Annotated in this window: 38 protein-coding genes; 2 read left to right on the top strand and 36 right to left on the bottom strand. The window is 37.1% G+C overall.

Features of this window, described 5'->3' with window-relative positions:
• Positions 1-74: 74 nt before the first annotated feature.
• From RYK16_RS06115 to RYK16_RS06240, 26 genes are all read right to left on the bottom strand, one after another.
• Positions 75-1280, bottom strand: coding sequence for an iron-containing alcohol dehydrogenase (locus tag RYK16_RS06115; RefSeq protein WP_314851389.1), 1206 nt, complete (start codon positions 1278-1280; stop codon positions 75-77).
• A gap of 90 nt (positions 1281-1370) precedes the next feature.
• Positions 1371-4934 (bottom strand): pyruvate:ferredoxin (flavodoxin) oxidoreductase, encoded by a 3564-nt coding sequence (gene nifJ, locus RYK16_RS06120; protein WP_314851390.1) that lies wholly within the window; start codon positions 4932-4934, stop codon positions 1371-1373.
• A gap of 206 nt (positions 4935-5140) precedes the next feature.
• Positions 5141-5350, bottom strand: coding sequence for a YneF family protein (locus RYK16_RS06125; RefSeq protein WP_006526303.1), 210 nt, complete (start codon positions 5348-5350; stop codon positions 5141-5143).
• Positions 5351-5428: 78 nt separating this feature from the next.
• Positions 5429-6010, bottom strand: a complete 582-nt coding sequence (locus tag RYK16_RS06130; protein ID WP_314851391.1) for a hypothetical protein — start codon at positions 6008-6010, stop codon at positions 5429-5431.
• A gap of 266 nt (positions 6011-6276) precedes the next feature.
• Positions 6277-8034 (bottom strand): aspartate--tRNA ligase, encoded by a 1758-nt coding sequence (gene aspS, locus RYK16_RS06135; protein WP_314851392.1) that lies wholly within the window; start codon positions 8032-8034, stop codon positions 6277-6279.
• Entirely contained in the window at positions 8034-9299 is a 1266-nt protein-coding gene (gene hisS / locus RYK16_RS06140) for a histidine--tRNA ligase (protein ID WP_314851393.1), read from the bottom strand. Before hisS ends, aspS begins: the two co-directional genes overlap by 1 nt.
• Positions 9300-9576: 277 nt before the next feature.
• On the bottom strand, positions 9577-11778 hold the full coding sequence (locus tag RYK16_RS06145) for a bifunctional (p)ppGpp synthetase/guanosine-3',5'-bis(diphosphate) 3'-pyrophosphohydrolase (protein WP_314851394.1): 2202 nt from the start codon (positions 11776-11778) through the stop codon (positions 9577-9579).
• A gap of 54 nt (positions 11779-11832) precedes the next feature.
• Complete coding sequence (locus tag RYK16_RS06150; protein WP_298664169.1) at positions 11833-12366, bottom strand: adenine phosphoribosyltransferase; 534 nt, start codon at positions 12364-12366, stop codon at positions 11833-11835.
• A gap of 63 nt (positions 12367-12429) precedes the next feature.
• The gene (locus tag RYK16_RS06155) at positions 12430-14022 is read right to left on the bottom strand and encodes a DHH family phosphoesterase (protein ID WP_314851395.1); all 1593 of its coding nucleotides are present in this window, start codon (positions 14020-14022) and stop codon (positions 12430-12432) included.
• Entirely contained in the window at positions 14019-15329 is a 1311-nt protein-coding gene (murD, locus tag RYK16_RS06160) for a UDP-N-acetylmuramoyl-L-alanine--D-glutamate ligase (protein WP_314851396.1), read from the bottom strand. The genes RYK16_RS06155 and murD overlap by 4 nt, the downstream gene beginning before the upstream one ends.
• A 16-nt stretch (positions 15330-15345) precedes the next feature.
• Entirely contained in the window at positions 15346-15999 is a 654-nt protein-coding gene (locus RYK16_RS06165; protein WP_314851397.1) for an HAD family phosphatase, read from the bottom strand.
• 52 nt (positions 16000-16051) lie between these two features.
• Positions 16052-18352: a protein translocase subunit SecD gene (secD, locus tag RYK16_RS06170; RefSeq protein WP_314851398.1), complete on the bottom strand. Its 2301-nt coding sequence runs from the start codon at positions 18350-18352 to the stop codon at positions 16052-16054.
• A gap of 3 nt (positions 18353-18355) precedes the next feature.
• The gene (locus RYK16_RS06175) at positions 18356-18643 is read right to left on the bottom strand and encodes a hypothetical protein (RefSeq protein ID WP_294208674.1); all 288 of its coding nucleotides are present in this window, start codon (positions 18641-18643) and stop codon (positions 18356-18358) included.
• 224 nt (positions 18644-18867) lie between these two features.
• On the bottom strand, positions 18868-19833 hold the full coding sequence (gene mraY, locus RYK16_RS06180) for a phospho-N-acetylmuramoyl-pentapeptide-transferase (RefSeq protein WP_314851399.1): 966 nt from the start codon (positions 19831-19833) through the stop codon (positions 18868-18870).
• Positions 19834-19845: 12 nt separating this feature from the next.
• Positions 19846-22017, bottom strand: coding sequence for a penicillin-binding protein (locus tag RYK16_RS06185; RefSeq protein WP_314851400.1), 2172 nt, complete (start codon positions 22015-22017; stop codon positions 19846-19848).
• Position 22018: 1 nt separating this feature from the next.
• Positions 22019-22345, bottom strand: coding sequence for a septum formation initiator family protein (locus RYK16_RS06190; protein ID WP_294208663.1), 327 nt, complete (start codon positions 22343-22345; stop codon positions 22019-22021).
• A gap of 5 nt (positions 22346-22350) precedes the next feature.
• Complete coding sequence (gene rsmH / locus RYK16_RS06195) at positions 22351-23286, bottom strand: 16S rRNA (cytosine(1402)-N(4))-methyltransferase RsmH (protein ID WP_314851401.1); 936 nt, start codon at positions 23284-23286, stop codon at positions 22351-22353.
• Positions 23283-23750 (bottom strand): division/cell wall cluster transcriptional repressor MraZ, encoded by a 468-nt coding sequence (mraZ, locus tag RYK16_RS06200; RefSeq protein WP_314851402.1) that lies wholly within the window; start codon positions 23748-23750, stop codon positions 23283-23285. Before mraZ ends, rsmH begins: the two co-directional genes overlap by 4 nt.
• A 142-nt stretch (positions 23751-23892) precedes the next feature.
• A complete protein-coding gene (locus RYK16_RS06205; RefSeq protein WP_294208655.1) occupies positions 23893-24360 on the bottom strand; it encodes a GNAT family N-acetyltransferase in 468 nt (155 codons plus the stop codon).
• A gap of 21 nt (positions 24361-24381) precedes the next feature.
• Positions 24382-24942: a GNAT family protein gene (locus RYK16_RS06210; protein WP_314851403.1), complete on the bottom strand. Its 561-nt coding sequence runs from the start codon at positions 24940-24942 to the stop codon at positions 24382-24384.
• 10 nt (positions 24943-24952) lie between these two features.
• Complete coding sequence (gene priA / locus RYK16_RS06215; protein ID WP_314851404.1) at positions 24953-27118, bottom strand: primosomal protein N'; 2166 nt, start codon at positions 27116-27118, stop codon at positions 24953-24955.
• 79 nt (positions 27119-27197) lie between these two features.
• A complete protein-coding gene (locus tag RYK16_RS06220; RefSeq protein WP_314851405.1) occupies positions 27198-27947 on the bottom strand; it encodes an ABC transporter ATP-binding protein in 750 nt (249 codons plus the stop codon).
• On the bottom strand, positions 27935-28720 hold the full coding sequence (locus tag RYK16_RS06225) for an ABC transporter ATP-binding protein (protein WP_314851406.1): 786 nt from the start codon (positions 28718-28720) through the stop codon (positions 27935-27937). The genes RYK16_RS06220 and RYK16_RS06225 overlap by 13 nt, the downstream gene beginning before the upstream one ends.
• On the bottom strand, positions 28717-30231 hold the full coding sequence (locus RYK16_RS06230) for an ABC transporter substrate-binding protein (RefSeq protein WP_314851407.1): 1515 nt from the start codon (positions 30229-30231) through the stop codon (positions 28717-28719). The genes RYK16_RS06225 and RYK16_RS06230 overlap by 4 nt, the downstream gene beginning before the upstream one ends.
• Positions 30215-31030 carry an ABC transporter permease gene (locus RYK16_RS06235; RefSeq protein WP_314851408.1) on the bottom strand — a complete coding sequence of 272 codons (816 nt, stop codon included), beginning with the start codon at positions 31028-31030 and terminating at the stop codon, positions 30215-30217. Before RYK16_RS06235 ends, RYK16_RS06230 begins: the two co-directional genes overlap by 17 nt.
• Complete coding sequence (locus RYK16_RS06240; protein ID WP_314851409.1) at positions 31020-31961, bottom strand: ABC transporter permease; 942 nt, start codon at positions 31959-31961, stop codon at positions 31020-31022. The genes RYK16_RS06235 and RYK16_RS06240 overlap by 11 nt, the downstream gene beginning before the upstream one ends.
• A 220-nt stretch (positions 31962-32181) precedes the next feature.
• On the opposite strand from RYK16_RS06240, the gene ppc reads away from it, so the two are divergent.
• Positions 32182-34878 carry a phosphoenolpyruvate carboxylase gene (gene ppc / locus RYK16_RS06245; protein ID WP_314851410.1) on the top strand — a complete coding sequence of 899 codons (2697 nt, stop codon included), beginning with the start codon at positions 32182-32184 and terminating at the stop codon, positions 34876-34878.
• A 9-nt stretch (positions 34879-34887) separates the two neighbouring features.
• On the top strand, positions 34888-35406 hold the full coding sequence (locus tag RYK16_RS06250) for a nitroreductase family protein (protein ID WP_314851411.1): 519 nt from the start codon (positions 34888-34890) through the stop codon (positions 35404-35406).
• Between the two features lie 43 nt (positions 35407-35449).
• Here the strand turns inward: RYK16_RS06250 and RYK16_RS06255 are convergent, their stop codons facing one another.
• From RYK16_RS06255 to RYK16_RS06300, 10 genes are all read right to left on the bottom strand, one after another.
• Positions 35450-35788: a hypothetical protein gene (locus RYK16_RS06255; RefSeq protein WP_294208627.1), complete on the bottom strand. Its 339-nt coding sequence runs from the start codon at positions 35786-35788 to the stop codon at positions 35450-35452.
• A 133-nt stretch (positions 35789-35921) separates the two neighbouring features.
• The gene (locus tag RYK16_RS06260) at positions 35922-37439 is read right to left on the bottom strand and encodes an ABC transporter permease/substrate-binding protein (protein WP_294208624.1); all 1518 of its coding nucleotides are present in this window, start codon (positions 37437-37439) and stop codon (positions 35922-35924) included.
• Positions 37432-38160, bottom strand: coding sequence for an ABC transporter ATP-binding protein (locus RYK16_RS06265; protein WP_298664204.1), 729 nt, complete (start codon positions 38158-38160; stop codon positions 37432-37434). Before RYK16_RS06265 ends, RYK16_RS06260 begins: the two co-directional genes overlap by 8 nt.
• A gap of 55 nt (positions 38161-38215) precedes the next feature.
• Positions 38216-38371 (bottom strand): hypothetical protein, encoded by a 156-nt coding sequence (locus RYK16_RS06270; RefSeq protein WP_314851412.1) that lies wholly within the window; start codon positions 38369-38371, stop codon positions 38216-38218.
• 27 nt (positions 38372-38398) lie between these two features.
• Entirely contained in the window at positions 38399-39007 is a 609-nt protein-coding gene (locus tag RYK16_RS06275) for an alcohol dehydrogenase catalytic domain-containing protein (protein WP_314851413.1), read from the bottom strand.
• Between the two features lie 138 nt (positions 39008-39145).
• Positions 39146-39592 (bottom strand): MarR family transcriptional regulator, encoded by a 447-nt coding sequence (locus RYK16_RS06280; RefSeq protein WP_314851414.1) that lies wholly within the window; start codon positions 39590-39592, stop codon positions 39146-39148.
• Positions 39593-39737: 145 nt separating this feature from the next.
• Positions 39738-40811 (bottom strand): DUF2871 domain-containing protein, encoded by a 1074-nt coding sequence (locus RYK16_RS06285; protein ID WP_294208611.1) that lies wholly within the window; start codon positions 40809-40811, stop codon positions 39738-39740.
• A complete protein-coding gene (locus tag RYK16_RS06290) occupies positions 40798-41385 on the bottom strand; it encodes a TetR/AcrR family transcriptional regulator (protein WP_314851416.1) in 588 nt (195 codons plus the stop codon). Before RYK16_RS06290 ends, RYK16_RS06285 begins: the two co-directional genes overlap by 14 nt.
• Positions 41386-41513: 128 nt before the next feature.
• Positions 41514-44153: a Cna B-type domain-containing protein gene (locus RYK16_RS06295; RefSeq protein WP_314851417.1), complete on the bottom strand. Its 2640-nt coding sequence runs from the start codon at positions 44151-44153 to the stop codon at positions 41514-41516.
• A 270-nt stretch (positions 44154-44423) separates the two neighbouring features.
• Positions 44424-47244, bottom strand: a 2821-nt coding sequence (locus tag RYK16_RS06300) for a putative Ig domain-containing protein (protein ID WP_314851418.1), incomplete at its 5' end; no start/stop codon positions are given.

Consider the following 47244-nt stretch of genomic DNA (forward strand, 5'->3'; position numbering starts at 1 on the left):
AGCTGATGGTAAGTACTCTGGACGTGCTTAATCATTAAAATAAGCTATGACATTTATGTGTCATAGCCTTTTATTTAGACCGAATACCCCTGCTGAATCTTGCGAATGACTTTTTCAAAATGTTCAACATCCCAAGTGACTGGCGTTGGATATGTAGGATTTCCTTCCTTCTCTGCACCAGTCGCAAGATAATGTATATCTGAATCCTGTATCTCTGGTATTGATGTTGGAATGCCTAATGTTCGGTTTATTTCTTTTAGTTTTTTGATAAAATATTCTGCCTTCTGTCGATCTGTATGACCAGCGATACCTACGATATCCGCAATATGAGCTAGTTTCTTTGTGATTGTATCTCCATATTCTTCTAAAACGATTGGTAAGATAATCGCATTGATCATACCATGTTGTAAATGATACATTCCTCCAATACCATGTGCTATTGCATGTACGTAGCCAATATAGTTATTGGTAATCGCTACGCCAGCTTTGTAAGAGGCTTCTAAGAGTTCTAAACGATATGTTATGTTTGAACCATCTTCAAAACTAGGAATTAAATATTGGAAAATAGACTGAATTGCCTCTAGCGCATACTCATTTGTCTTACGATTATTAAAATGATTGATATACGCTTCTATTGCATGTGTCAATGCATCCATACCTGCATAAGCTGTCATCTTAGGTGGTAATGTAGTTAACAGAGAAGCATCCAAAACTGCATACTTTGGAATGAGAAATAAATTACTTAGCGCATACTTACGCTTCCTAATTGGATCTGTAATAACGGCACCAGCAGTCACTTCAGAACCTGTGCCAGCAGTCGTCGGTACAGCGACAAAAAATGGTAATGTTTTAGATACTCTTCCTGTCTCTAATACTGTCTTAACAGTAAGATGACTACTTTGAACACAAGCTAGTGCAGCTTTTGAGCAATCAATGACAGAACCCCCACCGATTGCGATGAGTCCTTGGCAACCTTCTTTAATATAATATTCCTTTAGTTTTTCAACATCCAAAATCTCTGGATCTGGCTTTACATCATGAAAGATACTATAAGCGATATTACTTTCATCTAATCTATCAAAGAATGGTTGTAATGTTCCTCTTTTGATAAATCCAGCTGTCGTAACAACCATATACCTACTAAGATGCTTTTCTTTTAATACATCCACTAAATCTAATAATGCATGTTCACCTTTTATCATCTTAGGCTGTAAGTTTAGCTGTATTTTTTGAATTGGGCTAAAGAGTGCCTGTCTAGTTCTTAATAGAAAGTGTTTCATATGTACCTCACTTTGCTTTAGTATACCACCATGAATCTACAAACAAGAAAAACATATCCTCTAAATGAAGAGGATATGTTTTAAGTTTAATTATTCAGAAGTTTCTTCGTCTTGAACTCTCTTCTTGAATAAGAGTCTGTTATAACGCTTTTCAGCATCCTTACGAGCCTTCTCGAATAACTTATCTGCTTCTTCTTGGCCTAATACCTTAGGTAAGTTGAAGTAACGAGCTTCGTTGAGTAAGAACTCTGTGAACTTGGAGAAGTCTGGAGTACGAGAGTCAATCTGTAATGGCTTCTCAAGTCTTGGGTCAAAGCGGTATAGAACTGTGTAACCACAAGCAACCGCATTCTTCTGAACGTTAGGCATGTTAACCAATCCACCCTTAATTCCGTGCTCTAAGCATGGTGAGTAAGCGATGATAATTGATGGTCCCTTGTAACTTTCAGCTTCCTTGAATGCCTTGATTGTCTGTGACTGGTTAGCACCCATAGATACCTGTGCAACATAAGCTGTACCGTATTCCATGAAGATCTGACCGATATCCTTCTTAGCACCCTGCTTACCACCGGAAGCGAACTTCGCGATAGATGAAGCCTGAGATGACTTAGAAGACTGTCCACCTGTGTTGGAGTAAACTTCAGTATCAAGTACTAATACGTTTACGTCTAGGTTATTTGCCATTACATGGTCTAATCCACCGTAGCCAATATCGTAAGCCCATCCGTCACCACCGATGATCCAAACAGACTTGGAAACAAGATCTCTTTCAAGTTTGAGTAATTCCTTAACCTCTTGGTTAGAAGAAGCCTTAACCTGTTCAACTAACTTGTTAACGATTGTTCTTTGAACATCACGGTCATCATTAGCAGCGATATAAGCTTCGAATGATGCCTTCAAGTCAGCTTCAACCTTATCAAGATTCTCTTCCATAATCTTGAGGATACGAGCACTCTTGTATGATTGAGCAATTGCCATACCATAACCGTATTCAGCGTTGTCTTCGAATAATGAATTAGCCCAAGCAACACCTTCACCATTTTCATCCTGTACGAATGGGTTTGTTGGAGTAGCAGAGCAGTAAATCATTGAGCAACCTGTAGCGTTAGCTACTAACATATCGTTACCGAATAACTGAGAAGCTAAACGGTAGTAAGGAGCTTCACCACATCCTGGGCAGCAACCAGATACTTCGAAGTAAGGCATCATCAAGGAGATACCACCTTCAGTATTACTGTTACCGTATTCCTTCTTATATGTTGTGTGCTTGTATAGATAATCAGCTACTGGCTCTTGACCTAACTGAGTCTTAACGTCAGCTGGTGATAACGCCTTAGTAGGACATACTGTAATACATACACCACAGCCTACACAGTTCTGTGTAGAAACTTGGATTCTGAACTTGAGGTTAGCTTCCTTAGCTCCCTTATATGCAGGAGAAGGATCCTTCAATGTTAATTCAACGTTGTTTTCAGCAGCAATCTTTTGTGCTGTAGCAACTTCTTCTTCATCCATTAAGAATGAACGGATTGTAGCGTGAGGACATGCAAATCCACACTTACCACACTGGATACACTTATCAGCTTCCCATTCAGGAACGAGTGTTGCGATTGTTCTCTTTTCCTTGAATGCAACATTAGGATTTAACGTACCATCTGTTACACCGAAGTTTAAGAATGAAGATACTGGCATATCCTGACCCTGTAAGTGGTTGATAGGTGTTACATGTTCATCAAAGTACGCATCACCAGTTGTACCCTTAACAGACTTATCGAATTGTAAGTCAGCCCATGCTGGATCTACAGTTACTTCAACGATTCCTGAAGCACCTGATTCAATAGCTAAGATATTCTTGTCTACAACATCCTGTCCCTTACGAGCATATGTATGACGAGCAGAATCCTTCATTAATTCTAAGGATGTGCTATATGGCATAATCTGTTCATTTAGACGGAAGAAGGCTGCCTGTAAGATTGTATTTGTGAAACGTCCCATTCCAGTATCTTGCGCAATCTTAGTTGCGTTAATGATATAGAACTTCGCATGACGTCTAGCAAGTCTTGCTAAGATACGGTTAGGTAATCTATCTGCAATCTCTTCTGCTGGGATAGTTGTGTTAAGTAAGAATGTTCCGCCTTCCTTAAGGTCACGAACCATATCAAACTGGAAGCAGTAACTATCTAATGAACAAGAGATAAAGTCAGCCTTATCAATGTAGTATGGGCTATGAATTGGGCTCTTACCAAATCTTAAGTGAGAACGTGTTACACCACCAGACTTCTTTGAGTCATATGCAAAGTAAGCCTGTGAGTAAAGATCTGTATTGTTACCAATAATCTTAACTGTTGACTTGTTAGCACCTACAGTACCATCAGAACCTAAACCATAGAAAATACATGATGTATAGTCTGCATCTACTGTGATATCAACTGGTTCAATAGAAAGATTTGTAACGTCATCTTCAATACCAATTGTGAACTCTTCCTTTGGAGAATCCTTCTTTAATTCTTCAAATAAGCCATTGATATGAGATGGGTTTGTATCCTTAGAAGATAGACCATAACGTCCACCAATGATTGTTAGATCCTTAAGATCACGTAAAGCATATACAACATCTAAGAATAATGGTTCACGAGCACCCTGTTCCTTTGTACGGTCTAATACAGCAATCTTCTTAACAGTTGCTGGAAGAACAGACTTCAAGAACTCAACAGAGAATGGACGATATAAGTAAACCTTAATTAAACCTACTTTTTCGCCTCTCTTAACGAGTGTATTAATTGTTTCTGTAATTGTATCTGTTACAGAACCCATAGCGATAATGATACGTTCAGCATCAGGAGCACCTACATATGTAAATGGTGCATAGTTACGTCCTGTATGCTCTGAAATCTTCTTCATATAATCAGCTACTACAGCTGGAATATTTGCGAAGTGATTATTTTGAGCTTCTGCAGCCTGGAAGAAGATATCATCGTTCTGTGTTCCACCACGAACAACTGGGTTTGTGTGTGGGTTTAGTGCTAATGCACGGAACTCATCTAGCTTCTCTTGGTTAACTAAGCTTCTTAAGTAGTCATAGTCCATCACTTCAATCTTATCGATTTCGTGTGATGTACGGAAACCATCAAAGAAATGCATTACTGGTACACGTTGGTCAATCGCAACCAAGTGTGCAACACCAGCAAGATCCATACAGTCCTGTACGGAGTGGGAACACATCTGAACAATACCTGTTTGGCGACAAGCATAAATATCAGAGTGATCACCGAAGATACTTAATGTGTGTGTAGCTAAAGTACGAGCTGCTACGTGGATAACTCCTGGTAACATTTCACCCTTTAACTTGTAAATATTTGGGATCATTAATAATAGACCCTGTGAAGCTGTAAATGTTGTAGCTAAAGAACCAGCCTGTAATGCACCGTGAATTGCTCCGGCAGCACCACCTTCAGACTGCATTTCCACAACCTTAACACGATCTCCAAACACGTTCTTACGACCTGCTGTTGACCATGCATCAACATTTTCCGCCATAGGCGATGACGGTGTAATTGGATAAATACCGGCTACTTCCGTAAAAGCATACGCGGCGTGGGCAGTTGCGGTATTACCATCCATAGCTTCGAAAACTTTTTTGTTTTCAGTACTCATATGTCCTCCTTCATAATACCTCCATCTATTATAAGACTAAAACACATGAAATAATAGAGATTTGCGCAATAAATACACTATTCTCCGCTATTTTTCCATGATTTTTTGACAACGAAAAACAATCGACTAACATTGTTTTATAAATAACCTATCATTTGTTTATTTCTATGTCATTGTATATAAAAAAAGAAGTCCTAAGACTTCTTTTATTGATTCATGGATTTCATAACGGAACGAATCTGTGCCTCACTTGGCTTACGTCCCATTTGCATAAACATTGCACGAACCATCTTCTCATTGATTGGTGGATTTTCCTTAAGCTGCTTCTCGAAATATTTTCTTGTTAAGAAGAATGTTACGATTGCACCAATTAATCCACCAGCAATGAAGAATCCTAATGAACTCCAAAATTCCATAACTTACACCACCTATTCTTCATGTACCTTGTTATTTTAACGTGTTTTGTACATGCTTGCAACGGCTAAAACAGTGTTTTATTTAGCCGCATCTTTTGCAGTTGCCAATTTGATTAAATCAGCGTAGATGTTATAAATCTTTTTATACTGTTCTTCTGTCATTTCTGGATTTACATCGATGTCATAATCTTCCAAAATACCAACATGGAAATCTACAACTGCACCATCTTTGACTGCCATAACATCAGGAATATAGAGAGATGTTCCACCCTTTGGATTCTCTAAGTATGTTTTGTCAATAAACTCTTCAACCTTTTCACGATACTGCATAAACTCTTCATCTGTCTTGTAGAACTTTCTACTTACGTCTACATAATACACAGTTACCCCAGCATCCTTTGCAGCTTGATTTAATACTGCAAATGCCTTTTGACTATAACGTGAGTCAGGTTTCGCAAATACCATTACACCTGAATATTTATTTTCAAAGAATGTAATAGCGGATGGTAATGAAATCTCCTTAATGGATGGATTCTTGTCTGTAATCTCTGTAAACTGTGAGATAGAACCATCTGTTACATAGTCTAATTTGTATTGTTCCTTTGGAGTGCAACCAAGCATGAATGCACATAGAACAAGCATCATTAACTTCTTCATCATTGAATTCCTCCTTCAACACCTTCTATTCTATCAAAAAAAGCCAGTTTTAAAACTGACTTAATCTAAACTTAAGACCGAAGGTAGATATAGTTCCCTCTTCTGTAGAGGTGGGTACTCTTGGTAAAACTTCTGGATCCTCGCTCGTAACGAGTTTTCACTCCATCTTACGCAATCAGAGTTCCCTTATATCATATTGTAGGAAAAATATGTTCCCTCCGGCACATGTATTATAGCACCAGAGGGAAATAAGAATAGTCTTGACACTTTTATTTTTCTTGCTTTGAAATTTCAATACCTAAAATATCTAATTGCTTCTTATCAACAACATTTGGTGCCTCACTCATTAAGTCAAAGGAACTATTTGTTGTTGGGAACGCTACTACATCACGGATGTTATCAGTGCCAGCTAATACCATAATTAAACGTTCTAGACCAATACCTACACCACCATGTGGAGGTGTGCCATAACGGAAAGAATCTAAGAAGAAACCAAAGCGAGCCTTTGCATCTTCGAGTGATAGTCCAATCGCTTCAAATACCTTAGCCTGTAATTCTTGACTATGAATACGAATAGAACCAGATAATAGTTCATATCCATTTAATACTAAGTCATAAGCACGTGAAGAAACATGTCCTGGATCAGTGAATAGTTTATCTACATCTTCTTCCTTTGGTGCTGTAAATGGATGATGTGCTGCTACCCAGCGTTCGTCTTCTTCGCTGTACTCGAACATTGGGAAGTCAGTTACCCAAAGGAACTTGTAAGTAGCTTCACTTGGGATAAGATTCAGCTCATGACCTAAACGTACACGTAGTGCACCTAAAGATGCCTGTACAATTCTTGCACTATCCGCAATCACTAGTACTAAGTCATTATTGACAAGTCCTAGCTTCTCTACTAGCTTTGCCTTTTCTTCTTCACTCAACACCTTAGCGATAGAACCTGTTAATACATCATTTTCCATCTTGAGGTATGCAAGTGCCTTTGCTTTAAAGCCATGTTTTACAAAGTCTTGTAATTGATCTAACCCTTTACGACTATACTTATCTGCCGCATTTTCAAACTTCACACAGTTGATGATTCCACCATTTTCAATTGTATTCTTAAATACCTGGAATTCTGTATTTTCAAATACAGCAGTGATATCCTGAATCTCATTACCAAAACGCATATCTGGCTTATCTGTACCAAAGCGTCTCATGCATTCTGCCCATGGTACACGCACAAAATGATCTTCTAATGTATAGTTCTTTGTTTCCTTGAAGATGTTTTGCATTAAGTCTTCAACAACCGCAAAGATTGTATCTTCATCACCAAAGCTCATTTCAATATCAATCTGTGTAAATTCAGGCTGACGGTCTGCACGTAAGTCTTCATCACGGAAACATCTAGCAATTTGGAAGTACTTTTCCATACCACCAATCATCAATAACTGCTTATAAATCTGTGGTGATTGTGGAAGTGCCCAGAACTTACCGTTGTAGATACGGGATGGAACTAGATAGTCACGTGCACCTTCTGGTGTACTTCTTGCTAGGATTGGTGTTTCAATTTCTACGAAACCTTGTTTATCCAACACATTTCTAGCAACCATGCATACCTTATGACGTAATATCATATTCTGCTGTAATACAGAACGACGTAAGTCGAGATAACGATATTTCAAACGTGTATCTTCACTTGTATCAGTATCATCCGCTATTGTAATAGGTGCTGTTTCTGCGCTGTTAACGATGTTGACAGATTCAACATGAATTTCAATTTCACCTGTGGCAATCTTCGGATTAGCATCCTTACGCTTTTCAACTGTACCTGATACCTGCAAGATATATTCATTGCGAACATCCTTTACAGCATCCGCAATACTTTCATCAAATGTTAACTGTACGATACCACTACGGTCACGTAAATCAATAAATACAAGTGATCCTAGATTACGACGCTTGGCAACCCAGCCAACTAACGTAACTTTTTCACCAGCATTCGCTAAGCGTAAAGTACCATTTTCATGTGTTCTTTCCATTACTTATTCTCCCATTGTTTGAGTGTCTCTAATAATTCATCTTGTTTGATTGTCACCTGTGATTTATCAGAGATATTCTTTACATTCATTGTATTGTTCTTAACTTCATCTTCACCAAGAATCACTACATATCTTGCATTGTTACGATCAACACTCTTAAACTGTGCTTTTAGTGATCGCTGCACAAGATTGGCTTCTGCACTATATCCAGCATGACGTAACTGTTGCACTGTCTTTAAGACAGATGCTCCTACATCACCTAAACCGATAACATACACATCACATGGATTTTCATCACCAAAGTCATGTCCTTCCTCAGCAGCTAAGTTAATTAAGCGTTCCATACCAATCGCAAAACCAATTCCTGACATCTCAGGACCACCATAATACTCTACAAAGTGATCATAACGTCCACCCGCAAAGATGGTTGCCTGTGCACCACTATCAGGTCTAGTGGATACAACTTCAAATACTGTATGTGTATAGTAATCAAGACCTCTTACAAGGTGATCGTCCACTTCATATGGAATCTCTAGTGCATCTAAACATGCAAGAACACGGTTGAAGTATTCCTTAGATTCTTCATTCAAGTAATCCGCAAGCTTTGGTGCTGTATGCATGCATTCTTTGTCATGGTCTACTTTACAATCTAAAATACGTAGAGGATTCTGCTCATAACGACGATGACAATCTCCACATAACTCTTCAAGATGTGGTTTAAAGTATTCCTTCAGAGCTGTACGATAGGCAGTTCTAGATGCATCATCACCAAGTGTATTGATACATACCTTGATACTTGAGATACCCATCTGCTTTACAATGTCATATCCTAGTGCAATCGTTTCCGCATCTAATTCAGGAGATTTTGCACCGATGTTTTCAATACCAAACTGTGTAAACTGTCTCTGTCTTCCTTTTTGTGGATTTTCATGACGGAACATCGCACCAAGATAATAGAATCTACCAGGCATCTCCATAGAGCCATATAACTTATGTTGATCAAATGCACGGATAACACCTGCAGTTCCTTCTGGTCTTAATGTATAGGAATGTGTACCCATATCAAATGTGTACATTTCCTTGTTGACCATGTCACTGGAGTCATTTTCACGCTTAAATACTTTTGTCTCTTCAAAGTATGGTGTACGAATCTCACGGTAACGATAACGCTTCGTCGTTTCACGAATGACTTCTTCTGCGTGATGCCAACGATTCATCTCGTCTGGTAAAATGTCGTAAGTTCCTCGTGGTGTTTGATAACTCATAGTTTTTCCTCCTTAAACAAATATAAAAGCGTCCCTATCCAAGGACGCTTTGTGCGCGGTACCACCTTAGTTCATGATTTCTCATGCGCTCTTTCCGTAACGTGGAATACGTTTATCCCTACTATTTTCAGGATACCTTCTCCAGAGTGTCAATCCTGTAAGAATCCGCCAATGCTTGCACCATACCATTGTCGCTCTATCGTCTTCTAACAAGAACTCTCTTTCTTTGAATTTAGTTGTATTATAGCCTTTACGCTTACTTTTCTCAAGTGCTTTCTTAATGTGTTGTACGATCAACGCTAAGCACAGATTCGACTTTACGAATATTTGCAAAGACGTTATTCATCTGCTCTAAATTCTTTAATCGCATTGATACTTTAACCGTTGAAGTTAATGTTTCATGATTCACCGTTACATTGATTGAATCAAGTTGTACTTTACATTGAGAGATTGTATTTACAATATCTGTAAGTAAGTGTGGACGATCATTACAGATGATACTGAGATCGCAATCATACATGCGATCGACATCTGCATCTTCCCACATTACATGAATGAGTTTTGTTTTCTCATTTCTAATATTAGGACAATCTACACGGTGTACTTTCACACCTTCATTTCGCGTGATATAGCCGATGATTTCATCACCATAAATTGGTAAACAACAATGCGCTAGTGACATCTTCATCGATTCAACGCCAGGTACGACTAGTCCTGATTTAGAAACACGATGTACTGTCTCTTTATTAAGTACACGTGATAAATTTCCATCTTCTGTTGAACGCTGTTTTACATTTGTTAAACGCTCAGCAGCCAAAGATGGGTTGATCGACTTCACCGCAATTGCGTACATGAAATCGTTGTAGTTAGATACTTGGAATCCTGTGGAGATACTATCAATCTTTTTGCGATCCATAAATTCCTTTGGATCAGCACCGCGTTTACGAAGTTCTTCTATCAGAATCTTTTCGCCTTCTTCAATCTTCTCTTCACGTTTCTCTGATTCCTTCTTTAAGAAATATGCACGGATCTTATTTCGAGCTTGCGCTGTCTTAACAATCTTGAGCCAGTCTTCAGATGGACCTGTACCCTTTAATGTCTTGATATTTACAACATCACCTGTATGTAGTTCTGTTGTCAGCGGGACAATCGCATCATTCACAATCGCTCCGACCATTGTATGTCCAACATCCGTATGAATACGATAAGCAAAGTCAATTGGTGTAGCACCGGCTGGAAGGTCGATAACTCTTCCTTTAGGTGTCATTACATATACATTGGCCTCAAAGACATCCTTCTGCAATAGCTCCATGTAATCTGTCGCAGATGTATTGGTTTCACTTTCACTATACAGCGCAAAATCTCTAAACCAAGTTAGTTTATCTTCAATTTCCTTTTGTTCGGCTTTAGCGTCATAGCGAGAACCTTCTTTATAACGCCAATGCGCCGCAATACCTTGTTCCGCAATCGCATCCATGTCTTCTGTACGAATCTGTACTTCGAAGATCTTCGCATCTTCGCCAAGAATCGTTGTATGTAAAGACTGATACATGTTTGGTTTTGGTACAGCGATATAATCTTTTAATCTTCCTGGAATCGGCTTGTATTTTGCATGAATGTATCCAAGAATTTCATAACAATTTAATTCAGTCTGTGATATAACGCGAATCGCCAATAAGTCTAAAATCTCATCAAAACGTTTGTGTTTATGTACCATCTTCTTATAAATGGAATATAGATGTTTAGAACGACCAAAGATACGGAAGTGAATCTTATGGCTTGTTAACATTTCTGAAATGTCTGTAATCATCTTATTCACAGCCGCATCACGTTCTGCCTTTTTCGTTTCTACTAGATGAGCAATATGATAGTACTCTTCTGGCATTAAGTAATAGAAACACAAGTCTTCTAATTCATTCTTAATAGAACTGATACCTAAACGATGAGCAATTGGAGCATATACATCTAACGTCTCTGCTGAAATTCTCTTTTGAGAAGCTTCAGATTGGTATTGTAATGTACGCATATTATGCAGTCTATCTACAAGTTTAATGATAATGACACGAATGTCTTTTGCCATCGCAATAAAAATCTTACGATGGTTGGCTGCTTGATATTCTGGATCATCTTTCCCTTTAAAGTTTAAATTACCAATCTTTGTAACAGCTTCAACTAAACTTGCAATTTCATCATCAAAGTCTTGAGCCAACTCTTCACGTGTAATATTGCAGTCTTCAATCACATCGTGTAAGAATCCTGCCGCAATTGTCTTTGGACCGACACGCAATGTCGCAAGAATATATGCTACATTTACAAGGTGTACAAAATATGGCTCTCCACTCTTGCGGAACATGCCTGCATGTTTCTCAGAAGCATACGAAGCCGCTTTTTCAATGAGAGCTAGATTTTCAGGAAATCGAATATAATTACTTGCCTCTTTCATCACATCCGATACTGTTGGATTTTTACGTTCAGCCATATTTTCACCTCCTACTATTTTGCAAAAAATCGAAGATTACTCTTCGATTCTATTTTATTTGTCGCTTAGGCGAGTCATTGCATAGATGTCATAGCCTTCAAGCGCTTTACGTCCATCCATTCCTTCACCAAATAATTCGATAACAAACGCAAAACCAGCTACAACACCACCCAATTGTTCAATCATCTTTGCAGTAGCCTTTGCTGTTCCACCAGTCGCTAATAAGTCATCAATAATAACAACACGCTGACCTGGCTTGATTGCATCTTTGTGCATGTGAACTTCATTAGAACCATATTCTAATTCATACTTACAGCTAATTGTTTCGCGAGGAAGTTTACCTGGCTTACGAACAGGCACAAAACCCAGTCCAAGTTCAACCGCAACTGGACAGCCAAAAATAAACCCTCTACTCTCCGGACCAACAATCATATCTGCGTTAACGCTCTTTGCGTATTCACATAGTCGATTTGTTACTTCTCTAAATGCTTCACCACTTTCTAAAATTGGTGTAATGTCTCTAAAAAGAATTCCTTCGATTGGGAAGTCTCTTACAGACGCAATGTAATCTTCAATCTTTAATGCCATGATAAATCCCCTCCTGTGCGGATAAAATAATTTTTGTAATATGCATTCTTTAGTATAGCAGATTCAGGCAATATCTTCGAGTATCATTTGACAGGTTGTACGATTACGCCACCTATTAATGGATAACTTCCCAATCAAACGTTTTGGCAAGATTGGTGCAGTTAGATTTCTACTCTTGTAGAGTACTGCTTCAAAGCCACCACTGCTATTTGCGATAAGATATTTCACCATCTTCGCAGTTTCTTTACGCTCTACAACATTCATTTCCTCGAGCGCAAAATTTGGTTCAATCATCTCTTTTGGATATGGTGTAAAGCATTCAATATCGATGATGTTACTAAAGTTAATATCTTCTACATCAATTCGAATTGCATCCTGTACTGGTTCAATATATTCATATCCAGTTTCAGCCATCTTTTCTTGTACCTGTTGATAGAATGCTTCAAACTTATCTATAGGTACAGAAATGCCAACCGCTTGTTCATGACCACCAAAAGCTGCTAAATTATCAAAATCCTTAAAGAAATCAAAAAGATTAAATCCCGGTACACTTCTACCACTGCCCTTAATCGTATCATGGCTCTTAGCCATGACAAGCACTGGTCGATGGAGCTGTGAAACGATACGTCCGGCCACAAGACCTGACACTCCTTCATGGAAATCTTCTTGATATAAAATTGGAAACTTCTCATCTGCAATCATATTAATTGCCGTCTCACTAATAGAAGAACTGATTTCTTTTCTCTTTTCGTTAATCTGATTTACTTGCGCAGCATAGTGTGCAATCTGTTCTTCATTATTTGAAAGTAAGAATGGAATCATTGTGTTGACATTCGCAAGATCACTCATACGTCCAAGGCTATTCAGTTTTGGAACGATAGAGAATGAAATAGAAGTCATATCAACTCCACTGCCCGGATTTAGAAGACTAATCAAACTACGAGGTCTACCCTGCTTTAATACAGCTAGTCCACGCTTTACGATGCGTCTAGTTTCTTTCCATAGAGGCATGACATCCGCAATTGCCGCAACACAAGCAAAAGCTGTTTGAATATCATTATCCCCAATCAGATTGCGTGCAATCTGTAAAGCAACACCTGCACCAGAAAGATAACAATACTCACTTTCCATATAGTTTGGATGAACAACGTATGGAGTTTCTATCTCTTCATCAATCTGGTGGTGATCCGTAATAATAATATCTAAACCTAGTTCATTGGCTTTTTGAATTGCCGCATGTGCTTTTACACCGTTATCAACGGTGATGATTAGGCTATATCCTTTTTGATGTGCCAACTCAACTGTATGTGCAGATAATCCATAGCCTTCTTTCATTCGATCTGGAATGTAATAACCATGTTCAATCTTCAGTTTCATCAGTGTCATCTTCATGATTGTTGTTGAGCAGATACCATCCGCGTCATAATCTCCCGCAATCATGACTTTTTCATTATTATCTTTCGCCTGTAATAGACGTTTACAACACTTTTGAATACAATCTGCCTTACTAGTTGTTAGTACAGTCTCTGTAGTAAATAACTCATTAATAGCCTCCTCATCTAAAGATGAAGCCTTTAATAGTTTCGCACTCAAAAGACCAATATGATATTTTTCTTGTAGACTAGCTGCGTCTACATCAATAACGTTATACTTCATTCTTCAAATGCCAACTTTCTAAATACATCTCCACGATGTTCGAAGTTCTTGAAATGATCATAAGAACTTGCGGCTGGAGATAAGACACATGCATGATGAGGACGCGTTAGTTTCTTTGCTAAAGCAACAGCCTCTTCCAGATTTTCTACTTGATATAGTCCAGGTCTTAGTAAGCCTTTCTGTTCCATTTCAGAATAGATACGCTTTCCTGTGGCATACATAAAGATGACCTGGACATCCTTGCGTGCATGTAAGTAGTCTTCTACTTCATCATATTCAATACCACGATCCATTCCACCTACAAGTACAGTATCCACATTCTCAATTGACTCTAATGCTTGTATACAAGATTGGCCAATCGTGGAAATAGAATCGTTGATAAAACGAATTTCTTTATATTCTCCTAAGTCTTCCAAACGATGTGCCAGTGGTCTAAAACTTGCAATTGCCTTCATAACACTTTCATCACTTACACCTAACTTATTAGCGATAAAGTACGCAACCGCAAGATTACGATAATTATGTTCACCAATTAACTTCGCACTAGATGCGTCTAGTTGATGTCCCGGAATACATATTGTTGTACCATGCGCTGTGATATCCTTACCAATTAAGTAAGGCGTATTTAACGATAACTTGATGAATTCTTTCATCTCTTCATGCATGATCACTGTATCGCCTTGAATCTGATTTGTAAAAATATGAGATTTCGCTATACCATACTTCTCCATTGTTCCGTAATGGTCTAAGTGTTCTTCATAAAGATTTAAGAAGATAGCGTATTGAGGCGAATAACGACAGACTTCAAGTTGATGACAAGATAATTCAAGAGCAGCGTAAGCCCCTGCTTCCATCTCATCAATCGCTTCAAAACAAGGAATGCCGATATTGCCAACTAAGCATACTTGATACTTCTCTTTTAATAGTGCAGCCACAAGCGATGTTGTTGTGGACTTACCCTTTGTACCAGTAATTCCAACAATATGGTCACGATAATGTTTTATAAATAATTCTGCTTCCCCTGTAATCTTACTCACATCAATACAGTCAGGAATCACAATACCAGGTGACTTTAGAATTAAATCAAAACTATTTAAATCAACATCCGCCTCGCATAGACAGGATGTATGAATCGTATCAGCCTTTGCCTTCTCTAGAGATAGACCAGCTTTTGATTCTACAATTGTTAAATTCTGCTCAGGAAGTAAACGTCGAATCAAACGATATGAAGCTTGTCCTTCTCGGCCATAACCCCATATCACCACATTCTTATTTGCAAATTCATCTCTCCATGCTTGTAGGCTCATACGCTTTCCTCCTTACTTATTTATTTAGAAGTTGAATGACATCTTCTAAATTTTCTGCTTGATATTCAATCATCTCTTTCATGATATGATCTGGTTTAATTGTATCTTCGATAAAACAAGAATGCATTCCTGCTCTTTTGGCAGCAGTAATACCCTGTTTTGAATCTTCTAAGACAAGACACTCTGATGGTTTTACACCTAATATTTTAGCACCAACCAAGAATATTTCAGGGTCAGGTTTTGCGTGTGTTACCATGTCTCCTCCAACAATGGCATCATACTCTAATGGTGTAGATACCGTCGACAATAACGCTTCCACATACGTACGATGACTGCTGGAACAGATACCAATCAGATAGCCATTTTGTCTAAGCCAATGAAAGAGTGTCACTAAACCCTTCTTATTCAAACAATCTTTTTGAATCGATGACCAAAAAGAAATATCAAATCTCTTTTTCTTCATCACTTCAAATAAGTGTATCCCCTGGGGAATGGATGAAAGATAACGAGTTAGTTCCTCTCCACCCGATCCAGTAATATTGATGAAGAAATCTTCAGGTAAACTAAATCCAAGTTTATTGGCTTCATCCTTCCATATCTGTTGTGAGATGAGTTCTGTTTCAAACATCAAACCATCACAATCAAATAGGACAGCTTTTACATCTAACATACACCCTCCTCAAAATTAAGAAAGCAGCGGTATGCCCGCTGCTTATTGTTCATTAAGCGTTAATACCAGAAATGGTATATTCATCAAGAAGTTCTTTCTTAACTTTCTTATCTTTCTTTTGTTTTGTAGACTTTTGCTTTGGTTTGGACTTCTCACGTAGTAAGCACCATACATAAGCCGCAACGAATACAGATGAACTTGTACCTGCGATTAATCCAATTAACATCGCAAATACGAATGTAAAGATTGAACTACTACCCATAATGAGTAAGAAGATAACTGGAATAATCGTTGTAAGTGATGACATCAAGGACATCTTGATAGCTTCATCAATCGCTTCATTAGCGATAGAACGATATTCTGTAGGTTCGATACGATTACGTAAGTTTACTTCTTCACGTACACGGTCAAACACAATAATAGAGTTATTAATAGAGTAACCGATGATGGTGAGTAATACAGAAATCAATTCGATATTTACTTCAAGTCGTAAGATACCAAACACTGCAATAACAATTAATACGTCATGTACAAGTGCTACTAAGCATCCAAACGCATAGTCAAACTCATAACGGAATGTGATATATGCTAGCATTGCAATCCAAGCTACAACTGTTAAGATGATCGCACTTCTTACAAGTTCAGATCCTACCACTGGAGTAACGATGTTATCACCAGGTTCAACACCATACTTTTGTTCAAATGCCTTCTTAATTGTTGTTAACTGTTCTTTATCTAAAGAAGCCTTCGTTGTGGCGTAAACAGTATGTTCACCAGCACTCTGGTAACTAAAGCCCTTATAACCTAAAGTTTCCATTTCTGCTTCTACATCAGAAACATTTACAACTTGTTCAGAAGTAACAGTTAACTTTGTACCTGACGCAAAGTCGATACCTAAGTTTAAGAAACCATTCCCCTTTGCTAAGTTAAAGAAACTTAACGCTAGAGATAATACGATAATAGAAATACCAGCAGCTACAGCATACTTTGCTTTACCCATGTAATCAAATTTGAATGTACCTGTGTAGAATTGTTTCTCACCCTTAGATACATCAGGCATTTGACTCTTCTTAACAGCAAATAATTCTGGCTTTCCATCGCAGACACCAGAGTCAACGATAAGATTTAACAACCACTTAGAGAAACCTACGTTAAGAACCAATGTCATTACAACGGTGATAATTAACATAGTCGCAAATCCCTTAACTGTACCTGTTCCCCAGATATACATGATTAACGCAGCTAGGAGCGTTGTAAACTGTGCATCGAAGATTGCCGCAAAGGATAACTTACCACCCTCCGCAACTGCAGCACGAACACTTCTACCTTTGTATAACTCCTGACGGATACGTTCGTAGTTGATGATATTCGCATCGACTGTCATACCTACACCTAATACAAGTGCACCGATACCAGATAATGTAAATACAGCACCCATTAAGGAGTAGATTCCAAATACAGCCCATACATAGAATGCAAGCATGATAGATGAAATCAAACCTGGTAAACGATATACAAGAATCATAACAGCCATAACTACCGCAACGCCGATAACACCTGCAAGTGCTGTTACCTGTAAAGCATCTGCACCATATGAAGCAGAGACAACATTACTGGAAAGTTCAGTTAACTTGACTGGTAAGGAACCAGAATTGATAAGGTTAGCAAGTGTTCTTGCGGAATCCTCTGTAAAATTTCCAGAGATAATGCAGTCGCCATTAATTTCTGTTTGTACAGAAGCAGCTGAGATATACTTAGGCTCTTCACCATTCTTTGCCTTCGCAGCTTCCGCAGCGTATGTATCGCCATCCTGCCAATCAAGCCATACGACCATAATGTTTGCGCCATTACCTTTTTGTGCAATTGCCTTTGTCATTGCCGCAAACTTTTCTTTATCCGCAATCTTTAAAGATACGATAGGTTCACCATCTTTATACGCAAGAGATGCACCACCTTCTTGTAAGATAGATGAATCAGCTAATTCATTATTATCTACATCACGGAATGTTAGATTTGCCGTTGTACCAATTAATTCACGTGCAGTTTCAAGGTCTTTCGCACCCGCAATCTGTACACGAACACGGTTATTACCTTCCACTGTAATCTGTGGTTCACTAACACCCAATACGTTGATACGCTTTGAAATACTGTTAATCACAGCAGACATATCAACTGTAGAACCTTCATTCAACGGTTCTACCTGATATAAGATTTCAAAACCGCCACGTAAGTCTAAGCCAAGATTTAAGCTAGAGATAATTGAACGTATTGTTGTACCAATTAAAGTACCTAACAATAGAACAATTAACGCAAAAATAGCTAGCTTACTTTTCTTTGTAGTATTCTTTGCCATAAGTTAATTCCCTCCAATGACATCCGCAAAATCTTCAAGATTTTTCTTCGCACCATCAATAACAGCTTGTGTTGATAAGAAACGTACAATATCATTTGCAGCCACATTCCACACAACATCCACAGCTTGATTAAGTGTTCGCGGTGATTTATTACGCCATAAATGATTCAGATAATCCTCAAGATTTACATATGTAAGAGTAGGCAAATCTTCTTTTTGTAATTTTTGTAGTTTAAGAACCATCGTAAGTTCAACCAGTCGATGATTCACATCAAAAGTACTTTGTGACATGCCTTCCTCCTAACAACTTAGTTATTATACCAAAAACATCTTTCAATAACCATTTGAAACAGAAATTTTAACAAAATCCTATACTGTTTTTTCAAGTATTTAGTTTGTCTAATTACCAAAGCATTCAAATGATAGATAAATACTGTTTGAATGGATAATACTTTTTACTATTATATCTTGTTTTAGCTCTTCTAATACAAAAAATCCTAGATTTTCATCTAGGATTAACGAATTCCAATAAAGAGTCCAATTCCAGCTAAAATTGCCTCTACAAGCCAGAACATACGTACAATATTAACTTCAGGCATACCCTTAATACGGAAGGCATAATGAATTGGTGTATACGGAAACACTTTCTTATGTCTAATCTTTACAGAACCAATCTGAATCATCACGCAAAGTGTTTCAATCACCGGTACCCCTGCAATGAGAATTAATAGTAGCTCAGTCTTTGTAATCATCGCTAAGGCAGCTAACACGCCACCTAAAGCAAGTGATCCAGTATCACCCATGAATACACGTGCTGGTTTTTTGTTGTAATAAAGATAACCAAGCAAAGCACCAATCAAACAAATTACAAAGATAGCTAAACCAATCTTTTCTTGTCTTAGAGTAATCACAAGATATGGAATCAAGGCAATAATACTTACACCTGAGGATAGACCATCCATACCATCAGTTAGATTCACTGCGTTACTAGAACCCGCAAACATAAATAGTACTAAGAAGAAATATGCAATACCGAGTGGTAATACAATACGTGTAATTGGTAATGTAATTTCTAAGGATGCGTGAGAGCGATATAACATGAAGAATATCACCGCAAGTAGAACCTGCATCAAAAACTTATGTAAAGGTTTTAAACCTTCATTGTTTTTGAGTACTGCGATTAAGAAATCATCCACAAAACCAATGAGACCATAACCTATAAACGCAAGTAACACGATAAGTGTATCTAAATCTTGGAATACATCCTTCACAAATATCAGTGTCAAGACAACTGGTACAATGATAAACAAGATACCACCCATAATAGGTGTTCCTGCCTTTTTCTTATCATCTTCCAGTGAATATTCACTTACTGTCTGTTTAAAGCTTAGCTTCTTGAGGTACTGAATCAAAAACGGCATCGTCACTAGTACAATACTAAGACTTAGTACAAAATATAAACTCATTTGAAATATTGACATATTTACTCCTGACTACCCACCAAAGTGGATCGAGATAGCGGTTCCCTTTTCAATGTATGAACCAGCCGGAATATCTTGTGAAGTAACAACGGATGTTTCATCACCCGAGATGTTAACATCTAATCCCGTCGCTTGCCAGAATCCTGCAACATCCTGCCTACTCCAACCTAGCATATTTGGTATGTAAATCGTATTTGCATTGGTTACTAGGAATACCTTTTGTCCAGTTGTGACAGATTGACCAACCTGTGGATATTGACGGATGACTGTGCTTCCATCACCAAGGTTATATAGATCTGTACCATAAGAATCCATCACATTCTGTACATGGTTTAGACTATGGTTGATTAATGAAGGCATCTCATACACAGATACTGTTTCTGCTGTCGTTTCTTGTGTTGTTGCGACTTGTTCTGCAAATCCATACTGCATCGCAATACGACGCAATAAGTTTACCTGTGGTTGTTGATTCACTGGTACACTCGAATCAATTTGGTATGCATAATAAACCAAGATTTGTGGATTATCTGCTGGTAAAGCACCCATAAAGGAATAAATATACTTACCAGATTGATAGCTACCACCTACCGCAAGTTCAGTTGTACCTGTCTTACCCATGATAGTACATTCAGGAATTCGATAGCCACGACCAGTACCCTTTTCATCATTCACAACACGATAGAGAATACTCTGTAGTTGTTTTGCGGTATCACTCGTGATTGGATGGCCTACAACTGTCTTATTTGCTTTATAGATATACTTCGAATTATCATAACCATCACGAATCGAATCAACGAAATATGGTTTTACCATTGTGCCATCAGAGAATACAGCACTATATGCCTGCATCAACTGTAACATTGTTACTGTAGAACCCTGTCCAAAGGATAAGGACAGCTTATCCGACGGATAGGTAAAGTTTAATGTACCAGTCGCTTCCGGTAAGCCATCCGTATCAACATCATTGAAGAAGCCAAACTTTCTTAAATACTCTAAGTTTGTATCAGGTGTAATGACTTCATTTTGAATTGTACCTGCAACAGAGTTTAATGAGTATATTAGACCTGTATCAAAATCAACAGAACCGTATTGATATCGATATGCGTTATATACACAACCTAAACTATTATCTGCAGTAGCACGGATAGGATTATTTTGGCTATCAGTACCATAACAATAAGAATTACCATTTGTTAATTCAGATCCATTGTACTTACCTTCATTGATAGCCGCAGCCCATGTAAATGTCTTTAAAGTAGAACCTGGTTCATAAGGAATCTGTGCACCCGTGTTAGTATAATCAGAAATCTCACGAGTATTTGGGTCAAAAGAGTTGGATTGTCCCCAAGCTAAAATCTTGCCAGTCTTAATCTCCATGACACCACCCCAAACGTTATCTGCACCAAATTGGTTTTGGGTCATACTCATCGATTGTTCAAGCGTCTGTTGAATGGATGTATCTAGTGTTAGATATACATCATCACCATTGATAGCACTGACAACTTCATCCTTCATGCCAGGTAAACGATAACCATCTTTATCTGTCTGGTATGTACGTGAACCATTCGTACCAGATAGATACGAGTTAAGGTATAGTTCCAATCCCATTTGCCCAGTGGTAATACCATTATCATCCTGTTGAGCAAATCCTACTAGGTTAGATGCGAATTGTCCGTTTGGATAAATACGTTTAATTGAATCCGTAAATTCAATGCCAGGTAAATGATAGGATTCGATCAGTTCCTTTGTTGCCTGTGATAAACGACGTCCACCAATTCCTAACTCAGTCTGATAAATATCCTGAGAGAAGTATCCCATGATTTTGTCATAATCAATTTTTAGTATTTCAGAAAGAACCTTTGCTGTACCCTCTTTATCTTTAACATATGCAATCTGTCCTTCAATTGATTGACGAGCAGATGATAGTACACAAACAATATCGTACGTACGATTATCCTGTGCGATTACTTGACCGTTACGATCATATATAAATCCGCGTAAAGCCAAACTTGTCTCAGTAACTGTATTGGCAGAATCAGCGTATATACTCAAATCTGTACCAGAACGTAAATGAACCTTTCCAATGGTTACGAAAAAAACATTAGAAGCAATCAGCATAATTGCTGCTAATGTTACAATCAATATTCGGCGTACTTCGTTACGGTATTTCTTTCTTTTTGCCATTCTAATCTCCAGTTGTCTTGCTAGATCCACCTGTGATAGTGACAATATTCTCCTGTTTCTTGCTTAGACCGTTACTTGCTGCGATTTCATCAACACGGTTATTTGATCCTAAGTTCAAGATTTCTACCTTTAGTGCATCATTCTGAGTACGTAATGTTACGATATCAGCTTCCATTTGTTGTGTCTGAGCACTTAAGGCATTGTTATAAGTTCTTAAGAATATGGAACTAGCCAAATAAAGTGTAGCAGAAATCATGAACATCCATATAGAAAAATTTAAAAATGCAGTATTTTTTTTCTGTTTTTTTCTTTTAACAATCTTGGCCATATCCCTTATTCTCCTTTTTTCTCTATTACTCGTAACTTCGCACTGTGAGAGCGATGATTATCTTCTAACTCTTCATCAGTAGCTGTGATTGGCTTTTTTGTGATTAAGTTGTAATCTGCTTGTTTGATATCCGATGCTTTGATTGGAATGCGCGGGTCAATGTAAGGTGTTGATGCATATTCCTTAAATACATTCTTGACCATGCGATCTTCCAAGGAATGGAATGTGATGACTGCACATCTACCATTAGGCTTTAACAAACTAAGCGCCTCTTCCAATCCTTTTTGCAGTGCTCCAAGTTCATCATTTACTTCAATACGTAATGCTTGGAATGTTTGTTTTGCTGGGTGTCCTTTTTGACGTAACACCTTGTCTGGTAAAGCTGACTTGATAACATCCACCAATTGGAATGTTGTTTCAATTGGTTGGATAGCTCGTTGTTTTTCAATTGCTCTTGCAATTGATTTTGTAAACTTTTCTTCTCCATACTCATGTAAGATACGGCAGAGTTCTTCGAAGGAATATGTATTCACGACTTGATATGCATCCAACTGTTGTTCTTGATTCATTCGCATATCTAAACGTGCATCATATCGATAACTAAATCCTCTTGTAGGATCATCAAACTGCGGAGAGCTAACTCCTAAGTCCATCATGATTCCATCTACTTCATGAATTCCTCTTTTTGCAAGTTCTTCCTTCATGGAGCGAAAGTCGTTGTGAATCATCGTGATATAGGACAACACATCTTTCAAGTTCTCTGTAGATTCCGCAATCGCTTGACTATCTTTATCAAACGCATATAGATGACCACTCTTTAATTTGGAAATCAGATAACCGGAATGTCCTCCTCTACCTAATGTTCCATCTACGTAAATGCCATCTTCTTTTACATTGAGTGAATCCACTGTTTCTTTTAATAAGACTGATGTGTGCTTCATGCTTGTAATAGCTCCGTTAAGTCTTCTGCGAAGTCTTCTAATTCACCCATAGATTCTTCGTTGTATTGTTCAAACACTTTCTCTGGCCAAATTTCGAAGTGATCAGAAGCACCTACAATCACGCAAGATTTTTCAAATCCACGATCAGAAATCTGAAACTGTGGTAGTAAGATTCTTCCTTGGTTATCTACACCACACTCATCTGCCTTGCCTAAGATACTACGTACAAAGGCACGGGCTTTTTTATTTGTAATTGGTAACTTGTTTAGTTTTGACACCAACTCGTTCCATTCATTTTCCGCAAATGCAGCTAAGCATCCATCCATCCACTCAGTAACGTAAATCTTCGTCGTCAACTGGTCTCTGTATTTAGACGGAATAATCAGTCTGTTTTTCGAATCTAGGTTGTGTCTGTATTCACCTGTGAACATCACCATCTGAATATTCCCTCCACTTTGCTCCATTTCCTACCACTATTCTACCACTTTGTTATTATTATACAAGATAAAAAATATAAAAAAAGAAGAAAAATCTCGCTTTCCATCGGCATTTTTGATAATTTTGCCATTGCTTGATTTTTCTTCACATATTATTATTCATTAAAATTTATCGATACTTTTCTAATCTTATTAACATCTCTTCATCCGGTTCAGTAATATCTCCCTTAAATGTATAACCCATTTTCAAATAGAAAGGTGTTGCTGTTATAGAAGCCGGTATCTCGATTCTATTTGCCCGAAGGAAGTATTCGTCTTGTTCAAGCGTCTCAATAATTTTTCGACCAATTCCTTTTCCTTGGTATTCAGGAAGCACAAAAATTGTAAACAGACTGCTCTCATTCTCGCGATTCCAATAAGGACCTATTGCACCACAGCCAATTATTTTGTTTTCCTCATATGCAACATAAAAATGATTCCATTTTGCACGTTCTAAAATATTTTTTGGCTGCAATTTTTGAATGCTATTTTCAATATATTCCATTGTATAGTCTTTGATATTAACTTCTCTTAATGTTTTTGCAATCAACTTCGATACTTCTTCAGCCTCTTCAGATAGAAATTCCCTTATAATCATGACACCCTCACAAGTTCTAATTTATTTTACAAAATACTCTTCGCGGAGAATTCCCATCGTCAGAACATCAAAATATTGACCGCGATGATAGGAAGCAGCTCTTCTTCTGCCCTCTAACACAAAGCCAACCTTCTCATACATCTTGATTGCATTTTCATTGTATGAGAATACATTCAACTCCACTTTATGTGCATTTAATTCTTCAAAACAGATACGAATTGCTTTACGCATCGCCTCAGTACCATAACCCTTACCTTGATGTTCAGGTCCTACTAGGATACCGATTGTCGCAATCATCTCTGGCATTGATAGATTGAATGCAGTAATATGACCTACTACTTCTCCCTGTTTATTCTCTATTGTTAAACCAAAGCCGGTTCTTGCCTGGTTGGATGACCAGTTATGAAATAGCGAAGAATTCTCTTCCGTAAAAGTAGGAACGATTCTTGAGCGATTACCCAACAACATTGTTTCTTCATTCCACCACTTTGCTAGAATTGCTTCATCCTCTGCTGTTGTACCTCTAAGTGTAATCTTTTCACCACACAATAGTTCATTGCGATATTCTAATAAGTCTTTCATATAAACTCCTTTAATCTAAATACATTGGATTAATATCTATCCGTAATCCAGTCACATCAATTTTTGTCGTAGATAAAAACTTTGCGACAGCTTGTCTCATCGCATCTAAGTCTTTACCCTTTAGTAAGATTCGATAGCGATATAAATCTTGTATCTTTAATAACGAAATAATACCGATTATCTTAAAGTCACCAATGATTTCGTTCTTGATTGCCATTGCTTGTTTCATTACCACATCATCTTTGCGACCTTGAATTGTTAAGGCAATCAAGTATGTATATGGTGGATATTGCCCTGCATGACGAAACTTCATCTCACTTCTAAAGAAAGCTTCATAGTCTTGTCTTGCAGCACATTGCACTGCATAGTGACTTGGATCAAATACTTGATATACCACTTCACCAGCCGTTTCTGCTCTACCACTTCTTCCACTCGCCTGCATCAACAAATCAAAGGTCATCTCACAACTACGGAAGTCTGTTCGCTGTAAACCCTCATCTCCATTGATCACACCAACTAGTGTAACATGTGGGTAGTCTAAACCCTTCGCTATCATCTGCGTACCTAATAAGATATCTGCTTCATGATTGCCAAATGCTTGTAATATCTTTTGATGTGCATTCTTTCTACCCGTTGTATCCGCGTCCATGCGTAGTACCTTAGCGTTAGGAAATAATGCATGTACCTCTGCTTCTAATTTTTCCGTACCGAAGCCCATTGTGGTAAAGCCAGTACGGTTATGACAATGTGGGCACTCTTTTGGTACAGCTATCTCTGTTCCGCAAGTATGACACTTTAAACGATTCACATCACGATGATAACTCATTGCCAAATCACAATGCGGACATTTCACAACTTCTTGACAAGACTTACAACGTAATTGTGTTACATACCCACGGCGATTTAAAAGTAGAATACTTTGCTCATGTTTATTTAATCTCTCTTGTATCTTATTTTGTAAATCATCCGTGATGATATAGTGTCCATTTTTCTTGATGTTATCTTTAATCGAGACAATCTGGATATTTGGTAGACTCTGATTAATGCGTTCATTCATTTTGACCAAGTGATATACATTCTTTAACGCACGTGCGTAGCTTTCTAACGAGGGAGTTGCTGAGCCAAGTATCACTTTGCAACGGTGATAATGTCCTCTCCAAATAGCGACATCACGACAATGATATGCTGGTTGGTTATCTTGTTTATAGGAGTTATCATGTTCCTCATCCATCACAATCAAACCTAGATTCTGGAATGGTAAAAACACTGCACTTCTAGTACCAACAACAATTGATGCTCTACCAGTCTTCACCTTGCGGTATTGCTCATATTTTTCTTGGTCGCTTAGGCCACTATGATAGATTGCTAATGCATGGCCAAAGCGAGAAGAGACACGAGCAATCATCTGTGGTGTCAAACTAATTTCAGGCACTAAAATAAGTACTTGCTTATGTTTTGCAAGTGCCTGTGCAGCTAGTTGTAAATATACCTCTGTTTTACCAGATCCAGTAATACCATGTAAAAGATATACTTCATCAAGACTGCTGTTAATCTCATCCATTGCAGATTGTTGTAATGATGTTAACTGCAATGCAGATTCAATATTGACATTCACATCATCTATAACTTCTTTTTCTTTCTCTTCTAAAAGAATTGCATTTTTCTCAATTAACGCACGTGCATGTCCTGGAAAATTCTTACGTAATTCTGTATATGTTAATGGTTGATGATCACGTGCGTAAAGATAGGCTTCTAATTGCTTTGGAGTTAAATTCACTTCTTTATCTGTGAGTTTCACCCACTTCTCTTTCACAATTGTCTTGTCATTTGTTGAAGGTTTTAACTTCGAGGGTAACATCGTCTGAAAACAAGAGATTGTTGTCGATAACGTCGTTTCCTTTAACCACATTGCTAAATCATGCAATTCATCTGTAATCAGACTTTCTTGATCTTTTACATCTTGAATATAGCGCAACTTAAAACCAAGCCGTGTTTCAATCTCATCCTTAGTTTCATTTGTATCTTGGATACTCTCTACAAATCCAACGACACTACGATTTAAGAGTGGAATCGTTACACGACTACCGACTTCGATATCTTCATCGTTATATAAGTATGTAAAAGTCTGGTCCAACCTACGAACAGGATGTTCTAACCAACATTGCACGATTTTCATAGTTTCTCCATTTTCTTACTCTATTCTACTATAAAAAGAAAATTCCACGCCAAAAGATTTCATACAAAAACAGCAGAGCCTATTCTGCTGTTTCTAACTTTAGTATATGTCGTAATAGTTCTTTTGTATAAGGATGTTGAGGTTTTTGCATCACATCCTTCGTTTTACCCTCTTCTACAACTTTACCATCCTTCATAATTATCACACGATCACAAAGGTTACTAACTAAAGGTAAATCATGAGATACAAAGATGGCAGAGATATGATGCTGATGACATAGATGTTTTAATAGGCTACAAATCTTCTCTTGTGTGATAACATCTAGTGCACTTGTAATTTCATCACACAACAACACTTTTGGATCACATGCAAGTGCACGTGCTATCGCTGCACGTTGACACTCCCCACCAGACATCTCATGTGGATACTTATTTGCAAAAGATATATCTAATCCAACTTCCTGTAATAAGAAACGATTCTCTAATGCATTTGGATTTAAATGCTTACGCACTTCATTTAAACTTTGTTCAATTGTATACTGCTTATCAAAAGAAGCTCTTGCATCTTGAAATATCATCTGTAAATCACGAAAGCGACTTCGATCTTTTGAATCAAGTAATTTGCCAAATAACATTACTTTTCCTTCATCTGGCTTAATAATCCCAGATAACAGTCGCAAAATAGTACTTTTTCCACTACCACTTTCACCAATGATACCGAAAATCTCACCTTCATCAAGATGAAGAGAAACATGATCAACCGCTAAGAACTGTTGTTTTTTATCACGAAAGCTTTTGACGACATTCTCTACTTGTATTAATCGTTCCATAAACCCTCCGTCTTTGGTAAAGCAGCCAGTAATTGTTTTGTATATGCATGCATAGGACTTTCAATTAAAGTCTTTGTGTCTTGTACTTCTACAATGCATCCTTGATGCATTACCGCAATACGATCACATAACTGTGCAGCTAGTGCAATGTTATGTGTAATCACCACCATGGTCATACCCTTTTCTTCTTTGAGTTTCTTTAGTTGTAGCACCATTTCATATGCACTCTTTACATCTAATGCACTGGTGGGCTCATCACAAAGTAGTAAAGATGGATTATTCATTAACGCAAGTGATACTGCTACACGCTGTGCCATACCAATGGACAATTCAAATGGATAACTATGAAATATACGTTCAGGGTTCTTTAACTTAAACTGCTCAAATAAAAGATATGCTTTCTGACGAGTTTCCTCTTGCGTCAATCTACCTTTTGTTGTTTCGTAAAACTGACTAGATATCTTTCTTGTAGGAACAAGTGTAAAGTTACTATTTTGAAAGATAGTTGCTATTTCATCTTGAAATAACCTACGATACTCTTTTTTGTTTAAAGTGAGCAGATTTTGATTCGAATACAAAATTTCTCCTGATGTAATTTCTAGATTTGGTTCTAATTGCAGAACACAATTTAATAAACTTGTTTTTCCACTACCACTTTGTCCAACAATACCGATAACTTCTGCTGGATAAACTGTAAGTGAAACATCATGCAATACTTCTGTATCACCATATCCAGCGGTCACATTTTTTATTTCTAAAATTGCTTGGCTCATGATTGAAGTTCTAAATCGACTGTAATTTGATAGTAGTCTGTAACATGAGGAACAAAGTTCTTTAATTCTTTTCTTGTTGCGAAAATCAAGTTATTAAATCCAATACAAGTAATGCTGTAACTTGCTAGTAACATTTCTTCAATCTGCTTTACGATTTCTTTACGTTCCTTTGTATCATAAGAATCATTCAACTGTTTTAATAGTACCTGCATAGCATGGTTATCATATCCAGAGTAGTTTACAGTTCCACCTTCTGATAGTAATGCATTGAGGTAATATGCAGGATCTCCTGTAGGCATTGTAACCATCGAGTAGAATCCTAAGTCATATTCTTTATTTGCTAGATACTTAGTACCTTCATGTAGTTGTAATTCAGATTGAATACCAATCTTCTTCAGTGCTGACTGCAATTCCGTTGCAATCACTTCTTGGGATAGACGTTTATAATATGCGATTGTAAGAGAAATATTTTGACCATCCTTTTCGACATAGCCATCACCATCTGTATCCACATAACCAGCAGACTCTAGGATTTGTTTCGCTTCTGCTTCGTTATAAGAGGTTACGTTAGAACTTGGTAATGCATACCCAGAATCGTTGGTAAATGGACTATCTGTCGCCGTCATTGTGCCATCTAATAAGTATTTTGCGATAGCCTCTTTATCAATTGCTTTTGCAATTGCTTTACGAAGTGATATATCAGAGAGTGTTTCTGTATTCATATACAGAGAATATACACGACTAGATGGAATTGTATGAATATCAAATTCATCACTATCTTGTAGTTGCTTGATTCCCTCTGGATTCATCTCTGTATATGCGTCTAATTCATGATTCTTGAGCGCTAGAATTGCAGTTTCTTTCTCAAGCATCTTCGTAACTGTAATCTCCTCTAATTTTGGAGTACCATTCCAGTAGTTTGTATTTGGTTCTAATACAATTTCTTGATCAGCAGTAAATGTCTTAACCTTATAAGGACCTGTACCAATCGGCATTGTAGCTTTATCTTCCTTAGAAGATAGATTTAACATCGCAAACATTGGATCACTTAAATCAGAGAGTAACGTTGCTCTTGAATCGACAGTCTTAATTGTGATTGTGTAACCATCAATTTCATATTCTGCACCCTGCAAGAAAGCAGCTCTTGCATTTTCTTGTGCGATATGATGAAGATTATCTACTACACTTTTTGCATCCATTGTTGTGCCATCAGAGAATTTAATATTTTCACGTAGTGTTAACTTCCATGTTTTAGCATCAATATTTTCTGCATTTGATACAAGCCATGGTTTAATCTGCATATCATCTTCCACTTTAAATAATGTTTCACCAATTCCATAACGAACGGTAAACCATCCATTCCACTCTAAAGCAGAATCTAAAGATGCAGTAAACTGTTCTGTACCAATGCGGATGGTACGATTCACTGTTTCATCTGTTTTTAGTGTTGGTGTACATGCGGACATTGCTAATGTCGCAGTTATAAATATTGTTTTAATCAATCGTTTCATTTTGTTTCCCCTCCTGATAACTAACAGTCTTTGCAAATTGGTTTATTAAAAATACAGTGACGAAGATAAATAAACAAGGAAATAATGAAATCCATGGTGCGGATGTTAAATATTGTCTTCCTTCACTAATCATAGAACCCCATTCTGGAGTTGGTACTTTTACACCGATTCCTAAAAAGCTAAGACCTGCTAGCGACAATAACATATTCGCAAAATTTAATGTGAGTGTCACGATTAGTAAGTTACGAATATTTGGCAGGATATGTTTTAGTAATATTTCGATATCACTTAACCCCGCAAACCTTGCAGCAGTCACATATAACTCAGACTTCTCTTTTAAAGTTGCTGATCTTGCCAAACGAGCAAATAACATCCAATCACTAATTGCTAATGCTATCATCGCATTGTGCAGCCCACCGCCTAATATTCCTGCAATTGCGATAGCAATTAACATCTGTGGAAATGCCAAGAATAGATCACAGATAGCCATCAGTACTTCATCCAAAAGGCCACCCGTATAACCACTTACCATACCGACAAAGATACCAAATCCTCCAGCCACAAGCACTATCACGATTGTTGAAAGAATACTAATATTGGCAGCTGCGATTGTACGTACAAATACATCTCTACCAAAAGCATCTGTTCCAAAGAAGTGATGCATACTAGGTGCTTGTAAACGAATTGCTAAATTTGATTCTGAAATTACCTTCGATAAGCTTATTTCTATTAAAACACTACATAGTAGTAATCCTGCAAGCATGATAATAATCAACCATTGTTTACGATTAAGCTTCATGACTATCACCACCTAAGCGTATCCGTGCATCAAAGATTCCATAGAATAAATCTGCCACTAAATTGATAACAACATATGCTAATACAAGCCAAACTACAACGCCTTGAATTACTGGAATATCTTTACTAATCACTGCATCCACCAAGAGCTTTCCAAGACCTGGCCAGTTGAAGATTGTTTCAATTAAGGCAACACCACTCAAAAGACTTCCAAAAGAAACTGCCGTTAACGTAATGACTTCAACCATCGCATTTCGTAAAACAGTGTGAAATAGGATTGAAAATGTACCAATCCCTCTTGCACGTAAACCTTTCATATAATCTTTCTCTAGTTCACGACTTGCAATCTTTTGAATCTGCTTAATGTATCGAAACGACATACCGAGCATGATGGTTAAACTAGGCATGATAACACCTGTACCATCTTTTGGTAGAACGCTAAAGATATGGAATACAGAAGTAAATAAATACAATAGTAATAAACCAATCATAAATGTTGGAATAGATATTCCTACTTGCGTAATTGCATCCACTAATTTTGTAAGGAATGATTTCTTACGATATGCACAATAGATACCAAGTGGAATTGAAACAATCAGGGTTAAGACCATACTATTAACTGCAATCGAGATTGTATATGGAGCAGCTTTCATCATCTTTTCTGATACAGGACGACTATCCTGATAAGAAGTACCTAAGTCTCCTTTTAAGAAAGAAATCCACCAGTTTGTATATTGCGTAAAGAAAGGCTCATCCAAGTGATGTTCATGGCGAAACTGTTCCACCATCTCTTCTGTTGCCGGAGCTCCCGCTTGGTGGAAATGCATGTGTGCTGGATCACTTGGCGAAAGATAAATTAAACTGAATGTAATTAACGTAACTCCTATGACAATAGGAATTGTACGTAATAAACGTTTTATAAAATATTTCATTGTAAATTCCTTTGCATAGTTGAATAAATCTTCAATTAATATCTACAGAAACAAAATACATTAGCTCTATCGCTAATGTATCACTTTTGACTGTATTTTAGCCACCTTGATGTGGTTTTATGCACAACAAATGGTATTGGAAATCACTGCTTTCGTCAAGTCATATCACCATTCTATAGGAATAATGCTATAATTCTATCGTTATGAAGGAGGTATCATCATGTTACCGAAGTTAGAAAACAGTAATAATATCGCTGCCATTGAAGAAGAAATTCAAATACTCAAGAATCTTTTGAATACCGCAACGCAAAATATGATTCCTTCTGATAAATTCCATCTGATTGATAAACTCTCAACCTTATCCGCAAATCATGAATATGATAAATTAACAGATTTAATCACTTCATTATCAAATGAAGACTTAGATATCATATCTAGATATTTCTCTGTTTTACCTTTATTAATCAATATTACAGAAGATGTAGACCTGGCATATCAAGTTAACTTACAAAATAATATTGACCAAGATTACCTAGGTAAAATTTCTACGCAAATGAATATTATCTCTAAGAGTGAAAACGCAAAGGAAATCTTAGAGAACTTGAATGTAGTACCAGTACTCACTGCACACCCTACACAAGTACAGCGTAAATCGATGTTGGATTTAACAAATAAAATCCATCATCTATTACGTAAAGATCGTGACTGTAAAGAAGGTTCTATCAATAAGCGTAAGTGGAACGATAACCTTCACCGTTTAATTGAATTAATCATGGAAACGGATATGATTCGTGAAAAGAAGTTAAAAGTTAAGAATGAAATTCGTAATGTGACTGACTATTACAATACTTCTTTGATTCCAGCGATTACATCTCTGACTGCTCAATATCGCAAGGAAGCTATAAAACACGGTATCAATGTAAGTGCTGCTACTCCTATTACAATGGGTATGTGGATTGGTGGTGACCGTGATGGCAATCCATTCGTAACTGCAGAAACGCTAGAAATCTCTGCTACAACACAAGCAGAAGTAATCCTTAATTATTACATTCATAAGATTGAAGAAATGTATTTCTACTATGCAGTATCATCCAGTATCTCACACGTCTCTTCAGAGGTTGAAAAGATGGCTGCCCTTTCGAGTGATACATCTGTATATCGTGAGAAAGAACCATATCGTAAAGCTTTCCACTATATTCTAGAAAGATTACAAAACACTTATAGCAACTTTACACAAAATACAAATCATGAAGTTTGTTATGAAACAGTTGAACAATTCCAAAACGATTTACTTACAATTAAAAAATCTCTCATCGAAAATGATGATTCAATTTTAACGACAGGCAGCTTCAGTGAAGTATTACAAGCTACAGAAATCTTTGGCTTCTATCTTGCAAGTATTGATATGCGTCAAGACTCTAGCATTCTAGAGGCTTGTGTTGCTGAACTATTGAAATCCGCAAATATCGAACAAGACTATAGCAGTCTTGACGAAGAGAAGAAATGTGCCTTGCTTTTAGATCTTTTAACAAATGATCCACGTATCTTGTCCGCAACACACGCACCAAAATCAGAACTATTATCCAAGGAACTTGCAATCTTCAAAACCGCAAGAGAACTCAAGGATCGCATGGGTGAAAATGTGATTCGTCAACATATCATCTCCCACTCTGAAAGTATCTCTGATATGTTCGAATTAGCAATCCTTCTCAAAGAAGTTGGCTTACTAGATAGTGAGCATAGTCGTATGCAGATTGTTCCACTCTTTGAAACTATCGAAGACTTACAGAACGCAAACGAAATCATGCGTACATACTTAAACATTCCTCTTGTTAGAAAGTGGTTAAACGACCAAAAATTTTATCAAGAGATTATGCTTGGCTACTCTGATTCCAATAAGGATGGAGGATATCTATCTTCAGGTTGGCATTTATATAAAGCACAACGTGAACTTTCAGCTATCGGCGATGAATGTGGTGTGAAGATTACATTCTTCCACGGTCGTGGTGGAACAGTTGGCCGTGGTGGAGGACCATCCTATGATGCAATTACTTCTCAACCATTTGGTTCAATCAAAGACCGTATCCGTCTAACTGAACAAGGAGAAGTTATCGGTAACAAGTATGGCAATCGAGATTCAGCTTACTACAATCTAGAAATGTTAATTTCCTCTACTTTAAACCGCATGGTTAACCCAATGGTGTTAAGTAAAGAAACATTGCGTGAATACTACACAATCATGGATCCAATTGTAGAAAACTCAAATGCAATCTATCGTGATTTAGTATTCAATGACCCACACTTCTACCAATACTTCTTTGCGGCAAGTCCAATCAAAGAAATATCTAGTTTAAATATTGGTTCTCGACCAGCAGCACGTAAGACAATTACAGATATCAATGGCTTACGCGCAATCCCATGGGTATTCTCTTGGTCGCAGAATCGTATTATGTTACCAGGATGGTATGGCATTGGTTCAGCAATGCAACAATACATTGATCAAAATCCAGAACAAAACTTAGCACAATTACAACAAATGTATCAAACGTGGCCATTTTTTAAATCATTATTAGAGAATGCCGACATGGTACTTTCCAAGTCCAATATGGATATTGCAAAACGATACAGTAACCTTTGTGAAGATAAAGAAACACGCTCAGTATTTGATCGTATTGAAAGTGAATGGCAACTTACAAAGAAAGTCTTACTACAGATTGAAAAGCACACCGAGCTTATTCAAGATCTACCTGCATTAAGAGGAAGCTTAGACTATCGTCTTCCTTACTTCGATATCTTAAACTATATTCAAATTGAGTTAATTAAGCGTATCCGCCAAGGCCAATATACAGAAGAACTTGAAAAGACAATTCACGTTACGATTAACGGTATCGCAACTGGATTAAGAAACTCTGGATAAGGAGGAAGCATGAACTTTACTACATTAGCGAAAGCACGTTATTCTTGCCGTAAGATTTCTTCTAGACCTATCGAATCTGAGAAGTTAGAAGCTATTAAACAAGCAGCGATTGCAGCACCTACAGCACATAACTTCCAGCCTTTAAAAGTCTGGTTAATTCAATCACAAGAAGCGCTAGAGAAAATCAAATCCGTAACACAACAAAAATTTCTTCATACATCCCCTGCTTGCTTCATCGTAGGTAGTGATGCAAACCAAGGCTGGGTACGTGAAGCTGATTCTATGAACTTTGCGGATGTAGACGCAAGTATTGTCGCAACACACATCATGCTTGCAATCCAAGATCAAGGTCTTGCCTCTACTTGGATTGGAAACTTCCAACCAGAAAAGATTAAAGAAGTATTCCCAATGATGGAATCCTATAACTTAATTGCTATCTTCCCAGTTGTATATCCAGAAGAAGACGCAAAACCTTCTCACCTACACACAACACGTAAAAGTGAGGATGAGTTCATCGAAACCCTTTAGCAAAAAAGAGAGACAATCTCTCTTTTTTAGTATGCATTTTATTTTATCCAACTTCCGTCATCACTTTACCTATATAGTAAACACCGTAAATAAACCCGCTTATAAACAATAGCCGAATAAATGAGCTACCTGCCAAATATAAATACTTGCGTTTCTCTAGCGTATCAAATGGCATACATAGAATCATTGCAAATATTTTTAATATAAAACTAATCGCAAGAATATAAACTCCACAGAAAACGATAATACCCCATAGGAATAAGCCAATCCCTACTTTCATAGATGCAAGCACAAAACCAATCACAAAACAAATCGCCAGAAATATATCGATTCCAATCGATATCCTAACCAACCATTTAATCATCTGTATTTTATTATCCATACACTCTCCTATCTAGATTTTCAATAATTCATACTAGATAAGTACATTCCTTACTATAATCTAATATATCACATTAAAATCATATCATTCACAATGAAAATAGATGTAGCCTCAATATAGCCACATCTATTTATTACTTCAATAAACCTTGTGATTGCAAGAATTCTTTTGCGACTGTCTCTGCAGCTTCTCCCTCAATTCCTACTCGATAATTCATTTCACTCATTTGACTTTCTGTGATTTTTCCAGCAAGTACATTTAAAATCTGTTCTAGCTCAGGATATTTATCTAACAGTTCCTGCTTCATAAGTGGAGCCCCTTGGTATGGTGGGAAGAGATGTTTATCATCTTCTAGTATTTGTAGCTGATAACGCTGTATCTCAGGATCTGTAGAATAAACTTCCGTCAATTGAATATCACCCGATTGAATTGCACTATATCGTAGTGCAGGCTCCATTGTTGCAACATTTAAAGATAATCCATAGAGTGCTTGTAGTCCTCGATTACCATCTTCACGATCATTAAACTCTAACGTAAATCCTGCTTTCACAAAATCCGCAACACGTTTTAAATCTGAAATTGTATTGAGATGATACTCTTCTGCAATCACTTTTGGTACAGCAAGTGCATATGTATTTTGATATGCCATTGGTTTTAATAATACCAGGTTATCCTGTTTTTTAATTCCATCACGCGCAGCTTCATAGACTTCATTAGGATTATTACTTACAGTTGGTTTGTCCTGTAATAGACTTTCGGTAATAGTCCCTGTAAACTCAGGATAAATATCAATATCACCTTTTTTCAAAGCCTGATAAAGGAAATCTGTCTTACCAAAATTGGGTTTTACTTCAACTGTAATATCTGTATTCGCTTCAATTAACAGTTTATACATATTCATGAGTATCTCAGGTTCAGGACCCATCTTTCCTGCAATTATAAGATGTTTATTGGTTTTATTTTGTAATTGTGAAGGAATATAAGAACCTCCTAATCCAAGTAATAGGCATAAAAATGCAATCATGCTGGTACGTAACTTTGCCTTTTCTAACCATTTTAATAGTCCATTAAATAGAATTGCTAAAAATGCGGAGGATATTGCACCTATAAGAATTAAATTCACATTTCTACGATCAATCCCTAGTAAGATAAAGGTTCCTAGTCCACCAGCACCAACGAGTGCTGCAAGGGTAGCTGTTCCAATAATCAAAACTGTAGCAGTACGAATACCAGACACAATTACCGGCATAGCTAGAGGCAATTCAAACTTCTTAAGACGTTCTAACTTGCTCATACCAAATGCAATTCCCGCTTCCTCTAGACTTGGGTCAATTCCATTTAGCGCTGTAATTGTATTCTCTAGAATCGGAAAGATTGCATAGATAACGAGTGCAGTTAAGGCTGGTAATGTACCAATCCCCATAAAAGGAATAAATAATCCCAATAACGCCATAGATGGTATTGTTTGGAAAATTCCTGCGATATTTAAGACGACTCCAGCAATACGCTTACGGCTGCTTAAAATAATTGCGAGTGGAACTGCAATTAATATCGCAATTAATAAACTTAGTAAAGATAATTGAACATGTTGTCCTAATGCAATCAACCATTCAGCAAATCTTGCTTGAAAAGTACTTAATAAATCATGCATGACTTACACCTCCAAATAAATTAGAAACAAACTCATTTGCAGGATTTTTCAGAATATTCTCTGGTTGGTCTACTTGGCATATCTCTCCATTCTGTAATACTGCAATACGGTCACCCAATAACAATGCCTCATCCGTATCATGTGTCACAAAGATTGTTGTCATTCCAAATTCTTTATGCAGTTTTTTTGTTAACATTTGCAGTTGTTTACGAGAAATTGCATCTAAAGCTGAGAAAGGTTCATCCATCAACAATATTTTTGGTTGACCTATCATTGCACGTACAATTCCAATACGCTGCTGCTCACCACCAGATAATTCACTTGGCATACGATGCATATATTCCTGCGCATTCAAACCAACTTTATCTAGTAGTTCAACCGTACGTTGCGTAATCTCTGCTTTACCCCATCCTTTCATTTCTGGAATTAAAGAGATATTTTCTAAAACCGTCAAATTAGGAAATAGTGCAATCTGCTGTAAAACATATCCAGTAGAAAGTCGTAACTCCCGTAAGTCATAATCCTTGATTCTCTTAGCATCCATATAGATGTTGCCATCAGATGGTTCCAATAATCGATTTATCATCTTTAGCATAGTTGTTTTTCCTGAGCCAGAAGGTCCTACAAGTATCATAAATTCACCATCTAAGATTTTTAAATTTACATTTTTTAATACTGTATTCTCCTGGTAGTTCAAAACAACATTTTTATATTCAATCATATTACTACCCTATTTTTACAATAACCTTTCCAAACGAATGACTGCTTTCTAAATACTAATGCGCCTCTTGAATTTGTTCAATTTTAAAGATCTTTTCTGGACGTACATTAACATTGTATTTCTCAACAAAGTCGATCAAATCTTGTAATTTATTTGTAGTAACATTTCCAGAATAGAATGTTGTGAGATAAACATTGTTATGCAATTCCATAATCGGATCGAAATCTTTTAAAGTCCATTATCCACCTAGTTGTCCACAAGAACAAATAATCCCGTCTTCTGCTAAGTGAGATATAGAATCTTTCATAACACTTGGCCCAACCAAGTCCAGAATCTTTGTAAAAGTTTGATTCGTATGAAGTATTCCGTCATTCTCTAAAATAACTTCACTAAATCCTCTTCCTAACAATTCTTGTTTTTTTGATAAATTTCTTGTAGTTCCAACCAAATATATATTTGGAAACTCACCTTTTATCAGTTTCGTAAAAGCTGCCCCTACACCACTTGTTGCAGCTCTTACAAGAATTCTATCATTGCAATGAATCTTTAGATTTTTGTATGCACCAAAGACTGTATAGTAAGTCTCAGGCAATGCAATTAAACTATCCAAATCCAACCTCTTTGTTATAACCGGATAAATTTGATGATTTGGTATCAATGTATATTCTGCATATCCACCATCAAAATCACGCCCTATTTCACCCATAATAGAAATCATTTGCTGCCCAACATTTAGATTTTCTGCTGTTGTCTCTTCGATAATTCCAACACATTCAATCCCCAAAATACGAGGAAATTTAACACTAGGAGATAATCCTTTACGAGTAAATATTTCACTATGATTCATTCCAAAACCTTGAATCTATATCAAAGACCATCCATCTTTGAGTTTAGGCTTTGGAAATTCAAGTAATTCTAAAACTTCAGGCCCACCAGCTCTTGAAACTCTTACACACTTCATATCTGATTTTCACTTTCTGTTTAACTAACGTTTATCAAATGAAACCAAGTTATCAAGAATACGTTCTTGAAACTTTTCGAATTGCTTGATCTCCTCATTTTGAAATCCTTCATAGAAAATATCTGCTAGTTTCTTACTCACACGATCACCAATTTCTTTCTGAGACCAACCAAGTTGCGTTAAAATAATATATTTCTTACGTTTGTCCTTCGTACAGTGTTCACAGCTAACCAATCCCTGCTGGATGAGTTTTTCTATCATGCTCGTAAGCGTATTATTTGCAAGTCCAGTTTTGATTGCGATATCTGTGGAAGTTGCACGCCCATCTACACTACCCCATAAAACCGTAAGAATTTTACCTTGTTCACTACGATATAAAACGCCTTCTTCTTCATTTAATAATTTTTGAAATATACGACCATTCAATAAGCGTATATGCATTGTTAAAAAACCACCTCTACGTTTATCCATATTACAACTCCTCATTTATTTCTATATGGAAATAATATACATAAATATTCTATCCGTCAATTATTTCGATATAGAAATAATTATAAATAGAAAAGACCATGTATTCTGGATTTTTGTCCAAAACAATACATCGTCTTTTTATTTCTTAGTTACTTTTATTAGAAATTGTTTCTCTTTGATAAATCTTGGCAAGTGTCCACACAAGCCCAATGGACAATAGTATATGTCCTAATCCACTCATCCCAGCCATTGCATGCATATTAATCGTAGTCTCACCCATACCTACCACTTCATATACACCAATAACAAACATCGTTACAATTGTAAATACTAATCCTGCTTCCAGAATATGAATTGGCTTCTTTAGACTATGTATTTGTTCAAGATTCATATTTGCAGTTAATAGATATAATAAGATCATTACTACAAAACCTAGAATCAATAAATGACCATGCATCTTACCTAAGTGATTTGCTTCCGTAAAATGATAGAACTTTGTAAATTCACGATAGAATACACCAACAAATAAACCCATAATCATATTTGTAAATGCCAATCCTAATAAATTAATACGTTCGAAACTTGGAATATAGTACTTATAACCTAATACAACAATCATTAAATACGCAACTGTCTTAGGCATCATTAACGCTCCAACGATTGGGAAAGTATTACTCCACAATACAACTGGAATATAGAATACAAAGCTAAGAAGAATCAATAACCACATGTGCTTAAGGCCTGCCTTATCTCTTTGCTGGTATGACCAATAAATCAGTAATCCTCCCATAATCGCAAAAGGAATATTACGATAGATTCCAAACATATAGTTTCCCTCTGCAGTACCCCACGCATTCATCGGTAAAAGTACTAATATGATACGAAGAAATGCCAATACATGAACTTCACTTAACTTCTTATTATCTTTATCACCGCTTTGACGACGATAGAAATAATAATAAAGAATATAGAAGATAGTCATTGTAATGCTAGTAACAAACTGTCCCCAAGATAAGGCAGCTGTATGTCCTGCAAATCCTAAAGGACTCAAATGAGATATGATTCTTGGTAATAAATGGAAAGCATCTCCTACGCCAAGTAAGATTGCCATAATACCAAATAACTTCGCACCTTTAACTTTTTCTAATAATAGTCGTACACCTAATCCAATTACGACCGCTAAATATGTAACATCAAACAAACTTTCAACCATTACCATTGTTATCTACCCCTTTCATAACCCAATATATATGTAATTTAAACTTCTTTAGAAACTCTTGTTTTGACCAATTCTCTTGGAAATTACGTTTAATCAACGCATGAATAACACCTTGTAGATAGAACATCTTTTCAAGTTCTATAGAATTATTGTCTTTCACTTGCGTAAATATTTGTGTTTGGTCTTGATGGTTCTTCTTCCATTTTTGATTTAGAGAATCATTCCAATAAAGATAACGATTCCTATAAATTGCATATGTATCTTTTTGAAAAAGAATCTTAGATAACTGTTCACCATACTCTAGTAAAGTTGCTTCTAAATTCCCTTTCTTCTTATGAAGAATATGCATAAATAACATATGAATATCAGTCACTTCAGAATCCAAAACTGTAAAATATGCATCTTCAAGATCTTCAAAGTATTGATAAAAACTTCCTCTAGCAATATCTAATTCTTCAACAATTTCTTTAACTGTTACTTCTTGAAATGGTTTTTCTTGAAATAGACGCTTCAAGATTGTTAATACTTTTCCCTTTTTATCTTCTTTTAAATGATGATATGTATCTTTAGCCAATCCACTCACCTCCACAAAAATGACGTTATGTCACAATACCATTATAAATGACATAGTGTCATTTTACAAAGGGAATGCTCATATAAAAAGCAGCTATCAATTCACGATAGCTGCCTCTTTAAAATTATTTATTTACTTAAATTCAACTTCTTTTTAGCTGCATATGCTGCAACTAATAATGACATCACAAGAATTGATGCATTGAGAGGAAGATTGCTTGAATCACCTGTTTTAACGCTTGGTGTAGATGGAGTAGGTTCTTTCTTATTTGTAATTTCCATCTTACCATTTGCGTCAATCAATCCATAAGTAACTTGATACTTCACACCATCAATTGTGATGATATTTGCTGTTTCACCAACTTCACGTACTTCATAAGCGTTATCAATTGTCTTACCAGCATCTCTTACTACAAGCTTTGTATATGTTGTTGTCCAGTTGTTTGCAGCATTTAAGATGACTGGAGCACCTTCTGCTACACCATCCTTATATAACTGTACTTCAACTTGACTAGCGATACCGCCAACCCACTTCTTTGTAACTTCAATGTTTCTATACTGAACTTCTTCATTACTAATTTCTTGATCATATGCACCAGAAGCATTTTTAGTAGCTTTATAGTTAACTCTAATTGTCTGAGTTCCAAATGTAGCTGTTGCTTCATTTGTTACCCAGTTTCCGTCTGTATCCATTTCTCTTGTAAAGTAGATATTTGGATTTGTTGTATCCTGTGCATCGTTTACCATATCGTACTTGAGTAGGTCTACAAACTTGAACTTCCAGTCGTTTGCATTACTCAAAGCAACCTGGTCAATCTGCGCATATGTATTAGCACCAGAAGTCATTAATTTGTCAACCTTTGCCTGGAAGATTTCGCTTTCACTCATACTTATTGTATCAAGTGCACTTCCATCCGCATTTGTTAATGTAACTGCATCAAAGTTAGCTTGTGTAATTCTAAAGAGTCCAACTGTAATAGATGTTACATGATTTGTATTTGTATCTTCCCACTTCTTGGAAACTGTTAGTTCTACCTTATCGTAATTAACTGGATCTGTACCGAATGCTACTGAACCATTCGAACCAATACCACCACCACGAGGTGCAGAGTTACCCGTAACGATAACTTCAGCTGCATTTCTAGCTGCAGCCTTACCTTCATCAGATACAATTGCTTTTAATGCAATCTTTTCTGTGATTCCATCAAGAGTTCCTCTATCCACAACAGGACTTACTGTACTTGGATATCTAGGACTACCATCTGAATTTCCTAAATAAGCTTCATCAATCTTACCATCTTCATACCAGTGTACTAACCAGTTATCAAGACCGTTGTTAGAAAGAATTAAAGTCTGTGTTGCTGGGTCTTGCTTATTGATAGAAGCCACATCATCACCAGCTGCTGATGTGTCATTATTAGCAGCACCTGTACCAGCTACGTTATCAAAGAAAGATGCACCATTTGTAACAGCTGTTGTAGCACTACCAGTAGGACATAACCACATACCACCACCAAGTTTAGTAGCTGTATTTCCAGTAACAAGTGTCTTACCCATATGTAATACATACGGAACAGATGCTACATATATACCACCACCTTGCTTGCCAGCAGTATTGTTAGTAAACTGACCGCCATTTACATAAACTTCTTTGGAAGCTACATATAGTCCGCCACCAACTCCATTCTCGGCATTCGGGTCTGTAATCTGACTTGTAACAGCTGTCATAGTAGCCTCATTGCCTGTGATTAGACCACCATTGATTGTTGCGGCAGCTGGGAAGAATCCTCTCCAACGAGCTTCGCCAAATCTCTTACCATCAGCTGAAGTAAGATAGTCGACTACACCAATACCGCCACCGAAAGGAGCCTTATTACCACTGATGGTTCCACCATCCATTGTTAATATACCTGTACCATTCACCGCGATACCACCACCTAAAACAGCTGCTATATTGTTAGAGATAGTACCACCCTTGAGGTTCAGGGTACCTGTTGAATAGTAGTGTGCTGAATTGCTGAAGTTATTCTGCATTGTGTAGTTTGTACTATATGTTCCAACTAGTATTCCACCATATTCTGCAGTATTACCTGTAATAGTACCACCTGTCATCTCCATAGTAGAGCTTCCCTTGATACCTTCAACTCCAACAGCTGAGTTTAGGCCACTACTTCCAGAATGTTCTAATGTATTGTTTGAGATATCTCCTCCATTCATGAAGAAGGAAGCACCCTCTGTAATTTTAACAACATTCGTAAACTGGTTACTCATGTAGTTATCATGAATTGATCCACCATTCATTGTAAGTACTGCATTTGGTCCTTTAGCCGTTACGATACCTACCATTGCACTGTTTGATCTTACATTCTTAATTTCACCACCGTTAATAGTTAATTTACCCTGGTTGTTAATAACAGAACTCTTGTAGTTGGTGTCCTTTGCATCACCATCAAGAATAATATCTTCCCAAGTAAGACTTGCACCTTCTTTAATGTCAAATGCAATTGCAGTGCTAGTTCTTGTAAGAGTAACACCACCCTTTAAAGTGATATCCTTTCCTGCAGGAACTGTTACTGTAGCAGTTAATTGCATATCTGCAGTTAAAACAATTTCTGTAGGTTCCGTAGCATCATTAATTGCTTGTTGAAGCTCGGCAATCGTACTTGCATTTACTGTCGCCGCATGTGCATCCAATTTAAAAATTGGAAACATAGAAAGCGAAATCATAAATGCTAGTAAAATTGAAAATAACGATTTCTTTCTAAACATTTTTAAAACCAACCTTTCCCCTCAAATACCTATGAAATGCTCTAGCTATACTGTAAAATAAATAGAAGAAAACACCCTTTTCATCATATATAAATACAAAAATAACTTTTTCATTTCTATTCCTTAATATCATATAATATCTAGATAAGATTAACAATTTCTTAAGATAAATTTTTTAAGAATTTATTAACCATTCTTATTCTTTTGTATATTTTATCAACAATTTAAAAAGAGTACTCACATCATGAGTACTCTTTAAGCTTTTTTCAATTACTTCGTAGCATGTTCTCTTTCTCTAATGAAGTCAAGTACCAATAACAATGTTCCAAAGAATGTCATTGAAGCTGCGTGTCCAAATAGATTTGTCGCATCACTTGTCTGTGGTGTCTTTTGAACTGTTGAAGAACCTCCACCTACACTTGGAGTGCTTGGTGTACTTGGTTGTGGAGTTGAAGTAGGTTTAGAGTTTGCATCCTTAGGATCTGTACCATTTGCTACTTCCTCTACATCTGTGTATCCATCGTTATCATCATCTGGATCAGTAACGTCTGGATCGTCATCTCCATCTGTGTCTCTTTGTACTGTAATTTCGATTGTCTTAGTAATTGTGCTTCCATCTGGATTTGTTACCACAACTGGAATCTCATATACACGAGTTTCTTCCGTTGGAGTCCAATCTGTTACATCAGGTGTTCCACTGATTGTCTTAGTGGTTGGATCATAAGTTACACCATTTGGTAGCTTACTTGTATCTACAGTTACTACAGAAGCTGGATCACCAGGAGTAATCACAATGTTCGTAATTGGATTATCGTCAATCACTGTCTGTGTTGGATTTGAGATTGTTGGTTGTGGAACTGGAGTGATTACAGCAGCAGGTCTTGAATTAGGATTCTTTGGATCTGAGCCAGCATTCTGCTCGTCTGTATCAGAAATTCCATCTCCATCATCATCTGGATCTGTAACATCTGGTATACCATCACCGTCTGTATCACGCTGTACTGTAATTTCAATCTTCTTTGTTACTGTAGTGCCATCTGGATTTGTCACTACTACAGGGATCTCGAACTTACGATTTTCTTCTGTTGTACCCCAATCCGTCACATCAGGTGTTCCACTAATCGTCTTAGTAGTTGGATCATAAGTTACACCATTTGGTAACTTTGTTGTATCAACTGTAATAGTTGATGCAGGATCTCCAGGAGTAATTACAATATTCGTAATTGGTTTTTCATCAATCACTGTCTGTGTTGGATTTGTGATTGTTGGTTGTGGTGTTGGAGGTGTTGTTGGCTTAGAGTTAGGATCCTTTGGATCTGTACCCTTTGCTACTTCCTCTGCATCTGTGTATCCATCACCATCATCATCTGGATCTGTAACATCTGGATCTCCATCATGATCTGTATCTCTTTGTACTGTAATCTTGAACGTGCTTGTTGTTGGATTTCCAGCAGTATCTGTCGCTGTTACAGTAACTGTAATCTCACGAGTTTCTTCTGTTGGTGTCCAGTCAGTGATTGCTGGTATTCCTGTAATCTTCTTTGTAGTTGGATTGTAAGTTACACCATTTGGTAGATTGCTTACTGTTACTGTTGTATTTGGATTATCAACTGTAACTGTAATCTCACTAATTGGATTACCCTCTACGACTGTCTGATCAGGGATAGGTGTGATAGAAGTTGTTGGCTTAGAAGCCGGGTCCTTAGGATCTGTTCCTCTAGCTACTTCTTCTGTATCTGGATATCCATCTCCATCGTCATCTGTATCTGTAACGTCTGGTGTACCATCACCATCTGTATCACGTTGTACTGTAATTTCAACAATCTTTGTAACCTTTGAACCATCTGGATTTGTTACTACTACAGGGATTTCAAACTTACGTGTTTCTTCACCTGTACCCCAATCTGTAATTGTAGGTGTTCCACTGATTGTGAATGCATTTGGATCATATGTAACTCCATTTGGTAATTTTGTTGTGTCAACTGTAACTGTTGAATCGATATTTCCAGTTCCAATCAGAATTGGAGAAATTGGAGTCTTATCAACTACTGTTTGTGTTTGATTTGAAATACTTACAGGTTCAACAGGTGTAATGATAGCTGCAGGTCTTGAGTTGGAATTCTTAGGATCGGAACCCTTCGCATTCTCCTCTACATCTGTGTATCCATCGTTATCGTCATCTGGATCTGTAACGTCTGGATTACCATCTCCATCTGTATCTCTTTGTACTGTAATTTCAATCGTCTTCGTTACTGTTGTACCATCTGGATTTGTTACAACAACCGGAATCTCATATACACGAGTTTCTTCCGTTGGAGTCCAATCTGTTACATCAGGTGTTCCACTGATTGTCTTAGTGGTTGGATCATAAGTTACACCATTTGGTAGCTTACTTGTATCTACAGTTACTACAGAAGCTGGATCACCAGGAGTAATCACAATGTTCGTAATTGGATTATCGTCAATCACTGTCTGTGTTGGATTTGAGATAGTTGGCTGTGGTGTTGGAGGTGTCGTTGGCTTAGAGTTTGGATCCTTTGGATCTGTACCCTTCGCATTTTCCTCTACATCTGTGTATCCATCGTTATCATCATCTGGATCAGTTACGTCTGGATCTCCATCTCCATCTGTATCTCTTTGTACTGTAATCTCTACAATCTTTGTCACCTTTGAACCATCTGGATTTGTTACAACAACCGGAATCTCAAACTTACGTGATTCCTCTGTTGTCCCCCAATCTGTTACATTAGGTGTTCCACTAATTGTCTTCGTTGTTGGATCATACGTTACACCGTTAGGTAACTTGTTAGTATCGACCGTAACAGCAGATGCTGGGTTACCTGGATTAATCACAACACTTGTAATTGGTTTCTTATCAACTACTGTCTGTGTTGGGTTTGAGATTGTTGGTTGTGGAACCGGAGTAATAATCACTGCAGGTCTTGAGTTAGGATCCTTTGGATTAGAACCTGCAGCCTGCTCATCCGTGTCAGCTACTCCATCACCATCATCGTCCAAGTCAGTAATATCAGGATTTCCATCATGATCTGTATCTCTTTGTACTGTAATCTTGAACGTGCTTGTTGTTGGA

This window comes from uncultured Solobacterium sp., from assembly GCF_963550625.1.
Classification (GTDB): Bacteria; Bacillota_I; Bacilli_A; order Erysipelotrichales; family Erysipelotrichaceae; genus Bulleidia.

What these genes read in the sequence shown, in the direction of transcription:
- RYK16_RS06115 (WP_314851389.1), bottom strand. Translation starts at nt 1,280, where the DNA reads ATGAAACACTTTCTATTAAGAACTAGACAGGCACTCTTTAGCCCAATT.
- nifJ (WP_314851390.1), bottom strand. Translation starts at nt 4,934, where the DNA reads ATGAGTACTGAAAACAAAAAAGTTTTCGAAGCTATGGATGGTAATACC.
- RYK16_RS06125 (WP_006526303.1), bottom strand. Translation starts at nt 5,350, where the DNA reads ATGGAATTTTGGAGTTCATTAGGATTCTTCATTGCTGGTGGATTAATT.
- RYK16_RS06130 (WP_314851391.1), bottom strand. Translation starts at nt 6,010, where the DNA reads ATGATGAAGAAGTTAATGATGCTTGTTCTATGTGCATTCATGCTTGGT.
- aspS (WP_314851392.1), bottom strand. Translation starts at nt 8,034, where the DNA reads ATGGAAAGAACACATGAAAATGGTACTTTACGCTTAGCGAATGCTGGT.
- hisS (WP_314851393.1), bottom strand. Translation starts at nt 9,299, where the DNA reads ATGAGTTATCAAACACCACGAGGAACTTACGACATTTTACCAGACGAG.
- RYK16_RS06145 (WP_314851394.1), bottom strand. Translation starts at nt 11,778, where the DNA reads ATGGCTGAACGTAAAAATCCAACAGTATCGGATGTGATGAAAGAGGCA.
- RYK16_RS06150 (WP_298664169.1), bottom strand. Translation starts at nt 12,366, where the DNA reads ATGGCATTAAAGATTGAAGATTACATTGCGTCTGTAAGAGACTTCCCA.
- RYK16_RS06155 (WP_314851395.1), bottom strand. Translation starts at nt 14,022, where the DNA reads ATGAAGTATAACGTTATTGATGTAGACGCAGCTAGTCTACAAGAAAAA.
- murD (WP_314851396.1), bottom strand. Translation starts at nt 15,329, where the DNA reads ATGAGCCTACAAGCATGGAGAGATGAATTTGCAAATAAGAATGTGGTG.
- RYK16_RS06165 (WP_314851397.1), bottom strand. Translation starts at nt 15,999, where the DNA reads ATGTTAGATGTAAAAGCTGTCCTATTTGATTGTGATGGTTTGATGTTT.
- secD (WP_314851398.1), bottom strand. Translation starts at nt 18,352, where the DNA reads ATGGCAAAGAATACTACAAAGAAAAGTAAGCTAGCTATTTTTGCGTTA.
- RYK16_RS06175 (WP_294208674.1), bottom strand. Translation starts at nt 18,643, where the DNA reads ATGTCACAAAGTACTTTTGATGTGAATCATCGACTGGTTGAACTTACG.
- mraY (WP_314851399.1), bottom strand. Translation starts at nt 19,833, where the DNA reads ATGTCAATATTTCAAATGAGTTTATATTTTGTACTAAGTCTTAGTATT.
- RYK16_RS06185 (WP_314851400.1), bottom strand. Translation starts at nt 22,017, where the DNA reads ATGGCAAAAAGAAAGAAATACCGTAACGAAGTACGCCGAATATTGATT.
- RYK16_RS06190 (WP_294208663.1), bottom strand. Translation starts at nt 22,345, where the DNA reads ATGGCCAAGATTGTTAAAAGAAAAAAACAGAAAAAAAATACTGCATTT.
- rsmH (WP_314851401.1), bottom strand. Translation starts at nt 23,286, where the DNA reads ATGAAGCACACATCAGTCTTATTAAAAGAAACAGTGGATTCACTCAAT.
- mraZ (WP_314851402.1), bottom strand. Translation starts at nt 23,750, where the DNA reads ATGGAGCAAAGTGGAGGGAATATTCAGATGGTGATGTTCACAGGTGAA.
- RYK16_RS06205 (WP_294208655.1), bottom strand. Translation starts at nt 24,360, where the DNA reads ATGATTATAAGGGAATTTCTATCTGAAGAGGCTGAAGAAGTATCGAAG.
- RYK16_RS06210 (WP_314851403.1), bottom strand. Translation starts at nt 24,942, where the DNA reads ATGAAAGACTTATTAGAATATCGCAATGAACTATTGTGTGGTGAAAAG.
- priA (WP_314851404.1), bottom strand. Translation starts at nt 27,118, where the DNA reads ATGAAAATCGTGCAATGTTGGTTAGAACATCCTGTTCGTAGGTTGGAC.
- RYK16_RS06220 (WP_314851405.1), bottom strand. Translation starts at nt 27,947, where the DNA reads ATGGAACGATTAATACAAGTAGAGAATGTCGTCAAAAGCTTTCGTGAT.
- RYK16_RS06225 (WP_314851406.1), bottom strand. Translation starts at nt 28,720, where the DNA reads ATGAGCCAAGCAATTTTAGAAATAAAAAATGTGACCGCTGGATATGGT.
- RYK16_RS06230 (WP_314851407.1), bottom strand. Translation starts at nt 30,231, where the DNA reads ATGAAACGATTGATTAAAACAATATTTATAACTGCGACATTAGCAATG.
- RYK16_RS06235 (WP_314851408.1), bottom strand. Translation starts at nt 31,030, where the DNA reads ATGAAGCTTAATCGTAAACAATGGTTGATTATTATCATGCTTGCAGGA.
- RYK16_RS06240 (WP_314851409.1), bottom strand. Translation starts at nt 31,961, where the DNA reads ATGAAATATTTTATAAAACGTTTATTACGTACAATTCCTATTGTCATA.
- ppc (WP_314851410.1), top strand. Translation starts at nt 32,182, where the DNA reads ATGTTACCGAAGTTAGAAAACAGTAATAATATCGCTGCCATTGAAGAA.
- RYK16_RS06250 (WP_314851411.1), top strand. Translation starts at nt 34,888, where the DNA reads ATGAACTTTACTACATTAGCGAAAGCACGTTATTCTTGCCGTAAGATT.
- RYK16_RS06255 (WP_294208627.1), bottom strand. Translation starts at nt 35,788, where the DNA reads ATGGATAATAAAATACAGATGATTAAATGGTTGGTTAGGATATCGATT.
- RYK16_RS06260 (WP_294208624.1), bottom strand. Translation starts at nt 37,439, where the DNA reads ATGCATGATTTATTAAGTACTTTTCAAGCAAGATTTGCTGAATGGTTG.
- RYK16_RS06265 (WP_298664204.1), bottom strand. Translation starts at nt 38,160, where the DNA reads ATGATTGAATATAAAAATGTTGTTTTGAACTACCAGGAGAATACAGTA.
- RYK16_RS06270 (WP_314851412.1), bottom strand. Translation starts at nt 38,371, where the DNA reads ATGGAATTGCATAACAATGTTTATCTCACAACATTCTATTCTGGAAAT.
- RYK16_RS06275 (WP_314851413.1), bottom strand. Translation starts at nt 39,007, where the DNA reads ATGAATCATAGTGAAATATTTACTCGTAAAGGATTATCTCCTAGTGTT.
- RYK16_RS06280 (WP_314851414.1), bottom strand. Translation starts at nt 39,592, where the DNA reads ATGGATAAACGTAGAGGTGGTTTTTTAACAATGCATATACGCTTATTG.
- RYK16_RS06285 (WP_294208611.1), bottom strand. Translation starts at nt 40,811, where the DNA reads ATGGTAATGGTTGAAAGTTTGTTTGATGTTACATATTTAGCGGTCGTA.
- RYK16_RS06295 (WP_314851417.1), bottom strand. Translation starts at nt 44,153, where the DNA reads ATGTTTAGAAAGAAATCGTTATTTTCAATTTTACTAGCATTTATGATT.